Consider the following 54,938-nt stretch of genomic DNA (forward strand, 5'->3'; position numbering starts at 1 on the left):
CACCTGCCGCGCACGTCCGAGCGCGATGAGCACCGTGCCGGCGCCGCCGTTCGACGCCAGCACAAGCAGATCGAGCGCCAGCAGGTACGGCAGCGCCCCCAGCTCGGCCACGATCTCCCGCGGCACCCCAGCGACCCCGGCCAGCAGCGGCACCCCGAGCACCGCCAGCGCCCCGGCGAGGCCCACGGCCAGCGTCAGCCAGCGCGCGTCGCGCAGGATCGGCACCGCCCGTACCGGATCGTCCTTGTGCGGCGCGACGAACGGCATCAGCCCGCGCAGCGCCCCGGCCACGGCGGTGGCGGCGGGGTTGAGCACGGCGGTCATGACGGCGAAGGCGGCCAGCGTGACGGGCGCGTGCCGACCGAGCGCGCCGGCGACGACGAGGGAACCCACCATCCCGGTCACCATGGACAGAAACAGGGGAACAGCGGACCGAAGCAGCACCATCACGACGGAAAGTCATCCTAGCCTGGAGTGCACTCCAGCTACCTAGGGTGATGTCCATGGAATACGTGAACCTGGGACGCTCCGGCCTCAAGGTCAGCCCGCTGTGCCTCGGCACCATGAACTTCGGCCCGTTCACCTCCGAGGAAGACTCCTTCGCGATCATGGACCGCGCCCTTGAGGCGGGCGTCAACTTCTTCGACTCCGCCAACGTGTACGGCCAGTCGGCCGGCCGGGGCGCGACCGAGACCATCGTCGGCAACTGGTTCGCCCAGGGCGGCGGCCGCCGGGAGAAGACCGTCATCGCGACCAAGCTCTACGGCGGCATGACCGACTGGCCCAACGACGGCCTGCTGTCGGCCCTGAACATCAGGAAGGCCTGCGACGCCTCGCTGAAGCGCCTGCGGACGGACTACATCGACATCTACCAGGCCCATCACGTCGACCGCGGGACTCCGTGGGAGGAGTTCTGGGAGGCGATGGACGTCCTGCGGCAGCAGGGCAAGATCGTCTACGTCGGCTCGTCGAACTTCGCCGGCTGGCACCTGGCCAAGGCCCAGGAGGCCGCCCGGCGCAGAAACTCCGTGGGCCTGGTCAGCGAGCAGAGCCACTACAACCTGCTGAACCGGGCGGTCGAGCTGGAGGTGCTGCCCGCGGCCGAGGACTACGGCATCGGCGTGATCCCGTGGAGCCCGCTGGGCGGCGGCCTGCTCGGCGGCATCCTGCGCAAGATGGACAAGGGCCGCTCGTCCTCCGAGCGGATGCTCGTCGAGCTCGACAAGCACCGCGACAAGATCGAGGCCTACGAGAAGCTCTGCGACGACCTGGGCGCCGACCCCGCGCACGTGGCGCTGGCATGGCTGCTCAAGCAGCGCGCGGTGGCCGCGCCGATCATCGGCCCGCGCACGATGGAGCAGTTCGAGAGCAGCCTGCCCGCCCTGGAGGTCACGCTCGACGAGGCGGCGCTGGCCAGGCTGGACGAGATCTTCCCCGGGCACAGGACGGCGCCGGAGGACTACGCCTGGTAGGTCAGGTGACCAGCGCGCCGACGACGACGATCAGCAGCAGAAGGCCGAGCACGATGGGCAGGAGCCAGAAACGGGGACGGTCCACGTTTGAGGAGCCTAGTCGGGCTCCGGAGGTGCGAGCGCCCACTCGGCCAGTGACTCGTACCTCACCTGGGCGCCCAGCGTCGAGTTGACCAGCCGGACCGACTCGGCCCGCCACGGCGAGCCGGTGAATCCGGCCAGCGACTCGACCAGCGCGCTCAGGTCCTGCTCGTGCTTGGCGCGGGCGAGCGTGAGGTGCGGGTGGAAACGCTTCTCGTCGGTCTCCACCGCGCCCGCCCGGCGGGCTCCGGCCTTGACCGAGTCGGCCAGCCGGACCATCGAGCCGCCGGTCACCCCTGCCCAGAAGACCCTGGCCCGGCGTACCGACGAGAAGGCTCCGAAGCCGTCGAAGGCCAGGTCGATGGCGGGGTGGCGGGCTACGGCGCGGGCCAGCCGTACCTGGAGGTCGGGTAGGACGCGCTCGGGCACCTCGCCGAAGAACGCGAGGGTGATGTGCCAGGTGGCGCGGTCCGGCCAGCGCAGGCCCGGCACCCGCCCGGCGTGCGGAGCGATCGCCGTCTCGATCTCGTCGAGAACCTCGTCGGGCGGTACCAGAGCCGCGAACAACCTCATGCGGGCATCATGCCGTGGCGAGCGCCACCCTGCGGCGGGCGCCGATCATGCGTGTCATGAGCAGCGCCATGCCGGTGCCGGCCAGCACCAGCGCGCCCGAGAGCATGACTCCGGCTCTCGGGCCGCCGAACTCCGACAGCAGGCCGACCAGCGGCGCCCCCAGCGGCGCGCCACCGGTGAACACGAGCAGGTAGATGCCCATGACCCGGCCGCGCATCTCCGGCGAGGTGGCGAGCTGGACGCTGGCGTTGGCGGCGGTGTTGACGGTGATCAGCGCGATGCCGGCCGGGACCAGCAGCGCCAGGTAGACCGGGTAGACCGGCGCCACGCCGACCGCGACCAGGAACAACCCGAAACTGATCGCGCCGGTGAGCAGCACCTTCCTGCTGGGCTTGGCACGGCGCGCGGCCAGCAGTCCGCCGCCGAGCGCGCCGACCGCGAACATGCTGGAGGCCAGCCCGAACGACGAGGCGCCCGCGCTGAACACCTCGCGGGCCATCAGCGCGATCGACATCGAGAACGACTGCGAGAACATCGACACGAACCCGATCAGCAGGATCGGCATCAGCAGTTCCTGCTTGCCCAGCACGTAGCGCAGCCCCTCGCGCAGCTGGCCCTTGGCCCTGGGGACGGGCTCGGCGAGGTTCAGCTCCGCCTTCCGCATGAAGATCAGGCTGGAGATCACCCCGGCGAACGTCAGCGCGTTGAGCAGGAAGATCGGTCCGGTCCCGCCCAGCATGAAGATCAGCACACCGGCGACGGCCGGGCCGACCACGCGGGCCAGGTTGAAGATCGAGGCGTTGAGCGCGATGGCATTGGACAGGTCCTTGCGGCCGACCATCTCGACCACGAACGTCTGCCGGGTCGGCACCTCGACGCAGGAGACGAGGCCGAGCGCGAAGGCCATCACGTAGACGTGCCAGACCTGCGCGGTGCCGGTGACGGTCAGGATGCCGATGGCGAGCGCGAGCAGCGCCATGATCGACTGCGCGACGATCAGGATGGGCCGCTTCGGGTAGCGGTCGGCGAGCACGCCGCCGAAGAGGCCGAACAGCAACATCGGGAGGAACTGGAGCGCGGTCGCCGTACCGAGGGCCGCCGCGCTGCCGTGCGTGAGGTCGAGCACCAGCCAGTCCTGGGCGGTGCGCTGCATCCAACCGCCGAGGTTGGAGACGGCGCTGCCGGAGGCGAACAGCCGGTAGTTGTGATTCCTGAGCGACCGGAACATCCCGGTCCTGGGTTCCTCAGGTTCTAGATCTTGCTGAGCTTCTCCAGAATCGGGGCCGCCTGCCTGAGCACCGCCCGTTCCTCCGGCGTCAGTTCCTTCAACCGTTGCGTCAGCCAGGCCTCTTTCTGCCTGCGCTCCTCCTTCAGGAGTTTCAACGCGGCTTCGGTCACGCTCACGGTCACTTGCCGCCGGTCGGTCGGGTGCGGCGTACGCGCGAGCAATCCTCGCTCCACGAGCCCGGCGATCACGCGGGTCATCGAGGGCGGCTGCACCTTCTCGAGCTCGGCCAATTCGCCGGGGGTTATCGCGGAATGCCGTTCCACGGCGGCGAGCGTCGCGACCTGAGTGGGTGTCAGCGAGGACGCCGTCGCCTGTCGTCGTAGCCGCCTGGTCAGCCGCGCCAGTGACACGCGCAGAGCTGAAGCCAGGCCTGCGTCGCTCCGCAGGTCCATCTTTTGGGTGTTCGTTAGCATGAGTCATTACCTTTGCTAACTATATGGGTACCCAACACATTCCCTCCAGGCCGAAGATCTCACCCATTGATACAGCAGACCTGGCCGAGCATGAAAAAGGGGCGGTGACCCGGGGTGGCTCACCCCTCCAGAGGCCACTCCGGATCACCGCCCGCTGAGACATCCATGCTCCTGCGCGGAGCGGAGGTCACACTCCCACAGGGTGCCGGTACGGCCCGCGTCCCGGCTATCGGTACCCCCTACCGATTTCCCGGCGACCTGCTCTCTCGGCATACGTACTCCACGGATTGCGCGGAATCCCATAACCGATCGTTACGCGATGAATACGATCCGAACATGACACTAGGCACGTTCCGCAGACGGCCAGGAGAGCTCCCCCGCGACGTCACCGCGTTCATCGGGCGCCGGACCGAGCAGTCCGAGCTCGCCGCCCTCCTCATCGGCGAGCGCCTGGTGACGGTTACCGGGCCGGGCGGCGTCGGCAAGACCCGCCTGTCCCTGCGGGTCGCCGACGCCGTCAAGGAGCGCTTCGCCGACGGAATCTGCCTCATCGAGCTGTCCGCATTGCGCGATCCCGAACTCCTCCCCCACACCGCGTGCACGGCGCTCGGGCTTCCGGAGAAAGCCGGGCAAACCCAGCTCGACACGCTCCTGGACCACCTCCAGGAGCGCGACATTCTGCTCATCCTGGACACCTGCGAGCACCTCATCGACGCCTGCGCGGGCCTGGCCGACATCCTCATGCGCGAGACGCCCCGGGTATGCGTACTGGCCACGAGCCGCCAGCCGCTCGACGTTCCCGGCGAGCATACGTATATGATCGCGCCGCTTCCCGTGCCCGACTCCGTCGCCCTCGCCGCCGGGAGCGGGAACGCCATCGAGCTGTTCGCCCTGCGCGCCGCCACCGTCGTGCCCGGCTTCCAGCTCACCGAGGCCAACGGCGACCAGGTGGTCGCGCTGTGCCGCCGCCTCGACGGGATGCCGCTGGCGATCGAGCTGGCCACCGTGCGGCTGCGGGCCGTACCGCTGGAGCAGCTCATCGAGCGTCTTGAGGACCGCTTCCGGTTACTGACGGGCGGCCGGCGTACGGCGCTGCCACGGCACCAGACGCTGCGCACCACCATCGACTGGAGCCACGACCTGTGCACCCCGGCGGAGCGGGTGCTCTGGGCGAGGCTGTCGGTGTTCGCCGGATCCTTCGACATGGAGGCCGTCGAGGAGGTCTGCGCCGACGACCGGCTGCCCGTCGAGACCGTCATGGAGACGCTGATCGGCCTGGTCGACAAGTCGCTCGTCCTGCTCGCCGACGAACCGGGCGCCCGCTACCGCCAGCTCGACACCATCCGCGAGTACGGCGCCGACCAGCTCGCCCGCAGCGGCGAGCAGGCCGCCGTGCGCGGTCGGCAGATCGCCCGCTTCCACCGCCTGGCCGCCTACTTCGACGAGCACTTCATCGACGACGACCAGGTGGAGCGCTACCGGGCGCTGCGGCGCGACCACGCCAACCTGCGCGCGGCCATGGAGCACGCCATGCTCCTGCCCGACCCGAACGTGGCCGCCGACCTGATCAACGCGCTCTGGGGCTACTGGCAGATCTCGTGCCTGTACACCGAGAGCCGCTACTGGCTGGGCCAGGTGCTGCACCGGTGCACCGCGCCCTCCCGGCAGCGGGCCAGGGCGCTCGGCGTGCGCGCGTACCTGATCGCCTTCCAGGGCGACCTCGACACCGCCCTGTCCGACTGCGACGAGGCCCTGCCCATGGCCGAGGAGCTCGGCGAGCGGCTGCTGGCCGGGCGCATCCTGCTCTACCGGCACCTGGCGCTCTGCTTCGCCGGACGGCTCGCGGAGGCGGCCGAGGCCGCCGAGACGGCGCTGAAGATCATGGAGGAGGTCGACGACCGGATCGGGCTGGTCGCCCTCGACGCCCAGGACGGCTACCGCCACCACCTGGCCGGCGAGCCGGAGGAGGCGCGGCGGCTGTGCGAGCACGGGCTGCAGCGGCTGGGGCACGGCACCGGCGAGCAGTGGCTGCGCGGGTACCTGTACTACATCACCAGCGCCGCCCTGTTCGGCAAGGGCGACTACGTGGGGTGTGAAACGGCGGGCCGTACCGCGATCGGGATCAAGACGGAACTGGGCGACATGATCGGCACGGCCTACTGCCTGGAGACGCACGCCTGGCTGGCCGCCGTACGCGGTCGCGCGCAGCGGGCGGCCTGGCTGCTGGGCGCGGCCGACCGGCTCTGGCGGATGACCGGGCTGCGGCTGAGCGGCACGGTCGTGATGGAGGAGTTCCACCAGAGCGCCACGAGCGCCGCGCTGGCCGCGCTCGGCGAGAAGCGCTTCGCCGAGCAACGCGAGCACGGCGCCCGCACGCCGCTGGAGAAGGTGGTCGGCGCCGCGCTCGCCGACGCCGACCGGCTGCCCGGCTGCGCCCCGGCGGCCGGCGGGCCGGCGATGGAGCTGCTGACCCGCAGGGAGCGGGAGGTGGCCGTGCTGCTGCGCGAGGGCCTGTCCAACCGGGAGATCGCCGAGCGGCTGCACATCTCCAAGCGGACCGCCGACACCCACGTCGAGCACATCCTGGCCAAGCTCGGCCTGACCTCCCGGGCGAAGGTGGCCGAGCTGGTCGCGGGCGCTACAAACCGATGAGGTCCCTGATCGGCCCGAGCGCGAAGTACACGACGAACAGGAGGGAGACGCCCCACATCAGCGGGTGCACCTCGCGGCCCTTGCCCTTCAGCACCTTGATCAGCACGTAGCTGACGAACCCGGCGCCGATGCCGTTGGAGACCGAGTAGGTGAACGGCATGAGCACGATCGTGAGGAACGCCGGGATCGAGACCTCGTAGTCGCTGAAGTCGATCTCCTTGATCGCGCTCATCATCAGGAAGCCCACGATGACCAGCGCGGGCGCGGCCGCCTCGTACGGCACCACCTTCACCAGCGGCGCCAGGAAGATCGCGACCAGGAAGAGCACGCCGGTCACGACGCTGGCCAGACCCGTACGGGCGCCTTCCGCCACACCGGAGGCCGACTCGACATAGGTGGTGTTGGAGGACACCGAGCCCGCGCCGCCCGCCGCCGCGCCGATCGAGTCGACCAGCAGGATCTCCTTGGTCCTGGGCAGTTGCCCGTCCGGCCCGATGAGATCGGCCTGCCGGCCGACGCCGACGATGGTCCCCATCGTGTCGAAGAAGTCCGTCACGAGCAGCGTGAACACCAGCAGGACGGCCAGCAGTACCGACACCCGGGTGAACCCCCCGATGGGGTCGAACTCCGTGAACAACACCAGCGGATTCGTGATCCCGAACATGTCGGAGGTGATGTGCGGGACGTTCAGCATCCACCCGCCGGGGTTGTCCTTGGAGAACGCCCCCGGACGGAAGAGCAGCTCGACGACGGCGGCCAGCACGGTCGTGCCGACGATCCCGATCAGGATCGCGCCCTTGACCTTGCGCGCCACGAGCGCCGCGGTGGCCAGCAGGCCGACGATGAAGACCAGGACCGGCCAGGAGGTCAGCTCCCCGGCGATGCCCAGGGTCAGCGGCGGCACCGCGTTGCCGCGGACGAAGCCGGAGTCCACGAAGCCGATGAGCGCGATGAACAAGCCGATGCCCACACTGATCGCGGTCTTCAACTGCGTGGGGATCGCGTTGAACACCGCCACGCGGAACCCGGTCAGCACCAGGATGCCGATGATCACGCCTTCGACGAAGACCAGGCCCATCGCCTCCTCCCAGCTCATCTGGGTGGCGATGCCGAAGGTGACGAAGGCGTTGAGGCCGAGCCCGGCGGCCATGGCGAACGGCACCCTGCCGACGACGCCCATGAGGATGGTCAGGACACCGGCCACGAACGCGGTTCCGGCCGCGACCAGTGCGATGTTGGGGCTGCTTCCGTCACCGATGAACTGTCCGTCGGCGTCCGGTTTGGTGGCGATGATGAAGGGATTGAGTACCACGATGTAGGCCATCGTGAAGAACGTGGCGAGGCCGCCGCGGACCTCACGGGAGAGCGTCGAACCTCGTGCGGTGATGCTGAAGAACCGGTCAAGAGTGCTGTTCACGCGCGAACAGTGACAGGCGTCGCATCGCATGAAAAGCGTAGGTGATCGTATCGAGATGGTATTGGAAGCTACCCTGGACAATGTGAAACGCGAATGGCGACCAGAACCGGAACCGATCAAGACCAATGATCCGGCCGCCATCGCCGTGGGCACCGCGCTCTGGGCGGTCGCGCTCGTCGTTCTGCTGATCTTCCGGCCCGCGCCCGAGAACACCTGGTGGATCTGGACCTGCCTGACCGGCGCCGGCTTCGGCCTGTTCGGAATCTGGTTTGTCAGGCGCAGGCGTTGACATAAGTCACCCGCAACTGCTGTCTTCTCCCACTACCTGGGCAAACCCGGCCTGACCATGCTTGAAGGCATGAAGAAGACCTTGACGACGACCCTTCTGCTCGCGACGGCGCTCACCGCATGCAGCACCGCGGCCAAGCCGGACCCGACCCCCGTCGCGAAGAAGAAGGAGACCGGGGCCGTCGTCTGGGCCCCCTGCACCGACCTGACCGGGCCCGACGGCAAGCCCCTGAAGGACGCCTCCCTGGAGTGCGGCAAGCTCCCCGTTCCCCTCGACTACGCGAAACCGGACGGCGAAAAGCTCGACCTGGCGCTCATCCGCATCAAGGCCACCGGTGACCGGCTCGGCTCCCTGGTCTTCAACTTCGGCGGACCGGGCGGCTCCGGCGTCGACACCCTCGCCCTGGCCGCGAAGGCGTTCGCCAGCCTCGGCACCCGCTACGACCTGGTCAGCTTCGACCCGCGCGGCGTCGACCGCAGCTCCGGCGTCAAGTGCGGCGACATCGACAAGTTCGCCGCCGTCTCCCCGCAGTCCGCCGACTTCGACCGCATGATGAAGGAGTTCGCCGCCACCTGCGCCGAGCAGTCCGGCAAGATCCTCCCCCACGTGGGCACCGCCAACGCCGCCGAAGACCTCGACCGCATCCGCCTCGCCGTGGGCGACGACAAGCTCAACTACTTCGGCCTCTCGTACGGCACGCAGCTCGGCGCCGTCTACGCCACCAAGCACCCCAAGAACGTCGGCCGCTTCGTGCTCGACGCCGCCCTCGACCCCTCCGTCAGCTTCAAGGAGCGGGCCGTCACCCAGGCCAAGGGCTTCAAGCAGGCCTTCGAGGCCTTCGCCAAGGACTGCGTCGCCCAGACCTGCGACCTCGGCGCCACACCCGCCGCCGTCCAGAAGGACCTCCAGACCTTCCTGAAGTCCCTGGACGACAAGCCCGTCAAGGTGGGCGACCGCGAGCTGACCGGCGGCCTGGCCCAGACCGGCGTCATCGCCGCCCTCTACTCCAAGATGAGCTGGCCCGTGCTTGAGCAGGCCGTCGCGGCGGCCAAGAAGGGCAACGGCCAGGCGCTCCTGAGCATGGCCGACCTCTACACCGGCCGCAGGCCCGACGGCACGTACAACACCATGATGACCAGCCTCCAGGCCATCAACTGCGTCGACAGCCCCGAACGCGCCACCGACGCCGACATCGAGGACGTGAAGAAGGCGACGCTCGCGGTGAACCCGATGATGGAGAACGGCGGGCTCGCCTCCATCTGCCGCTACTGGCCGGTGCGCGGGACCAACGACGACGCCAAGCGCGTCGACGCCACCGGTTCGGCCCCGATCGTGGTGGTGGGCGGCAAGGGCGACCCGGCCACGCCGTACGAGTGGGCGCCCCGCCTGGCCGCCAGCCTCAAGACCGGCGTCATGCTCACGTACGAGGGTGAGGGGCACGGCGCGTACCTGAGCGGCAGCAGCTGCGTGACCCGCACCATCGACACCTATCTCCTCAACGGCACCCTTCCCCAGAAGGACGCCACCTGCCCCGCCGCCTGACCCGGCCGGCGGCCTGACGGGGGCGGCCACCGGGCCCAGATGCCCCTCCCTTCCGGGGAGGGGCATCTGCTCATGTGCTCGTTTCTGGGCGGTTCGCGGTCTCCGGTGTGGCGGGCAGGAGGCGTGGTACGGCCCGCATGTAGACGAGCATGCCGATGACTTCGACGAGGGTCTGGGTGACCACGACGGCGGCGGCCAGGGCGAGGTGGGCGGGCAGGGCCAAGGCCAGTGGGAGCACGACCAGGGAGTTGCGGGTGGCGCCGGTGAAGACGACCGCGCGCCCGTCGCGCGTGCCGAGCCGGAACAGGCGGGCGACGCCGAGCCCGGCGAAGGCCATGACGACCAGGAAGGCGACGTAGAAGGGCACCACGCCGGCCAGGTCGGCCAGCGCGGCCGGGTCGGCGGTGAGGGCGGGCACCTGGGAGGCGACCACGACCAGCAGGGTGGCGGCCATCAACGGCACCATCGTGGTACCCGCCGCCGCGGCGAGCACGCGGCCGGGCCGGGCGCGCGCGGCCCAGGCCTGGGTGGCCCAGGCCAGCGCGAGCGGGATGACGATGAGCACGACGAACGCCTCGACGAACGGGCCGGGCCGCACCGTCGCGGCCAGACCGGCGCCGAGGAAGAGCCACAGCAGCGCCGGCAGGGCGAGCATCTGGGCCAGCAGCAGGATCGGGGTGGTGGCCAGCAGCCGGTCACTGGCGGCGCCGGCCAGGCCGCTGAAGACGATCACGTAGTCCACGCACGGGGTGAGCAGCACCAGCAGCACGCCGATGCGGATGGCCTGGTCGGCGGGCAGCAACGCCAGCATCACCGCGACCACCAGCGGCACCACGGCGAAGTTGATCACCAGTACGGCGGCCAGGAACCGGCCCTGACGCAGCGCCCGTACCAGGCTGGCGGCCGGGACCTGCAGAAAGGTCACATACAGCAGCGCGCCCAGCACCGGGTTGATCGCCCCGGCCAGGCCCGCCCCCTGGCCGGGCAGCGCCCATCCCAGCAGCGCCCCGGCGGCGATCGCGGCCAGGTAGACGGCGATCTGGTGATCTTCCATGCGGGTGGTCAGGCTCATCGCGGGCGTGGGTCCTGTTCGCGTGGTGTCGACTGGTGTGCGGCCTTGATCACCCTTGGCGGCGCGAGCGCCTTCCCGTTCCCTTCTTGCGGCTCGTTCACGCCGTGGTGGCCGCCGTCGCGCGGGCCTGGAGCGCGTCCAGCACCTCGGCGTGTACGGCCGGCACCGCCACCTCCAGCGTCAGGCGGCCGTCGGCGATGGTCAGGGTGAAGGTGAAGAAGGAGCAGCAGCCGTTCTCCCGAGCGGTCAGCTCGGCGGCCCGGGCGGCGTGCTCCGGGCTGAAGACGAGCTCCAGCCGGAGCAGCTCACGCCCCGGCCGCAGTACCGTCTGGACCGCCTCGGCGAACAAAGCGTCGAACTCGGCCACCCGCAACGGCTGCTCGGCCGTGGGCAGCGTGCACGTCGAAGGAGCCCATCCCTGGTCAAGGGCGATGTCCTGTGCCATATCCCGACGGTAAGCCTGTACCTGGGCATCAGATGCAAGTCCCCGTCCCCCTTTCCCTTGCCAATATATCGTGAAGTCGGGCTATCATCGCCCTATGACGATTAATGGTGATGCCGGTCGATGCGTGAACGCCGATATCGCCGCCGGCATCCCCCCGGCGGCGGCGCTGTTCCACTCGCTGGCCGATGAGACCCGGCTGAAGATCGTGCAGCGCCTGGCCCAGGGCGAGGCCCGCGTCGTCGACCTGACCGGCCAGCTCGGGCTGGCGCAGTCGACGGTCTCCAAGCACCTGGCGTGCCTGCGCGACTGCGGCCTGGTCGACTACCGCGCCGAAGGCCGCCAGTCCTTCTACGCCTTGACCCGGCCCGAGCTGATGGACCTGCTCGGCGCCGCCGAACAACTCCTGGCCGCCACCGGCCACGCCGTCACCCTCTGCCCCACCTCCACCCCCAGCACCCCCACCTCCACCCCCGGCACCACCCCCGCCTCCTCCCCCGGCAGCGCCCCCATCTCCACCTCCGGCAGCGCCCTCATCTCCACCTCCGGCAGCGCCCCCGCCTTCGCCTCCGCCTCCTCCCCCGGCAGCGCCGAGACCGCCGAGACCGCCAGAGAAGGGGTGGGCGCGTGACCGCGCTGAACCTGCCCAGCCTCGGGCCGGCGCCGGCGCGGCGGGCCGTACTGCGCCGCCGTATCCGCCTGCTGGTCGCCGCGACCATCACCTACAACGTGATCGAAGCCGTCGTGGCCATCACCGCCGGCACCATCGCCTCCTCAGCGGCGCTGATCGGCTTCGGTCTCGACTCCGTGGTCGAGGTCGCCTCGGCTGCCGCGGTCGCCTGGCAGTTCTCGGCCACCGACCACGAGAAGCGGGAGAAGACAGCGCTGCGCGTCATCGCGATCTCGTTCTTCGCGCTGGCCGCCTACGTCACCTTCGACGCCGTACGCGCCCTGCTCGGCGTGGGCGAGGCCGAGCACTCCACACCCGGCCTGATCCTGGCCGCCCTGTCGCTGGCCGTCATGCCGTTCCTGTCGGCCGCCCAGCGCCGCACCGGTCGCGAACTCGGCTCCGCCTCCGCCGTGGCCGACTCCAAGCAGACGTTGCTGTGCACCTACCTGTCCGCGGTACTGCTGGTGGGCCTGGCACTCAACAGCTTGTTCGGCTGGTCCTGGGCCGACCCGATCGCCGCTCTGGTCATCGCGGGCGTCGCCGTAAAGGAAGGCCGCGAGGCTTGGCGCGGCGACGCCTGCTGCGCCCTCCCCAGCCACCCCGACACCGGCACCCACACCGCCGCCAGCGCCGGCGGCGGCGCGGGTGCTGGCACCGAGGCTCGCGCGGGCGCGGGCGCCGGGAGTGGCGCGGGCGCCGGGGCTGGTGCGGGCGCGGGCGACGGCGCGGGCGCTGGTTCCAACGCTGGCGACGGCGCGGGCGAGCCGACCGGCGCGACCGTGTGCGCCGACGGCTGCTGCGCCACCGGCAAGGTGAAGGAGAACGACCGATGATCGGCCGCCCGATGCCCGCCCGTGTGCGGGCCGCCTACCGCGCCGAGATGTACGCCGCCCGCACCACACGCGCCCCCGAAGAGCGGTGGCGGCATCTGGAGCGGGCACACATCATCTCCCAACCGTGGCCCTGGCCCCACACGGCCAACCACATCGCCATGTTCGCCCTGGCCCTCGCCCAGCGCGACCGCCGCGAGGCGATCGGCCAGATCATCCGCATCATCGTGGCCGCGCCCGGCTCCGCGCTGGGCCGCTACCCCGAAGGCAACACCGGCCGCGCCCGCGTCAGCCTCACCCAGCCCATGCCCCTGCCCACCGACCTGGCCCACCTGCTGCAGAGCACCTGACCGGGCACGTCCCGAGGGGAGTTCGCCGAAGTGACGATCAGCCGCCTACCCGCCCTTCCCCCGATGCCCGGCGGCAATCCGGACCTCGGCGACGTGACCGGCCCGCAAGAGCCGGCCAGGCAGATCGCCACCGGTCAGGCCTGGACACCCGAGCTGGCCAACCTGGTCAAGACCCTGTTCGACAAGCAGGCCGCCGACTGGAACACCGGCCACAGCGTCAGCCACTTCGACCCCCTGCACGACGCCTTGGCCCGGGGCGGCATCCCAGCCGGGGGCGTGAGCGCCGAGATCGGCTCGGGCACCGGCCACCTTCCTCGCCGATGAAGGACAGCCCCGCGTTACGAAGTCGAAGGAGGGCACCCCCTGCCGGGTGGAGGGGACTCAACCCTGCCCGCAGGCACGGGGCGACCTCACCCGCAAGGGGTCAGTTGTCGAGACCCGCCGGGGGTCAAGGGTCGAGCAGAGAACCGAAGATGGCCACGCCGAGCTCGAAAGCCTCCTGCTGACCGAGGATCCGTCCTTCGACGTCGGGGTGGGCATCAACCCATGACTGCGCGGTACGGGCGTCGGTGAAGAAGTTGATGGACCCGCAGCAGGCGTCGGCCGCGGCGACCGCGCAACAGGTTGCCTGCTGACCGGCGAACACCACCGCAGTCCGGGGGCTCCACACGGCACCGTCACCGGAGACTTCCACGATGATCGGCCGGCCGGTGACGGGATCGGCCGACTCCAGCCGGATGTCGCGGCCCAACATGGCGGCCATGCCAAGCGCATCAATGGCACACATGGCATAGACCTGCGGACCGCCGACAATCTGCACCCGGTGTGGCGTAGGGACGGCAGAGAACGGATAGGCGGCGCGAATCTCACCGTGCTCGTCCAACCGCAGAAAGTCGGCTTCGTGCAACGCGGTCAGAGCCTGCTGCGGCAACTCGGCGCGGCTGAGCGCCGTACCGGTCCCGGCAAAGGAGCGCAACACCCGCTGCTGCACCGCCCGCAGACCACCATCGACGGGCGCGCGCCTGCCCGCGCCCGCACGGCCCAGCGCGTCCGACCACACCATCGCGGACGTACGCCGCAACGCCTGCCGCAACTCCGCGACCGAAGGCACCTTCTGGAGCCGGCACGACATGCTGATGGGCATCCCCGCGACACCGAACGGGTCAAACCCGTCCACCAGCAGCATGGGAGACCCGCGCAAACCCCACCGCCGCGCCTCCTCATCAGTGCTCACCGTCCGACGCAAGACCGTATCGGCGACTCCCACCTCCGCCATAGCCCGAGCAAGGCGGTCGGCCAGAACAGGAGCGTTAGGACAGCCCGGCACGCTCACCAGAACAATCTCCATGGGCCCAAGCTAAACCTTCCAGCGCACTGGAAGGTCAAGACCATACGCTGGGACCATGCGCATCGGCACACTCGCCGCCGAGGCCGGCGTCAGCACCAAGACCATCCGCTTCTACGAGCAAGCCGGGCTGTTGCCCGAACCCCCGCGCACCAGCGGCGGCTACCGCGACTACCCGGCCACCACCGTCGACCGCCTGGCCTTCGTCCGCGACGCCCAGACCGCCGGCCTGTCCCTGGCCCAGATCCGCGAGGTCCTGGACATCCGCGATGCGGGGCAGGCGCCCTGCGAGCACGTGGGCGAGCTGATCGAGGCACACCTGACCCAGGTGAACGACCGTATCGACGAACTCATCTCCGCCCGCGCAACCCTGCGCGCTCTCCGTAGACGCGCCCAGGAAACCGACCCGGTGGATTGCGCCCCGGACCGCGTCTGCACCATCCTCGCCTCCCGACAGCCGACATAGGTACGCCCCCGACAGCAGGCACGCCCCGATCACCGCTCCCAGCCCGGATGACGTCATGCCCACCCCGGCGACGACCCTGCGCGCATCCACCGCCAGGAGAGCGACCGGGTCGCGGCCCGAGGACCGTGGCCGTCCGGAGCCGGGTAACAGCCAGGCCGAATCCGGCCCACGACCGGGGAGCGCGAGGGGCCGGGAGGCCCTTCGCCGGGGGTGCGGGGGCGTGCCCCCGCTGTCACAGCCCGAGCTCCAGGCGCGTAGCGCCCTCTAGCGAGGACCATGCCCGCAAGCCCGGGGGTGCGGGGGCGTGCCCCCGCTGTCACAGCCCGAGCCCCAATGCGCGAAGCGCCTCAGGCGAGGACCACGCCCTTAGCCCCAGGCAAGGAGCACGCTTTCAGGAGAGGTCGGCTTCGGCCAGGAGGAGGGGGACGGCGGCGGGGTCGCGTAGGAGGGCTGCCACCGCCAGGCGGTCGGACCACTGGCCCACTGCCCAAGCCAACCCCCTCGCCAACCCGTCCACTCCCGTGCAGTGGATCGAGCCGTCGAAGTACCGCCACGCGCACGGCACCCCGTCCACCAGCAACTTCTCATGCTCCACGTACGTCTCAGGCGCGGTGGGAAGCAGCGACCGCACCTCCGGCGGCACCGGCCTGGCCTGGCCCTCCGACGTCACCTCGCCACTCACCAGCTCCCCCGCCAACGGCAGGTCGAGCAGCTCCGACAACGACTCCGCCAGGTCGTAGGACGCCAGCACCAACGGCCGCGCCGCCACCAGTTGCAACAGGTCGGGCGCCTCCACCACCACGGCGTCGTCGGCCGCGGCCACCACGATCTCGCCGTCGAGCACCGCGCGGACCCGGGACGGCGGCGCCACCCGCGACGGTTCGACTCCGGCCAGCGCGATCCACAGGGCCCGCAACTGGGCCCGGTCGACCACGATCGCGGCGTCGGCCATCAGGTCGAGCAGTTCCTCGGGCCCGCCGTGGGAGGCGAGGAGGTCGGCCAGCGTGGTGCGTACACCGAGCATCGACAGCGCGCTCTCGTCGAGCCCGGCGGGCGCGTCGGTGTAGAGGCCCTGCAGCAGCGGGTCGGCGCCGGGCAGGCGCAGGTCGCGCGGACGGCGGCCGTCGAGCACGGGGTGCCCGGCCAGCCACCACGCCGTGTACGAGGGCACCTCCACCCCGTCCACCCGCAGCGGGTGCAGCGCGCCGCGCAGCGGTGGCCGGGTGAGGAGCGGCAGGGCGGCGGGCCAGTCGGCGACGAGCTCCAGGTCGCGTACGGCGGTGAACTCGGCCACGACCGGCGGCACCTCAAGGTCGGGCAGCAGGTCGTGGACGTGGTCGAGCCAGGCCTCCTCGCCGTCGAGGTCGTGGTCGCACTCGTCGTGGTCGAGCAGGACGTCGGCGTCGTTGACCACGGCGAAGCCGTCGAGCACCCCGGCGGCGACCAGGACGCGCGAACCGTACGCGCTGACGAGCTCGTCGGCGACCAGCGGCCCCTCTTCCAGCAGCCCGGCCAGGACCCCGCCGGGCAGCAGCAGCTCACCGGCGGCGTAACGTTCGCCGTCTGCGCCGCGCAGCGCCAGCTCGGCCAGCCAGGGCGCCTCACCGGGCGCGAGCGCGGCGGCGTCGACCAGGGAGAGTACGGCCCGCGCGATCGGTTCCGGGTCGTCGCTGTCGAGCGACTCGGTGATGGCGGTGCGGGTGAGGGTGTCTTCGAGCACGGTGCGCGGGGTGGCTTCGGCGGCGCCGAGGCGCAGCAGCAGCGGGTGCGCCGCGTCGGGGTGGACGATCCGCAGGCCAAGCGCCTCCAGGTCGAGCGAGGCCCCGTTCAGCATGAGCGTGCCGCGCGGCCCGCGCACGAGCCGCCCGTCGGCCAGCGGGACCGGCAGCGCCCCGAGCGACTCGGGGTCGTCGTAGGGCAGCACGTCGTAGAGCGCGTGCCACCAGGCGGGGTCGCGGCCCTCGACGCCCTCGCCGGACAGCAGGTCGATCACGTCGGCCAGCTCGACCCTGCGCACGCCGAGCGAGGCCATCGCCGGGTGCCGCGCCGGCCAGCCCGCGGGCAGCAGACCGGGAACGAACCCGGCGACCGCCTCCAGCAGGTCGCTCGCCCCGGCGACCACCGCCGCCTCGCGGCCCGCGACGACCCAGCCGTCGGGCCCCTTGTCGGGAGCGGGGTGTTCGACGTGCCATTGGGCGTCGGGCTCGTAGACGGCGGCCTCGCTGAACGACGCGGTCTCCACGGCCGGAGCGGGCGCCGACAGCGCGGGCAGCAGCGGGGTCGCGGGCAGGCGGCGCAGGATCGCGCGGCGGATGCGGGCGTCGAGCTCGCCCTTGCCCATGAGCGCGGGCACCAGGTCGAGCAGCTTGGGCGTGCGCGGCAGCTCCTTGAGCAGGCGCAGGTAGGACTCGGCGGCCTTGTCGATGAGGAAGTCGGTCAGCGGGCCCTTGGCCACGTGCCGCCGGTCGGTGGCCATCGGGAAGGAGGCGATGAGCAGCGCGGGCAGGTCGAGCGCCTCGTCGCTGGGCGTGGGCGCGTGCACGACCGCCGGCACACCGGCCGGCAGCGGCCGCGGCTCCCGCGCGGCCCCTTCCGCGACGACCCCGTCCACCGGTACGGCCCAGCGCACCGACCAGTAGGGCCGGGCCCGTTCCTCGGTGGGCCGGTCGGCGAACAACTCGGCGACCTGCTCGGCGGTGAACTCGCCGGAGTCGGCCACCAGATGCCACCCGTCGGCGTCCACCCGGCGCAGCGCGCCGTCGAGCTCGATCTCGATGGCTTCGAGCGCGGGCAGGCCGAGCAGGAGCGCGGGGCTGGTCTCGGCCAGCATCCGCCGGACCGCCTCGGCCGCCGTCTTGTCGCGCAGCGGCAGCCGTACCAGAGAGTCGAAACCGTCGGGCACCGTGAGCGGGTCGGCCGCGAACGGCAGGCGCAGCAGCGGGACGTGCCCGGAACGCCCGGACAGTTCGCCGGCCAGGACCGGTACGCCGGCGACCAGAGCGGTGGTCTCCTCGCGTGACCAGCGCACCGCGCCGGACCCGCGGGAGCCGATGGACGGCTCGTCGGTCACCGAGACGACGGCGGCGAACCCGACGCCGAAACGCCCGGCTGCGCCCGCCTCGTCGCGTTTGCCGGACACGCGCAGCGTGGACAGGCCCTCGACGCCGGTCGCGTCGAGCGGCGCGCCGGTGTTGGCGGCGGTGAGCACGTCGCCGTCGAGGCTGAGCCGCAGCACCCCCGGCACGCCGGCGCGCAGGGCGGCGTCGGCGGCGTTCTGCGCGAGCTCAACGATGAGCCGATCTCGATAACCGCCGAGGGCGAAGTCTTCCTCGGCGTTGGCGTCCTCACGGAAACGGGCGGGCGAGGCCGTCCAGGCCGTGAGGACCGCCGCGCGCATCCGGTCGGTGCCGAAGCTGTCCACGATCCTCCAATGCGGGTAGGGGTCCCCGAAGATTAGCGGCCCCGACCGACAGTGAAGTCAGGAGTGGCCGAGCTCCTCGGAGGCCGATTCGTCGACCGAGCCCGCCTCGTCCTCGATCAGGTCGAAGCCCATGTCGTCGAGGATGGGCGAGGCCTGCTCCACCGGCGGCGGCATGACCGCGGCCTCGGAGTGGGCGCCGCAGCCGTGGTCGGCGGAGACCACCTTGCCGTCGTCCGGCGCGTACTCATTCGCGCACACCCCGAACTCCAGCCGCATCACACCCGCGAGCGGCAAGAAGAAGCCACAGGTGGAGCACTGAGCGGGCGCGGCGTGTGCGATCGGCGTGTGCGGCCCGTGCTCGCCCGAGTGCCATCGTCTGGCGGCCCGGTCCCTGCCGGCGGCCGAGAGCACACGGGCCCGGCCCAGGCCGTACTCGAAAATCATCTGGGTGTCGCCGTCGTCGCTGGTCTCGGCGAAACCGGGCTCAAGGCGGTCGTCGTCGTCGGCCGTGGGCAGCAGGTCGCCCACGCCGAGGTCGCCGGGGCGCAGCCGCTCGCTCCACGGCAGCCACTCGGGCGCGAGCAGCGCGCCCGAGCCGGGCAGCAGCACGGCCTCGCTGACCGTCACGATCTTCGCGCGCGAGGCGCGGGTGACGGTCACGGCCCAGCGCCAGCCCCGGTACGCCCGGTCCTGGCAGGCGAAGTAGTGGGTGACGACCCGGTCGCCCTCGCTCTCGACGCCCAGGTGATCGCCGGGTTCGCCGGGCCAGGCGAGCTCGAGCGCGGCGGCGCGGGCCAGATCGACCGCGGCGACGCAGGCCTGGTCGGGCGGGGCCACGCGTGTCCTGGTGCGGGTCATCGGACCGCCTCCGCCGAAAGGTGCTGTTCGCTCACACTTCATTCTCACCCATGGGCGGACCTGACAGCGCCCTCACAGAGAATCCGGGTCCGAGAGCGCCCGCAAATCGGGTAAGACTGGTAGACGTGGCGGAAGGCTGGAACAAGGCGCGAGAGATCTCGCGGCGTGTCGGGAAGGGCGCGGCCCAGGCGGGCCGTGCTTCCTGGCGCGCGGGCCGGGCCACCGCCACGGGTACCAAGCGGGCCGGGGTCGCCACCGCGCGGGGCGCGCACAAGATGGGGCAGGCCACGCGCCGCCTCACCCATGCCAACGGCGCCGGGCGTACCGGCCTGGGGCGGCTGATCGAGCTGTCGATCGGCAACAGCGCGGCCGACGCGTTCGTGACGGTGGCGCTGGCCAGCACGGTCTTCTTCGGCGTCCCGGTCGGCGAGGCGCGCGGCTCCGTGGCGCTCTACCTCGTGATCACCATGATTCCGTTCGCGCTGGTGGCGCCCTTCGTCGGGCCGATCCTGGACAAGTTCCGCTCGGGCCGGCGCTATGTGATAGCCGGGACGCTGTTCGGCCGCGGGCTGCTGTGTTTCGCGATGGCGGCGGCGGTGGGGCCGGGCGACCTGCCGACGTTGTTCGCGGGCGCGCTGGGTGTGCTGGTGTTGTCGAAGGCGTTCACGGTCTCGCGGGCGGCGATCATGCCGAGCGTGCTGCCCGCCGACATCACGCTCGTCTCCGCCAACGCGCGCGTGGCGTTGTTCTCGCTGGTGACGGCGGGCATCGCCGTACCCATTGGTGCGGGTCTGACGGCGTGGCTGGGCAGCGCGGTGATGCTGCGCGTCGCGATGGTGGCCTTCCTCCTGGTCGGCGTCTTCGCGGTACGGCTGCCGCGCCACGTCGACTCCCCCGACCTGGAGGAGGAGGCCCCGGAGGAGGGCGGCAGAGCCGAGCGCTGGCGCAGCCTGCTCAACGTGGGCCCGGCGGTGACCGAGGCGATGCTGGCCAACGTGGGCGTCCGCCTGTTCTCCGGATTCCTGCTGTTCTTCATGTTGTTCCTGGTCCAGGACCTGGGCGCGCCGTGGCTGCAGGTGAAGGACACCTTCTTCGACGTGCCCAAGACGATCGGCGTGCTCGCGCTGGCCGCCGGGCTGGGCGGCCTGGTCGGCGCCGCCGTGGCCAACTGGGCGCGTAACCACTCGCCGCAGCTCATCGTGCTGCTCACGCTGGGGCTGACGGTCGCGATGACCGTGGCCACCGCGATCTTCTTCAACCTGTGGACGGCCATCGCCGTCGCGCTCATCACCGCTTTCGCGCAGGAGCTCGGCAAGCTGGCGCTCGACGCGATCGTGCAGCGCGAGATCGGCGAGGAGGTGCGCTCGTCCACCTTCGGCGTGGTCGAGGCGCTGCTGCAGATGGCCTGGGTGTTCGGCGGGCTGGTCGGCCTGCTGCTCTCCCTGACCGAGAACGGCCCGCCCGGCTTCATCACGCTGTCGGTGGTGCTGTTCGCCTGGCTGGTCTGGCTGCTGATCCGGCGCAGGCGGCGGATCAAGGCGGTCAACGCCCAGATCCATGAGGAACGGCAGCCGCCGACGGCGCCGGTCCAGCGGGAGCCGGAGCAGGCGTGGGCGCACGAGGAGCCGCCCACGCCGGACGAGCAGCCCGGTCCCGGTCAGCTCGACCGGACCAAGCCGCTCACCAACCCCTACGGCTAGGCGTCCACGTCGTCGGCGACCGCCCGGAGCACGGCCGCGATCTTCTTGGAGTGGGCCGCGTCGGGGTGCTTGCCCCGCTGGTAGGACGTGGACAGGTCGTCGAGCAGTTTGATCAGGTCTTCGACGATGACGACCAGCTCGTCGGGCTTCTTCCGCTTGCCCTTGGGTTTGACCTTGGCGAGCGTCGGCGGCTGATCGAGGATGCGCACCGACAGCGCCTGCTGGCCGCGCCGGCCCTCCGCCACGCCGAACTCGACCTTCTGGCCGGGCTTCAGCGGGGCAGAACCAGTGGGAAGCGCGGAGGAATGAACGAATACCTCACCGCCGTCGTCGCGGGTGAGGAAGCCGAAACCCTTGTCGGCGTCGTACCACTTGACCTTGCCACTCGGCACAGGAGGGACCTCGTTCGGAACGTTGGAAAAAAGGATGGATGTAGGTTATGCCCCGGAGAGCCCGGTAGCGACCGGGTATTTGGCCCCGAATTACACCTGACGCCAATCGCCAAACCATGTCGCGAATTCCGTCAGGTCGCCCAGTGCCACATCCGCTCCGTGATCACGCAGCTCGCCCACGGTGTATGGGCCGGTGGCGACCGTCACGCTGACGGCGCCGCCCGCTCTGGCGGCCTCGATGTCGGCCACGTGGTCGCCCACGTAGGCGGCGGCGCCGAACGAGGTGAGCGCCGCCCCCTTGGCCGCCCCGAACACCGATCCGGCCACCTCGTCGACCTTCAGCCCGAGCCAGCTCACGGTACGGCGGGCGTCGTGGACGTTCTTGCCGGTGACCACGATGACGCGCCCGCCCGCGGCCCTGACGGCCTCGACGGCCTCGTGCGCGCCGGCCATGGCGGTGGTGGCGGGGACGGCGAGGTCGGGGTAGATCTGGCGGAACAGCGTCACCGCCGCCGGGACCTGCTCCTCGGGCACCCAGTTGGCCATCTCCAGCTCCAGCGGCGGCCCGAGCCTGGCGATGATGGCCTGGCTGTCGATCTCCACGTCGAGCCGCCTGGCGAGCTCGTCATAGACGGCGGCAATGCCCGAACGGGTATCGGCAAGTGTCATATCCAGGTCGAAGCCCACATCGAGGCCAACAGAAGTGGTCACGCCAGCAGCATGCCAAAGGAAGCGTAACGAGGGTAATTGTGGGACCGTGGAGTGGGCAGAAAGGAATTACTTATCGAGGGAGTGCCCATGTCGGAGACCCCCAAGCCGCCGGAGCCGGGTGACAAGCTGGTGGCGGCCCCGCTGGAGCAGACCCGCCCCCACCGCCCCGCCAGACCCTCGGCCGCCAGGAAGCCCGGTGTGTGGCAGCGGACGGTGACGTTCGCCGTCTGGGCGATCAAGGTCGCCTCCCGCCTGGCCGCGCTCGTGGCCGTCCTTTACGCCGTGTTCACCGTCTTCCGGGCGAACCCGGCCAACACCTGGTACCAACTGGTCGAATCCCTCGCCTCCTGGCTCTCCCTGGGCCTGTCCAACCTCTTCCAGATGGCCGACGCCCGCTGGGAAACCCTGGTCAACTACGGTCTGGCCGCCGTGGTGTGGCTCATCCTCGGCTCCGTGGCCGCGGGCCTTGTCCGGCGCTTGGCTCCATGACGGCTACGCTCCTTGCGGAGGTAACGGGTAAGACATGACAAGATCGCCGAGCACCAGCACGCGTGAGCGGATCATCGACGAGTCCCTGCGGTTGTTCGCGCAGCGGGGCTACTCCGCCACGTCCGTTGCCGAGATCGAGGCCGCCTCCGGGCTCTCGCCGGGCGCCGGCGGCCTCTACCGGCACTTCAAGTCGAAGTACGAGGTGCTGGCCGCGGCGATCAACGAGCACGCCAACCGCACCAAGGCCCAGGTGGCCGAGAGCCTGGCCGAACTCGGCGGCATGGAGTCGGCCGAGCTGGAGCTGCGGCTGTCGCACGTGTGCCGCGCCGGCCTGGCCAAGGTACGCGAGGAGAGCGAGCTGACCAGGGTCTTCTTCCGCGACCTCAGCCAGTTCCCCGAGCTGGTCACGGTGGTCAGGGAGGGCCTGCTGCAGCCCATGTTCGACGCGATCACCACCTGGTTCACCACCCAGCCCGAGTACGCCGACGCCAAGGTCGACTGGCCGGCGATCGCCGCGGTGCTCGGCGGCGCCGTGGTGCACTACCGGCTCTTCCAGGAGACTGTGGGCGAGACGCCGGGGCACGCGGAGAAGGAGCAGTTCGTGGCGGCGTGGGTACGCCTGGCCGTGGGCCTCCTGCCCAGCCCCGCGCCGGTCAGCTGACGTTGAAGAGGCGGTAGGCCAGCAGGACCACCCCGAGCCCCGTGCCGATCATGAACATGATCCCGCTGACGTTGAAGAACTCGGTGAAGAACCGCTCGAACCCGGCCGTCGCCGACACCCGCAGCCCGCCGATGAGCACCCCGCCGACCGAGTAGCCGAGGATGGGCGCGCTGGTCCCGAGCAGCCGGTCGCGCCACGTCCAGTCGTCGCTGAGCAGCACGATCACGGTGCCGATCGCCCAGATGATGACCGGGACCGTGAAGATGGCCACCGACGGCAGGTTGAACGGCACCAGCAGCGCCGCCACCAGCAGCAGCGCCATCGCCAGCGTCTCGCGCGGGTGCTCCTTGACGATGGTGCCCGCGTCGCGGCCCTCGGTGGTCATCGGGTTGGCGCCGGACATCACCGCCCTGCGCAGCCCCGCCAGCGGCATGCCGCGCCCCGGCCGCCGGGAAAGCCGGTCCTGGGCGAGCTTGATGCTCTTGGCGGCGCCGGGAGGCAGTCCGGGGTCGTCGCGGATCTTCGGGAACGCGGAGGTGGGCTCGGGCTCCCGCTCCCCGGCTTGCTGCCCCTCGGCCAGCCTGCGGGCCTCGCGGGCCACGAGCGCCTGCGGGTCGCCGAAGCGGGCCAGCACCTTCGCCACCTCACGGGCGCTCTGGCTGCCCTGGCGCTCCTGCTCGATCCTCGCGCGCAGCCGCCGGGAGAAGTCGAGCCGCTGATCCGCTCTGAGCACGCCGTGAGCGGCGTCGGCAGCCGCACTCACGTAGTTAAGAATCAGCTGATCTGCCCGCTCTGTCACGGGAGCCATGCTGCCCGAATCACGTGCGACATACCATGGCATCGATGGAGTTCACGGAGTGGATCAGGGGGCGCACCGACGAACAGCTGAGGGCGCTCGTCTCAGCGCGCCCCGAGCTGATCACCCCGGTGCCCGCCCATTTGGAAGGCCTCGCCTCACGGGCGGGCAGTCCTTCGGCGATCGGCAGGGTTCTCGACCGGCTCGACCGGTTCACGCTGGCCGTCGTCGAGACGCTGGCCGTTCAGGAGAAGCCGATCTCGAAGGCGCGCCTGCGCGCCGTGATCGGCCGCGCGCTGGCGGAGGGCAAGCCCGAGCCCGAGCTTTCCGCCGCGCTGGAACGGCTGCGCGAGCTCGCGCTCGTCTACGGCCCGGACGGCGCGCTCGACCTGGCGCCCGGCGTGCGCAAGGTACTCGACGACCCCGCGGGTCTCGGGCCACCGGCGGCCGAGGCGTTCCGTCACCATCCGCCCGAGCAACTGGCGGACATGGCCGACGAGATCGCCCCCGGCTCCGCGGGCACCGGCAAGGAACGCCTGGCCGCCGCCCTCGCCGAGCCCGGCAAGCTGATCGAGGACGTCTCCGGCGAGGCGCGGGCGGCGCTTGAGCAACTGGCCTGGGGCCCGCCCACCGGCCGGGTGCCCAACGCCCGGCGCGAGGTACGCGTCGAGTCGGCCCGCTCGCCCATCGAGCAGCTGCTGGCCCGCGCCCTGCTGGCCGCCACCGGCGAGGAGAGCGTGACGCTCCCCCGGGAGGTCGGCCTGTACCTGCGTGACGGGCGTGTCCACCGCGACCTTCTGGCCACCGCGCCCGCGCTTGAGGGCTCCGAGCGCGACCAGAAGATGGCCGACCGGACCGCCGCCGGGCAGGCGTTCGCTTTCGTGCGCTCGGTGGAGGAGCTGTGCGAGCGCTGGAGTGTCGACCCGCCGGGCGTGCTGCGCACCGGCGGGCTGGGCGTGCGCGACCTCAAGCGCGCCGCCACCGACCTCGACCTGCCCGAGTGGGCGGCGGCGCTGGTCGTCGAGGTGACCCACGCGGCCGGGCTGATCGCCGCGGGCGGCGCCGTGGACGGCGAGTGGCTGCCCACGACCGGCTACGACCTGTGGCGGGTCAAGCCGACCGCCGCCCGCTGGGTGGTGCTGGCCACGACGTGGCTGCAGATGGACCGCGTTCCGGGCCTCGTGGGCGAGCGCGACGAGCGTGACAGGCCGCTCAACGCCCTGCACACCGACCTGCGCCGCTCGGCCGCGCCCGGCGTGCGGACCGCGACCTTGGGCGTCCTGGCGGCCGCCTCGGGGCTCGCGCCGACGCGCGAGTCCATCGCGGAACGGCTGGCGTGGGAGCAGCCGAGACGCCGGGGCGCGCTGCGCGAGCAGCTCATGGAGTTCGCGCTGCGCGAGGCCGAGCAGGTGGGCGTCACCGGGCTCGGCGTGCTGTCCGGGCACGCCAGGGCGCTACGCGACGGCCTCGACGCCGCCGCCGTCCTGGAGCCGCTGCTGCCGGAGCCGGTCGACCACGTACTGCTGCAGGCCGACCTGACCGCCGTCGCGCCGGGCCCGCTGACCAGCGAGCTCAACCGCTGGATGACGCTGACCGCCGACATCGAGTCCAAGGGCGGCGCGACCGTCTACCGGTTCGGCGAGTCCTCCGTCCGCCGCGCGCTCGACGCCGGCCACGGCGCCGAAGAACTGCTCGCCATGCTGGCCCGCCACTCGGCCACGCCGGTGCCGCAGGCCTTGTCCTACCTGGTCGCCGACGTCGCCCGGCGCCACGGCCGCATGCGCGTCGGCACCGCCGGCGCGTACATCCGCTGCGACGACCCGGCGCTGCTCGACCAGATCACCGCCGACCGCCGCGCCGCCCAGCTCAGGCTGCGCAGGCTGGCGCCCACCGTGATCGCCTCCCGCTCGTCGCGGGCGGCGCTGGTCGACTCGCTGCGCGCCATGGGGTACGCCCCGGTCGCCGAGTCGCTGGACGGCGACGTCATCATCAGCCAGCTCGACAGCCGGCGTACCGAGGGCATCGCGCCGGTCCGCTCGGTGGCCTCGGCGACGGGGCTGGACTCCGGGGTGGCGGCGGCGGCCGTACGCGCGCTGCGGGCCGGCGACGCCGCCCACCTGGCCCGCCGCGAGCCCGTGGAGGCGCCCGACGGCCAGGTGCCGCGCGGCCCGGCCACCGCGACGATCTCCGCGCTGCAGGAGGCCATCCGCCAGGGTGTACGCGTGTGGATCGGCTACCTCGACTCCCAGGGCAACGCCACCTCCCGCATCCTGGAGCCGGCCAGGATGGAGGGCGGCTACCTGACCGCCTACGACGAGACCCGCGCCGCCGTCCACCGCTTCGCCCTCCACCGCATCACCGGAGTCGCCGGCCTGCAATGAAGACTTGACTACCGGGCGTTGACCGCATCAGCTTGATCCTGTGACCGAGCAAACGCTGGGCAGGCTGGCAGAGGAGTCGTGGGAGCGCTTCGGCGACTACGACTCGGTGTTCTACGACGGTGCGTGGCACCGCCGTCACACGCTCGCCGAGCGGGCCAGGCGGGTCTGCGGCGGGTTCGTGGCCGCGGGGGTACGGCCCGGCGACCGCGTGGCCGTGATGATGGCGACCAGTCCCGACGTCGCCATCGTCTACCAGGCGTTATGGGCGGCCGGTGCGGTGGTGACGCCGATCGTGTTCCTGGTGGGGCCAGAGGAGTTGCGCCACATCCTGGCCGACAGCGGGGCCGTGGCGGTGGTGACGTCGCCGGAGCTGGTGGAGACCGTGCGGCTGGCCGTACCGGATGAGGTGCGGGTTTTTCTGGACACGGGGGAGCTTGAACAGGCCGCCGAGCACGGGCCCGTCACCGTGGACCCCGGGGATCTCGCGGCGCTGATGTACACCGGCGGCACCACCGGGCGGGCCAAGGGCGTCAAGCTCAGCCATCGCGGCCTGTGGCAGGTCGCCAAGGACGCCTTCGCCATGTCCCACCAGGAGGGGCTCAACCGCGCGATCGTGCCCGTCCCGCTCTCCCACGCCTACGGCCTGATCATCACCGTCGCCGAGATGCACGCCGAGGAGCCGCAGCAGGCCGTGCTGATGCGCTGGTTCGAGCCCAAGCCGTTCCTGGCCCTGGCCGCCGAGCAGCGCGCCCAGTTCGGCACCGTCGTGCCCTCGATGATCCAGATGCTGCTTGCCGAACCGCTCGAGGAGCACCCGCTGCCCGACCTGGCCTTCCTCACCTGCGGCGCGGCGCCGCTCGGGCGCGAGACGCTGATCGAGTTCGAGCGCCGGATGCCGGGCACGCAGATTCTGGAGGGCTACGGCATGACCGAGACGAGCGCGGTCACCACCTTCAACCCGCCGGGCCGGCGCCGGATCGGCAGCGTGGGCCTGCCGCTGCCCGGCTACACGCTCACCATCCGCGACAACTCCGGCGAATCCGTCGAGACCGGCGACATCGGCGAGATCTGCATCCGCGGCACGTCGCTGATGCTCGGCTACTGGGGCGGCCTCAGCTCCCCGATCGTGGACGGCGAGCTGCGTACCGGCGACATCGGCTGCCTCGACGACGACGGCTACCTCTACGTCGTGGACCGCAAGAAGGACCTCATCATCCGCGGCGGCTTCAACGTCTTCCCCCGCGACGTCGAGGACGCGCTCAACCGGCACCCGGACGTGGTCATGTCCGGGGTGGTCGGCCGCCCCGATCCGCGCCACGGCGAGGAGGTCGTCGCGTTCGTCCAGCTCCGTCCCGGCGCCGAGATCGCGGAAGAGGAGCTCATCGCGTGGGTACGCGACCGGGTCGGCCGGGTGAAGTACCCCCGCGAGGTGCACTTCGTCGACGCGATCCCGGTCACCAGCGTGCTCAAGATCGACCGGAAGGAGCTGCGGGCCAGGCTCTAGTCGTCCACGTCGAGGGCGCCGGGGAACAGGTTCTCCAGCCCTTTCCGCGCGTCGAGCACCTTCCCGTCGGCGTCGTAGGCCGTGACGTCCACCTTGGGGAGCGTCTCGCTTCGCTCCGTGACCCGCGCCCTGGCGATGAAGAAGCCGCCGGTGAGGCTCGCCTCCATCCGCTGCCCGCTCGCCCAGACGATCTCGACCCGGCGCACCCGCTCGTCCGCCCTCCCCGCCACCACCATGAACAACGGGTCGCCGTCCGTGCCCGGATTCACCTCCGACTGCATCTGCGTGCCGTAAACGTCCACCGCGAGCGGCCCGTCGAAGGCCAGGCTCCCCGGCTCCTCGCGCCCCCAGTAGGTGAAGATCGGCCGCTCGGGGTAGCTGACGTCGAGCACGCCCGGCGTGCACAGCACCAGCCCCTTCCTGCTGCCCATCAACTGGGTCACGCCCAGCTTGTCGCGCGACTCGGCCAGCAGCCTGAAGTCCTCGGCGACTCCGTGGTGCGGAACGCGCCGCTCGCCGTCCATGCCGTGCACGGGCCCGCCCTGGGGCATGCAGTCGCGCACCTGCCGGAACTGCTCGGGCGTGTTGGCCGGCAGCCCCTCGATCGGCGGCGCCGTGGGCAGGGGCGGCGTGGGCGGCAGGGTCAGCCCGGTGAAGGTCGGGTCGACCTCGGCGGCCGTCCGGCCGCCCGGGTCGGGGAGGTTCGTCACCGCCACCACGCCGAAGGCGAGCGCCGCCGCCGTCCCTGCCACCCCCACCGCCCATCCGGTACGGCGCCGCCGCCCCGCCGAGCGCAGCACCAGCGCCGCCACCATCTCCCCGTCCACCGGCTCCGCCCGCCCGGCCATGCGGCGCAGGCCCTCGCCGATCGCGCGTTCGTCCACTGCCATGGTTCAGGCCTCCTGGTTGACACGGTCGCCGACGAGGGCCCGCAGGCGCTTGACGGCCTGGTGGGACTGGCTGCGCACGGTGCCAACCGAGCAGCCCATGATCCGTGCGACCTCCGACTCGGGCAGGTCCTCGAAGTAGCGCAGAACCAGGACCACGCGCTTGCGCGGCGGCAGTTGCCGTAAGGCGTGCTCCAGCGCGAGCCGTTCGTCCACCTCGGCGGTGGCGTCGCCGCTCGCGCGTTCGGGCGGCTTCTCGACCACGCGCTCGCGTCCCCAGCGCGCGCTGCGCCACAGGCTCGCCTGTTCCCGGTACATCACCCGGCGGACGTACGCCTCCGGGTCGCCGCGGATGCCGCGCCAGCGCCCGGCCGTCTTGATCAGCGCCGTCTGCAGGAGGTCCTCGGCGGAGTGCTGGTCGCCGGTGAGCACGTACGCCAGCCTGATCAGGCTGTCGGAGCGTGCTGCGACGAACTGGGTGAAGCCTCGGCGGTCATCCGGATGCACCTGCCCTCCTCATGTCTCGCCTCTCTAGATGCGTCCAAGAGACCAGATCTATGGCGACATCGTGATAAATCTGGAGTGCTATGAGCGATCCCTATCAGCCGTACGGCGCGCCATACGGTGACCAGCCACCTCCCGGCTACGGGTACGGACCCGGTTACCCGCCGCCGCCCCATCAGCCGCGCAACGACGGCCTGCGTACCAACGCCATCGTCGCGCTCGTCCTCAACCTCATCTCGATCGTCGCCTGCTGCAACTTCGTGGCCATCGCCGGCGCGATCATGGCCGGCCTGGGCCTGAGCAAGGTGGACACCGAGCCGGAGAACGCCCGGAGCAAGCTGGTCTGGGCGTGGGTCCTGTTCGGCGCGGGATTCCTGGTGACGATCGGCGGCTTCCTGTTCCTGGGCTTCGCCGGATACCTGGACGACGTCGACTGATTCCCAGTTCGGGGACTGTTCCGCCGCTTCTTTGTGTTGGATAGGCGGTAGCCATCGAAGGGGGACCAGTGAACGACGGCCCGCTCATCGTCCAATCCGACAAAACGCTGCTGCTCGAGGTCGACCACGCCAACTCGGACGCGTGTCGCAAGGCGATCGCGCCGTTCGCCGAGCTGGAGCGCGCGCCCGAGCACGTGCACACCTACCGCGTCACGCCGCTGGCGCTGTGGAACGCGCGGGCCGCCGGTCACGACGCCGAGCAGGTCATCGACGCGCTCATCAGCCACAGCCGCTACCCGGTCCCCCACGCGCTGCTGGTCGACATCGCCGAGACCATGGCACGCTACGGCCGGCTCCGGCTGGAGAAGGACCCGGTCAACGGCCTGGTCCTGACCTCGACCGACCGGGCCGTGCTCGAAGAGGTGCTGCGCTCGAAGAAGATCCAGCCGATGCTGGGCGAGCGCATGGGCGCCGACTCGGTCGTGGTGCACCCGAGCGACCGCGGCAACGTGAAGCAGGCGCTGCTCAAGCTGGGCTGGCCGGCCGAGGACCTCGCGGGCTACGTCGACGGCGAGGCGCACCCGATCTCGCTGCTGGAGGACGGCTGGTCGCTGCGCACCTACCAGAAGGACGCGGCCGAGGCCTTCTGGCACGGCGGCTCCGGAGTGGTGGTGCTGCCCTGCGGCGCCGGCAAGACGATCGTCGGGGCGGCCGCGATGGCCCAGGCCCAGGCGACCACGCTGATCCTGGTCACCAACACGGTCAGCGCCCACCAGTGGAAGACCGAGCTGATCAAGCGCACGTCGCTGACCGAGAACGAGATCGGCGAGTACTCCGGCACCAAGAAGGAGATCCGCCCCGTCACCATCGCCACCTACCAGGTGATGACGACCAAGCGGAAGGGCGTCTACGCCCACCTGGAGCTGTTCGACGCGCGCGACTGGGGCCTGATCGTCTACGACGAGGTGCACCTGCTGCCCGCGCCCATCTTCCGCATGACCGCCGACCTGCAGGCCCGCCGCCGCGTGGGGCTGACCGCGACGCTGGTGCGCGAGGACGGCCGCGAGGGCGACGTGTTCTCCCTCATCGGGCCCAAGCGTTATGACGCGCCCTGGAAGGAGATGGAGAACCAGGGCTGGATCGCGCCCGCCGACTGCGTCGAGGTCCGGGTCACGCTGTCGGACGAGGAACGGCTGGCGTACGCGATGGCCGAGTCCGATGAGAAGTACCGCTTCGCCGCCACCACGCCCTCCAAGACGACCGTCACCGAGGCGCTGGTCAGGAAACATCTGGGCGAGCAGGTGCTGGTCATCGGCCAGTACATCGACCAGCTCGACGAGCTGGGCGAGCACCTCAACGCGCCGGTCATCAAGGGTGAGACCCGGGTGAAGGAGCGCGAGCGCCTCTACCAGGCCTTCCGCGACAAGGAGATCCAGGTTCTCGTGGTCTCCAAGGTGGCCAACTTCTCCATCGACCTGCCGGAGGCAGCGATCGCCATCCAGGTGTCGGGCACGTTCGGCTCGCGGCAGGAGGAGGCGCAGCGGCTCGGCCGCGTGCTGCGGCCCAAGGCCGACGGGGGCGGCGCCCGCTTCTACACCGTGGTCAGCCGGGACACCGTCGACCAGGAGTTCGCGGCGCACCGTCAGCGGTTCCTGGCCGAGCAGGGCTACGCGTACCAGATCATCGACGCCGACGACGTCCTGGAGGTATGAAGGCCCGGCCGCTCCGGCGGCCGGGCCTTGCCCAGAACCTCAGGTCCACGAAACTCCGCGGGCCGTCGACAATCGAACCACCCCCCTCACCTGCGCGCTGTCGCCTACTTCACGCCAGCTGCGACATACCCGATGATCCCCCCATTCCCACCTGAAATGCCCGATTTTTTGGCGATTTAGTTAGCCAACGAGAAGGCCGCCCAGGAAGAGCACACCCTCGGCGACCACCCATGCGGCCACGGCCGAGCCCATGTACAGGTTGAAGGTGCGCTGGTCCTTCCTGGCGGCGGGCAGGATCCAGGCGGCGGCCGTACAGACCGCCGCGAGCATCGCGAACAGCCCGGACAACCCCGCGACGGCGTCCAGCCGCTGGCCGCACTGCGTGGCGTCGCCGTTCGCGCAGAAGGCCGCGGTTCCCCAGCCCGCGAAGACCGACAGGCCCCACAGCGCGGCGAGCAGGAAGCTCGCGATGGTGGGGACGATCGGGGAGACGCCGAACCGCACACGTGCCACGGTCTCCCCCTACCCCGCGTAAATGCTTTGGATGCCTCCCGCTTCCCCGATTAGACTGGCCGATTCGCTACCGGTTACCACTCCGACAGGGGGCGCTTTCGCATGCCCGCACACCAGCTGGCACCCGACATATCCGACGATCCAGCGGACGTGCTGTCCGCCGAGCAGTCCCACCTGGCCGAATCCCGCAAGGCCCTGCAGGCGATGCGCGAGCACGCGCAGTCGCTGTCGGCGGAAGCGGCCGGCGACTGGGTCTCGCAGCAGGTCCTCCAGTCGCTGCTCGACCAGCGCGTCGCGGCCCTCGCCGACCATCCCGACACGCCGTTGTTCTTCGGCCGCCTCGACCGAAGCGCGGGCGACGATCTGCCCGGCACCATCTACGTCGGCCGCAGGCATGTCCACGACGGCGCCAGCCGCGCGCTGGTGATCGACTGGCGCGCTCCGGTCTCGCGCCCGTTCTACCAGGCCAGCCCCACAGACCCCATGGACGTCGTACGGCGCCGCCGCTTCGGCTACCACGGCGGCGCGCTGACCGCCTACGAGGACGAGCCGCTCGACCAGGGCGGCAGCCTGGGCCCCTCGAAGATCCTCACCGACGAGATCGAGCGCCCGCGCACCGGCCCGATGCGCGACATCGTCGCCACCATCCAGCCGGACCAGGACGAGATCGTCCGCGCCGCGCTGACCCAGACCGTGTGCGTGCAGGGGGCGCCCGGCACCGGGAAGACCGCCGTGGGCCTGCACCGCGCCGCCTACCTGCTGTTCACCCATCGCGAGCGGCTGGCCCGCTCCGGCGTCATGATCGTCGGGCCGAACCGCGCGTTCCTGTCCTACATCTCCTCCGTCCTTCCCGCCCTCGGCGAGGTCAAGGTCGACCAGACCACCGTCGCCGACCTGCTGGGCGCCTACGACACCCCGGAGGAGCCGGAGGTCGCCGCGATCAAGGGCGACGCCCGGATGGCCGCGGTGCTGGAGCGGGCGCTCTGGCTGCACATCAGCAAGCCGGAGGAGGGCCTCGTCTACACCCGCGGGGTGCACCGCTTCCGCGTGGCCGACTACGAGGTGCGCGAGATCGTCGCCTCCCTGCGCGGCACCACCCGCTACGGCCCCGGCCGGGCGGCGCTCGCGCAGCGCCTGGCCCACCAGGTGCTCGTCCGCATGGAGCAGCGCGGCGACTCCCCCGACGACCGGGTGCAGGACGCGGTCGCGCGGTCCAAGCCGGTCAAGCAGCTCGTGGACGCGGTCTGGCCCAAGGTGACGCCCGCCCAGGTACTGTTCCGGCTGCTGTCGGACGCCGAGTTCCTGGCCAAGGCATGCGCCAAATCCGAAATTTCGCCGGACGAGCAGGAAATGCTGCTTTGGCGGAAGCCGTACCGTGGATGGAAGTCCGCGAAGTGGTCGGCGGCCGACGCCGCGCTCCTCGACGAGCTCGGCGACCTCATCGAACGCACCTCCTCGCTCGGCCACCTCGTCGTGGACGAGGCGCAGGACCTGTCGGAGATGCAGCTGCGCGCCCTCGGCCGCCGCTGCCGCAACGGCTCCGCCACCGTCCTGGGCGACCTCGCGCAGGGCACCACGCCCTGGTCCACCACCTCGTGGGAAGCCGTCCTTCAGCACCTCGGCCAGGACTCCGGCGAGGTCACCGAGCTGACCCTCGGCTTCCGCGTGCCGCGCGAGGTGCTCGACTACGCCGCCCGCCTCCTGCCGTCCGTCGCCCCCGGTCTTGCCCCGCCGCGCTCGCTGCGCCCCGGGCTCGGCTCCCTGTCGGTCCAGCCGGGCGCCGCCCTCGCCGAGACGGTCGGCGCGACCCTGTCCAGGGAGGGCTCGATCGGCGTGATCGTGCCGGACGCGCTGGTGGAGCGGGTCTCCGGTTCGCTGGACGGCATCGCCCACGCCGTACTCGACCCCGACGCCGCCGACCAGGAACACCGGCTGCTCGTCATCCCCGCGACCCTGGCCAAGGGCCTGGAGTACGACCACGTGATCGTGGTCGAGCCGGCGGACATCGTCGCCGCCGAGCCCAGGGGCCTGGCCCGCCTGTACGTCGTGCTCACCCGCGCGGTCACCTCGCTGACCGTCCTGCACGACAAGCCGCTCCCCGCCGCTCTGGCGATCTAGCCCCACCGCCGCCCAGAGATCCAGCCCGCCGCTCAGGCGATCTGGTCGTCGCCCAGGGCCTTGGCGACCTCAGCCGCGGCCCGGTGGCCCGACTCGACGGCACCATCCATGTAGCCCGCCCAGCGGACGGCGGTCTCGGTCCCCGCCCAGTGCAGCGGCCCCACGGGCGTGCGCAGGGCGGGGCCGAACCTGGTCAGCGTCCCGGGCGCGGCGAAGGCGCCGTAACACCCCCGGCTCCACTCCTCCGCGGCCCAGTCGAGCTCGATGTAGTCGATCGCGTAACGGGCCACGGGGCCGAAGTAGACGGTCAGGTCGTCCACGGCCCGGCCGCGCCGCTCGGCGACGCTCAGGCGGGCCACCGCGTCGGCGTGCGCGCCTTCGAAGAAGCCCGTGAGCACCCCGGGGCCGCCTTCCCCCTGCGGGGTGCTGTCCAGGACGGTGCCCAGCGCGCGGACGTCACTGTTGGCCTCCCCGGAGTAGCCGTCCTCGCGCCAGAACGGGGCCCCGTAGACCAGATGCACCTTGATGACCCGGCCCATCGGCATCCGCTGGGTGAGCTGGTCACGGTCGCCGGGCAGCCCGGGGCTGTACCTGATCCGGCCGGCCAGCGGCGGCGGCACCGCGACGATCGCGCGCCTGGCGCGGGTCTCGGTGCCCGGGGTGCGGAGCACGACCTGGTCGTCGTCCCAGGTGATGTCGGTGACGGGTGCCGCCTGCCGTACCCGGTCGCCGAGTTCGGCGGCGACGGCGAGCGCGACGCGCTGCGAGCCGCCCGCGACGCGGTCCTGCTGCGCCCCGCCCCTGACCTCGGTCAGCGCGTCGAAGCCGCCGCCCGAGCCGAAGTAGTACAGCGCCCACAGGGCCGAGATCTCCTCCGGCTCGGCCGAGAAGATCGCCTCGGTCACCAGCCTGACCATCGCCCGGCCGCTCTTGGTGCGGGTGCGGGCGCGCATCCAGGCCGCGAACGTCTGCGCGTCGAGCTCGCGGGCGCCGGGCGCCGTCCAGGGCGCCTCCAGCGGGATACGGCGGGCCGCCCGGTCCAGCGCGAGCTGCGCCCGCCCGAGGTCGGCCAGCGCCAGCGTCCCGATCCGCGGAACGCGCCCCGTGTACTCCATCCGCCGCCCCACCAGCTCGGCCACCCGCCTGCCCTGGTGATGGGTGGGGAACGTGGTCAGCCCGAGCTCGCCGATGAGCGCGAGCACCCGATCCTGGCCTGGCCCGACCCACTGCCCGCCGAGCTCGATCGCCGCGCCGCCCGGCAGTTCGCCGTTGAGGGTACGCCCGCCGACCCGCTCCCGCGCTTCCAGCACCACCACGTCGTGCCCGGCGCGCACCAGATCCCGCGCGGCCACCAGCCCCGCCAGCCCCGCGCCGACGACAGCCACATCCACGCTGTATCTGACATTCATGTTGTATGTGATATCCATGACGCATGGCATCCGTCAAGACCCGGCGCGAACTCTACGCGGAGACCACCCGCCAGGCGCTCATCGACGTCGGTCGCCGCGTCTTCGCCGAACGCGGCTACACCGCCGTCTCGGCAGAGGAGCTGGTACGCCAGGCGGGCCTGACCCGCGGCGCCCTGTACCACCACTTCGACGGCAAGCAGGGCCTGTTCGAGGCCGTCTTCGAAGAGCTGGAGGACTCCGCCGCCCGCGCGGTCACCACGGCGATGACCGCCGCCGCCGGCGACCCCGCCACCCGCGCGCGGGCCGGGCTGGACGCCTACCTGGACGCCTGCGGGCAGCCCGAGTTCCGGGAGATCGTGCTGAAGCAGGGCCCGATCGCCCTGGGCCACGAACGCTGGCAGGAACTCGACGTACGCCACTTCGGCGGCCTGCTCCGCGACGCGCTGACCACGCTGATGGACGAGGGCTACCTCACCCGCCGCCCCGTGGAGATGCTCGGCCGCGCCCTGTTCGGCGCCATCACCGAGCTGGCTCTGGCCATCGCGGAGGCCGACGACCCCGCCGCCGCCCGCGCCGAGGCGGACGCCATCGCGGCCACCCTGCTGTCGGGCCTGCGCGCCTGATACCTTCCAGAACCATGGCCGAATTCGGGGTAAAAGTAAGAAACGGCGCTCAATCCGACATCAAGGCCGTCCTGGACTTCTGGGCAGAGGCCGCTGAAGGCACCGACCGCCACGACGACCCCGCCAAGGTCGAAGTCCTGGTCGCCCGCGACCCCGAGTCTCTGCTGCTGGCCGAGCTGGACGGCACGCTGGTCGGCACCCTCATCGCCGGATGGGACGGCTGGCGGGCCCATCTGTACCGGCTGGCCGTGCACCCGTCGTACCGCCGCAAGGGCATCGGCACCACGCTGCTCGCCGCCGCCGAGACCCGCTTCGCCGCCTTCGGCGCCTTCCGCGCCGACGCCATGGTCCTGCACGACAACACCCTCGCCCACCACGCCTGGTCGGCCGCCGGCTACACCCGCCAGCCCGAATGGGGTCGCTGGATCAAACACCTGTGAGCGCGGTGGTGAGCTTGCGCATCGCCGACGCCGCGGACTCGCTCGCCGTCGGCCCGAGCGCGGTCAGGCTGGAGATCAGCGCGGCGATCTCCCGCAGGTCGAAGGCGATGGGCGGGATGTCGGCACGCCGCACGATGACGGCCCCTCCGCCGCGGCCCGGTGCGACGTCCACCGGTACCCCGGACAGGCGCAGCCGCTCGATGTCGCGGGCGATGGTGCGCTCCGATACGCCGAAGTCGTGGGCGAGCGTTCCCAGGGTGACCCGGTCCGCGCCGGCGTGGAGCCGTTCGATGAGGTGTTGCTGGCGCTCGACGCGGCGTACTGTCAGATGGTTGTCACGTGAGGCCGCGGACGTCATGGAGAAGAGCGTAACCACGACACGGGCTTGTCTGGGTTGGTGATTAGCGTGAAGCCCATGACCGACAACGACCTCGTGCTCGACTTCTTCCACCGATACTCCCGCGCGTTGCTCGCCAGGGACGAGAAGGCCGTGGCCGGCATGTACGCGGTGCCCGCCCTGATCCTGTTCCCTGGACAGTCCGTCGCCGTGTCGGACGCCAAGCAGACCGAGGAGTTCTTCGCCGGAGCCTGGAGCCAGTACGACGGCGTCGAGGACACCACCACGGACATCACGGTGGTCGCCGAGACCGCCCACAGCATCTGGGCGGACGTCACCTGGCACCACGGCAACGGAGCCAGGGAGCGGCTGATGTACCAGCTCATCGACGCCGGGTCCCGATGGAAGATCGCCACGCTGACGCCCCTCGGCCCGTGACCCCGCCCGATTCGTCAGTCCCGGCGCGCACCCTCTGGCCAGATCACCTGAACCGGCACCCCGCGCCGCCTCGCCTCCGCCACCACGTCGGCCGTGCCGCCGTAACCCCGGGCCGGCAGGCCGTCCCAGACGGCGAGAAGCACGTCGGCGCCGTCGAGCATGCGGATGCTCGCCACCATGTGCGACTCGGACGTGGGCTCGGCGAAGTCCAGCCGATGGACCGTGACCGCCCGGCCCAGCAACTCGTCATAGGCCGCACGGACCTCGCCGGGCAGGCTGTCGCGGTACCGGGCCGCCGGGACCACCGCCTCCAGACTGCCCCCGAGATCCAGCACCGCGCGGGCGAAGATCTGATCCGCCCCGTCGGCCAGGCAGGACAGCCCGACGACCCGGGGCGAGTGCCCGGCCAGCGTCCCGCGCAGAGCGTCGTCGACGAGGGACGCCGTGCCGGCTGGCAGGCCGCGATGCCCGGAGACAGCGATACGGATCATCATCACCTCCAGTTGTAGCTCCTCGTACGGCAATTGCCGTGGGTGTACGCGAAAAGGGCGCCCCCGAACCGGGAGACGCCCTCTTTGCGAAATGGCTGGACTTAGAAGTCCATGTCGCCGCCGGGCATGCCACCAGCCGGGGCAGCCGGGGTCTTCTCCGGCTTCTCGGCGATGACGGCCTCGGTGGTCAGGAACAGCGCCGCGATGGAGGCGGCGTTCTGCAGCGCCGAGCGGGTGACCTTGGCCGGGTCGAGGATGCCCGCGTCGAACATGTTGACGTACTCGCCGGTCGCCGCGTTCAGGCCCTCACCCGGGGTGAGGTTGCGCACGCGCTCGACCACGACGCCGCCCTCGAGACCGGCGTTGACCGCGATCTGCTTCAGCGGCTCCTCCAGCGCCTTCTTCACGATCGCCGCGCCGGTCGCCTCATCGCCCGACAGCTCCAGCTTGTCGAACGCCTTGGTACCGGCCTGCAGCAGCGCCACACCACCGCCGGGCACGATGCCCTCCTCGACGGCCGCCTTCGCGTTACGCACGGCGTCCTCGATCCGGTGCTTGCGCTCCTTCAGCTCGACCTCGGTCGCCGCACCGGCCTTGATGACCGCCACGCCACCGGCCAGCTTGGCCAGCCGCTCCTGCAGCTTCTCCCGGTCGTAGTCGGAATCGGTACGGTCGATCTCCGCCCGAATCTCGTTGACCCGCCCGGCGATCTGGTCGGCGTCACCGGCGCCGTCCACGATCGTGGTCTCGTCCTTGGTCACCACGACCTTACGGGCGCGGCCCAGCAGGTCGAGGGTGGCGGACTCGAGCTTCAGGCCGACCTCCTCGGCGATGACCTGGCCACCGGTCAGGGTGGCGATGTCACCGAGCATGGCCTTGCGCCGGTCACCGAAGCCCGGAGCCTTGACGGCGACGGACTTGAACAGGCCGCGGATCTTGTTGACGACGAGCGTGGCCAGGGCCTCGCCCTCGATGTCCTCAGCGATGATCAGCAGCGGCTTGCCGGCCTGCACGACCTTGTCGAGCAGGGGCAGCAGGTCCTTGTTGGCGGAGACCTTGCTGTTGACGATGAGGATGTACGGGTCCTCGAGGACGGCCTCCATGCGGTCGGGGTCCGTCACGAAGTACATCGACGTCATGCCCTTGTCGAAGCGCATGCCCTCGGTGAGCTCAAGCTCCAGGCCGAAGGTGTTGCTCTCCTCGACCGTGATGACACCTTCCTTGCCGACCTTGTCCATCGCCTCAGCGATGAGCGCGCCGATCTCGGTGTCCGCGGCCGAAATGGAAGCCGTCGAAGCGATCTGCTCCTTCGTCTCCACATCCTTGGCCAGCTTGGACAGCTCCTCGCTGACCCGCTCGACCGCCGCCTCGATACCCTTCTTCAACGCCATCGGGTTCGCACCCGCGGCCACGTTACGCAGACCCTCACGCACCAGCGCCTGGGCGAGCACGGTGGCCGTCGTGGTGCCGTCACCCGCGACGTCATCCGTCTTCTTGGCGACTTCCTTGACCAGCTCAGCGCCGATCTTCTCCCACGGATCCTCGAGCTCGATCTCCTTGGCGATGGAGACACCGTCGTTCGTGATCGTGGGAGCGCCCCACTTCTTCTCCAGCACGACATTGCGCCCCTTGGGACCAAGGGTCACCTTCACGGCGTCAGCGAGCTGGTTCATGCCGCGCTCGAGACCGCGCCGGGCGTCCTCGTCAAACGCGATCATCTTGGCTGCCATAAGGCTGGACCTCCCAGATGCAGGGTGGCTTCTCAAGGATCGAGCCGACGCCCGCGACGGCAGCGTGCCCGGCCCGGGGGCCGAACACTTGGGCCCGCATCTCCGTTCGGCAGGCCCCGATCGTCTCGATCCAGGTGTTGGCACTCACGTGGAGAGAGTGCCAACGAACTGTTTAGCACTCTACCCGGTCGAGTGCAAGCGAGAGCCACCTCGTCGCAGGTCAGGCCCGATCCCCTCGCGAGATCGGGCCTGTCCTGGTGAGACGAAAGGTGTTGGCAGAACCGCACGGACTGCGCTGCCGTGCGGGCTGCCTCGGTGCGTGGTTCAAACGGTGCGGACAGATTCCGCCTGCGGCCCCTTCTGGCCTTGTGTGATCTCGAACTCGACCCGCTGGCCTTGTTCGAGTGATCTGTAGCCGTCCATCATGATCGCTGAGTAATGGACGAATACATCCTTACCACCGTCTACCGCGATGAAACCGTAGCCCTTGTCCGCGTTGAACCACTTGACGGTGCCCTGCGCCACTTCCGACTCCTCTTACTGGGCTCTGGATCCCGCCCATTCCTCCGCGAGATCCGCGTTCGCCGCTTTTACCGAAAAACTGGCGGCGATCGCCCTCGACCATACCTGTGGCATGCCGTTGGGCAACAGAGTCAATCTGAAAACTGCCTATTTCATCCTTCGAAGAGTTGAATTTTCCAGAAATGGGAAGGGCACCTCCGAAGAGGTGCCCCAGTGCTAAGAGTGTGCGAAGCGTTAGCCTCCGGCTACCGCGGGGATGATGGAGATCTCGCTCCCCTCGGGGGCCGCGGTGTCGAGCCCGTCGGCGAATCGGACGTCCTCTTGCCCCACGTAAACGTTGACAAAACGCCGAATCTTGCCCGATTCATCGAGAATTCGGGCACCGATCCCCGGGTAGTCACTGTCCAGCTTCTGAAGGACCTCGCGCAGCGTCGCACCCTCGCCACTGACCTCCGCGTTACCACCCGTGTAGGTGCGCAGAATGGTGGGAATCCGTACAGAAACGCTCATGCCTTAAACTTCCTTTCAGATGGCGCGGAACGCGTCGAGAGAGGGCCGGATGACAGCGGTGGGTTCGGCGATCGACGACACCGCGTCAAGGGTCTTGAGGCCGTCGCCGGTGTTCAGCACGACCGTTTCCGCCTCGGGATCCAGCGCGCCGTTTTCCACCAGCTTCTTGAGCACGCCCACGGTGACGCCGCCCGCGGTCTCGGCGAAGATGCCCTCCGTGGAGGCCAGGAGCTTGATGGCCGCGACGATCTCGGCGTCGGTGACGTCTTCCACCGCCCCTCCCGTACGGCGGGCGATGTCGAGCACGTACGGCCCGTCAGCCGGGTTCCCGATGGCCAGCGACTTGGCGATGGTGTCCGGCTTGACCGGCTGGACCACGTCGTGCCCGGCCTTGTACGCCGCCGACACCGGCGAGCACCCGAGCGCCTGGGCCCCGAACACCTTGTAGGGCGTGTCCTCGACCAGCCCGAGCGCCACGAGTTCCTTGAAGCCCTTGTCGATCTTCGTGAGCTGGGAGCCGGAGGCGATCGGGATGACGATCTGCTCGGGCAGCCTCCACCCGAGCTGCTCGGCGATCTCGTAGGCCAGCGTCTTGGACCCCTCGGCGTAGTACGGCCGCAGGTTCACGTTGACGAAGCCCCACTTGTCGCCAAGCGGGTCGCCGATGAGCTCGGAGCAGAAGCGGTTGACCTCGTCGTAGGTGCCCTCGATGCCGATCAGCCTGCCGCCGAACACCCGGGCCATGGCGATCTTGGCCTGCTCCAGGTCGGCGGGGATGAAGACGCACGCGTCGAGCCCGGCCCTGGCGGCGGCCGCGGTGACCGCGCCGGCCAGGTTGCCGGTGGAGGAGCAGGACAGGGTGTGGAAGCCGAAGTTGCGGGCCGCCTCGACGGCGATGGCCACCACACGGTCCTTGAAGGAGTGGGTGGGATTGCCGGAGTCGTCCTTGATGTGCAGCGACTTGATGCCGAGCGTGCGGCCGAGGTTGCCGGCCTTGACCAGCTTGGTCCAGCCGGGGTTCATGTTCTGCTTGGCCGCCACGTCCACGGGGACCGGCAGGAGCGCCTGGTAACGCCAGATGTTGGTCGGACCGGACTCGATCTGCGAGCGGGTCACCGTACCGAAGTCATAGGCCACTTCGAGTGGCCCGAAACACTCCAGACACGCGAAACTGGGGCCGAGGTCATAGCGGGTGCCGCACTCGCGGCAGGAGAGAGCTACAGCAGGACCGAAGTCGAGCGACATGAAGCGAGGCCTTCCCTCATCTTCGCCTGCGGCCACCTTGACCACAGACCGGAATTGGCACCTTGTCCCGGTCGGCCTCGCGGGTGCGAGTCACAATCCGGGAGGGTTGCCGGGGCTTCGCAGGGCCGGTCCCTCCACCCCTCTGGATGAGCAATATGTAGTTGTCGAAAGGGACTCTACCTGGTCAAGCGGATCGGTTGCCCACCCGTCTCGACCAGTGAGACAAACCGTCTCACCGATAGTCCTCCCCGAGCACGCCCTGCACGTACTTGCGCGCCTGGTGGATGCGGGATTTCGCGGTGCCGAGAGGGATGCCGAGCTGCTCGGCCACCTCGTTGTAGTCGAGCTGCACGATGTCGCGCAGCACGAGCGCCTGCGCCAGGTCGGGTTTGGACGCCTCCAGCGCCTCCATCGCGTCGAGCAGGTCCAGGCGCGAGCCCGCGATCACGCTCACCCGGGCCACGTCCGGCTTCTGCGTGGGCAGTTCGTCGGAGCTCTGCTCGGCCGCCCGCCGCTTCAGCGACCGGTAGGTCGTGCGGGCGCAGTTGGCCGTCACGATGTGCAGCCACGTGCTGAACCGCGCCCTGCCCTCGAACCGCCCGATGTTGCGCGCGACGGCCAGCAGAGTGTCCTGGCAGGCCTCCTCCGCGTCCTGGTGATAGGGCAGGATTCGCGCGCAGTGGCGGAGTACGTGCGGCTCGATCCGCCGCAAGAGCTCGCCGAGTGCGCGATGATCTCCAGCGGCTGCGGAGCGGGCCAGTTCCTCGGTTAGCTCATCAAGCGCCATAGCGGGATCCTATGAGCGGAGGATAGTTAAATGAACAGCGTCCTGGTCGCCTCGAACCGCGGTCCTGTCTCCTTCACCGTCTCCGACGACGGTGAACTCACCATGAAACGCGGTGGCGGCGGCCTGGTCTCGGGCCTTTCCGGCGTGGCGAAGGACGAGGGCGTGCTGTGGGTCTGCGCGGCCCTTTCCGACGGCGACCGCAGCGCCGTACGGCAGGCTCCCGGCGGCCGCCTCGACCAGGCCGGCTACGACACCGGGTCGCTGCGCATGCTGGACATCGCCCCCGCGACCTTCCACCGCGCCTACAACGCCGTGGCCAACTCCACGCTGTGGTTCGTCAACCACCTGCTCTACGACATCCCCAACTCCCCGCACTTCGGCACCAGGTTCCAGCGCGAGTGGGAGTCCTACCGCGACTACAACGGCGCCTTCGCGCTGGCGCTGGCCGAGGAGGCCGGGCACGAGGCGCGCGTGATGGTGCAGGACTACCACCTGACCCTCACCCCGGCCATGCTCCGCGCCGAGCGCCCCGACCTGCGCATCGCGCATTTCAGCCACACCCCCTGGGCCCCGCCGGAGTACTTCGCGCTGCTGCCCGACGAGGTGGCCCGTGAGGTCCTGGAAGGCATTCTGGGAGCCGATCACGCCGGGTTCCTCACCGAGCGGTGGGCGCGGGCGTTCACCGACTGCTGCGCGGCCCTGCTGGGCGCCCGGGTGGACGCGCGCGGCGTCACCCACGAGGGCCGCACGACCAGGATCGGCGTGCACGCGCTCGGCGTCGACGGCGAGCAGTTGTGGCGGCGCGCCTGCGAGCCGGACGTGGAGTCGAACGTGGCGGCGCTGCGCGCGCAGACCGGTGACAGGAAGCTGATCGTCCGCATCGACCGCACCGAGCTGTCCAAGAACATCGTGCGCGGCCTGGTCGCCTACCGCGAGTTCCTGGCCGCACATCCCGAGTGGCACGGCCGCGTGGTGCACCTGGCCTTCGCCTACCCGAGCCGCCACGACCTGCCCGAGTACCGCGAGTACACCGCGGCGGTGCAGCGCTGCGCCAAGGAGATCGAGGACGAGTACGCCACCGAGGACTGGGACCCGCTGATACTCAACGTCAACGACGACTACGCGCGCAGCCTCGCCGCCTACCGGATGGCCGACGTGCTGCTGGTCAACCCGATCCGCGACGGCATGAACCTGGTCGCCAAGGAGGGCCCGATCCTGTCGCCCCGCTGCGTCCTGGTGCTCTCGCGCGAGGCCGGCGCCGCCGCCGAACTGGGCGCCGACGCGCTCGTGGTCAACCCCTACGACGTCCTGGAGACCGCCCAGGCCCTGCACACCGCCCTGGTCATGCCCGAGGAGGAGCGTACGCGCAGGGCCGCCAGCCTGGCCGCGGCGGCCACCGCGCTGCCGCCCCAGAGGTGGCTTGCGGCGCAGCTCGATGCCCTGACTTAATGCCTCAAGTGACCACAGTCCGGATACGTCTGACCCGTGATCTCCCGACCTGGCTCGTCTACTTACAACTCGGCGCCTTCGCCACCTACCTGTACGGGCTCAGCGCCGTCCTGCCGCTGCTGCGCCAGGAACAGCAGGTCTCCAACGCGGTCGCCGCCCTGCACGGCACCGCGATGGCCGCGGGAACGCTCCTGGCCGGCGCCGCGCTGCCGTTCCTGGAGCGCAGGTACGGCCGGCGCGCCACGATCTGGGGCAGCCTGGCCGGCATGAACGCGGGCCTGGTTCCGGTCATGCTCACCCCCGCCCTGCCCGCCACCCTGCTGGGCTACGGCCTGTCCAGCCTGTTCGGCTCGGTGGCCCTCTACGCCATGATGGCCGCGCTCAGCGACCACCACGGCCCGGCGGGACCGGCGGCGATCAGCGAGGCCAACGCGGTCGCGATCCTGTTCGGCATCGCCATGACCTACGCGATCAGCGCCACCGCGCAGACCGCGCTCGGCTGGCGGGCGGCCCTGCTGATCACCCCGATCCTCAGCGTCCTGATCGCCCTCACGCTCGGCCGCGTCCGCGTGGCCGGCCGCCCGCACGACGGCGCCGCCCGCGCCGGCCTGCCGCCGCCCGGCTGGCGCTTCTACGTGGCGGGCGGCGTGCTCTTCCTGGTGGTCGCGCTGGAGTTCTGCTTCAACCTGTGGGCGGTGCAGCTGTTCGCGTCGAACACGGGGATGGGCGTGGCGGCGGCCACGACCGGGCTGACCGCGTTCACGGCCGGCCTGGCCGTCGGCCGCTTCGCCGGGACGCCGCTGGCCCTGCGCATGGGCGCGCCCGGGCTGCTCACCGGCGCCCTGCTGCTGACCGCGGCCGGCTGGCTGCTGTTCTGGTCGAGCACGCATCCGCTGTTCGCCTACGCGGGGCTGGCGATCAGCGGGCTCGGCGTCTCGCTGCACTTCCCGCTCGCGCTGGCCGGCGTGCTCGCCTACGACCCGGTGCGGGCCACGGCCGTCTCGCCGGTCTGCGCGGGGCTGGCGATGGCCGCGGGCCCGTTCGCGCTGGGGGCGCTGGCCGACGGCTTCGGGACGCGCACGGCCTTCCTCATGGTCCCCGTGCTGATCGCGCTGGCCGTGGCGGGCGTGCTGGTCAGCCGCGAACCGCGGCCGTCAGCTCCTTGAGCAGCGCCATCACGCCGTCGGGCCCGTCCACGACGATGTCGGCCCGCTCGGCCAGCTCGGTGACCTCGGCCGAACCACTGCACACGGTGACACCGGGCAACCCCGAAGCGCGTACCGCGTCGAAGGCGGCCAGATCGCCCAGGTCGTCGCCGACGAACATCACCGATCTGGCCGCGCGTTCGGCCAGGAACAACGAGAGCGCCTGGCCCTTGTCCATGCCTGGCGGGCGCAGCTCCAGCACGTACCGGCCGGGCTCGACCACCAGCCCGTTGCGCTCCGCCAGCGCCGCGAGCGGCCGCCGCAGCGCCTCGAAAGCCCCCTCGGGATCGGGACTACGCCTCGTGTGTACGGCTACCGCCCGCCCCTTGTCCTCGACGGCCACTCCGGTCAGGCCCAGGGCGTCGAGCAGCATCGGCAGTTCGGCCTCGGCCCGCGGCACGCCGGCGGGCGGCGGCGGCGCGCTGACGCGGCCGTTCTCCCACCGCTCGAAGCCGTAGTGCCCGAGGATCACCAGGCCGGGCACGTCGGTCAGGCCCGGACCGAGTTCGAGGACGGTGGCAGGGGGGCGGCCGGTCAGGATGACGACGGCCGACACCTGGGCGCTGAGCTGGGCCAGGATCTCGGGAGCCGCGGAATGGATCCTCGCGGCGGCCGGATCGGGCACGATGGGCGACAGGGTGCCGTCGAAGTCGAGCCCGATCACCGCCCCTGACGGATCTTTCACTATCGCTTGGATTCCAGGGATGTTCCTCACGCGGCTGGAGTACCCAGCCACCTAGGGGCGCATGCCGAGTCGCCGGGCCGCGCGCTCGCGCTGCCGCGTGGCCCGCAGCCGGCGCAGTCGCTTGACCAGCATCGGATCCTGCTCCAGCGCCTCGGGACGGTCGATGAGTTCACCGAGCAACTGGTAGTAACGCGTGGCCGAGAACCCGAAGGTCTCCTTGACGGCCTGCTCCTTCGCGCCGGCGTAGCGCCACCATTGGCGCTCGAAGGCGAGGAGCTGGAGGTCTCGTTCGGTGAGGGGCTGACGGTCGGGTTCCTGGGCAGCACTGTCACCGCTGACCGGTGCGGTGTCCATGGTCGTCCTCCTCGGAAGGGCGTACGGCGCTCACGCCATACGTACGCGGCCCGTGGCCATCGTAATGTGCCAAAGCCGGGTGTTCACCGCGGATCGGGAGACGTACAGTCACCAAGTGTGACCCCAGTCATAACGCTTCTCACCGATTACGGACTCGAAGACGGTTATGTGGCTGCCTGCCATGGCGTGATCGTCGGAATCGCGCCGCAGGCCCGCGTCATCGACGTGTGCCACCTGATCCCTTCGGGCGACGTACGGCGGGGCGCGGCGGTTCTCGCGCAGACCATCCCGTACATCCCGCCCGGCGTGCACATCGGCGCCGTGGACCCGGGAGCGGGCGGGGCCAGGCGCGCGGTGGCCGTGGCCGCGGGGGGACGGGTGTTCATCGGGCCGGACAACGGGCTGCTGTCCTGGGCGGTGCACGCCTGCGGCGGCGCCGAGTCCGCCTACGAGATCACCAACGACGCGCTCTTCCTGCACCCGGTCTCGCCGACCTTCCACGGCCGCGACGTGTACGCGCCGGTGGCCGGGCGGCTGTGCGTGGGCGGCAAGCCGTCCGACCTCGGGCCGGAGATCCCGCTGAACAGGCTCGTCTCGCTGCCGGAGCCGACGTCGGTGCTGCGCGAGGGCTCGGTGGAGGGCGAGGTGGTCTCCGTGGACCGCTACGGCAACACCCAGCTGTCGATCGCCGCGGGCGACCTGGCGGCGCTCGGGGTCCGGGTGGGCGACACGCTGGGCGTGTGGATGGGGCGCAGGCAGTTGTCGATGCCGTACCGGGAGACGTACGCGGCGGTGCCGCCGGGTGAGCTGGTGGCCTTCGCCGACTCGGCGGGGCTCATCGCCATCGCCGTGAACTCGGGTGATGCGGCCCAGCGCCTGGGGCTCCCGCCGGGCGCGCATGTGCGCCTTTCCCCCGCTCCGGTGCGATAGGGACATTACCCCGCGTATCGGTCTGTTTACCGAAGCGTCGGATTGAACCATCGCCTGCGTGCCAGAATGCACGGCAGTTCGAGCGCCTCCTCCCCCTTCCTTCGAGGCAGACGTGTTCCTGCTGTCCGTCGCATTGTTGTCCCTACTTCAGTCTCCCTGGGGCTCGGCCGAGCCGCACGTGAGCGAGCGCTGGCGCGCGTGGCCGGTGACGAGAGTCTTCCCCGCCGCGCTCACCGGCGCGAGCCCGTCCGGCGCGCGGGTGACCTACCTGCTGGCCGGGGTCGCGCCAGAAGCGCCGTGCCGGGTCGCGCTCCAGGCCGCCGCGGCGGCCATGCTGCCGCGCTGCCTGACGACCCTGCGGGCCACCTACTCCGACAGCACGCAGACCTTCGTCGCCACCGTGGGCGTGGCCGTGCTCGACGGGGCGCCGTCCTGGCTGCCCGTCAGAGCGGTCCACGCCGGCGTCGCGGGGCGTGCGCCGACCGTGCGGCCCGTGGCCTTTCCCGGCGGCGCGGCCGAGCGGTTCGGCCAGGCCCAGTACGTCACCGGCGCCGTGGCGGCCTCCGGCGGGCCGTACGTGGTCTTCACCGCCGCCGGGTACGCCGACGGCCGGCCGTACCAGCCGGAGGGCGGGACCGAGCCGCGCCTCGGCGCGGCGGCGGTGCAACTGGCGGAGGCCCTGCACAAGGCGCTCACCCGGTGATCCGCGCCGCGGCCGGGCTGCTGCCCGTCTGTCTCGTCATGCTGCTCGTCGCGGACCCGCCCGCGAGCGGCATGCGCGGCGTCGCCACGAGAAGCGGCATGGCCGCCGTGGCGGCGAGCCAGCAGCAGTGGCAGCTCACCGCGTTGCGCGTGCCCGAGGCGTGGAAGGTGAGCAGGGGCGAGGGGGTGCTGGTGGCCGTGCTCGACACGGGCGTGGACGCCCGCCACCCCGACCTGGCCGGAGCGGTCGTCGAGGGGCCCGACCTGACCGGGCCCGTACGCGGGCCGGCCAGAACGGGTCACCACGGCACCGCGATGGCCAGCCTCATCGCCGGGCGCGGCCACAGCGGCGGACGCGGCGTGGTGGGCGTCGCCCCGGCCGCGCGGGTGTTGTCGGTCCGGGTGACGCTGGAGAACGACGACCCGCTGCGCGGCAAGCAGCGTGCCACGGCGGGCGGCGGCGACGCGCTCGCCCAGGGCATCCGGTACGCCGTCGACCGGGGCGCGCGGGTCGTCAGCATGTCGCTGGGCGGCGGCAGCGGCTCGTGGGAGGGCTCGGCGGCCGAGGAGGAGGCGGTGCAGTACGCGATCTCCCGCGGGGCCGTGCTCGTCGCCTCCTCCGGCAACGACGGCGACGACGCCAACCGCAAGAACTTTCCCGCCGCCTACCCCGGGGTGATCGCCGTGGGCGCGGTGGACAAGCGGATGAAGGTGCCGCGCTTCTCCAACCGCCAGGACTACCTGTCGGTGGTCGCGCCGGGCACCGGGATCGTCAGCGCCGACGGTCCGGACGGGTACGTGGTCGGCGACGGGACCAGTTCGGCGGCGGCGATGGTGGCGGGGATCGCCGCGCTGGTCAGGGCGGAGTATCCGGGGCTGTCGCCGTACCACGTGCGCATGGCCATCGAGCGCGGGACCAGGAAGCGGCCGGCCGACGGGCACAGCCGCGCCTACGGTCACGGGGTGGCCGACGCGGCGCTCGCCCTGCGCGAGGCGGGGCGGCTGGCCCGTCCGGCCGCGTCCAGGATCGGGCAGGTGGGCGGCTACTTCGGCGGCGGCCCGCCGCCCTCGCGGCCGGTCTCGCGGCTGCCGGTGGTGGTGGCGATGATCGGGCTGACGGTCGCGATGTCGGCCAGGGTGGTGGTGCTGCACTTGCGGCGGCGGAGGCATTCTCCCTAGCAAGCGCTTGTGTGATACTCGTCGGTATGACCTTGGCGATCGACGGCTGGTTCACCATCGGCGACGACGGCACCCATCTCCTCGGCACCCGGTGCGCCGACTGCGGCACGGTCAGCTTTCCGCCGCAGCGGGGATTCTGCCGCAATCCGCACTGCTCGGGCGAGAGGCAGGAGGAGACCCGGCTGCCCCGCCAGGGCACCGTCTGGTCCTACACCAACGCCTGCTACGCGCCGCCGCCGCCGTTCGCCGCCGCCGAGCCGTACACGCCGGTGACGCTCGCCGCGGTCGAGCTGGCCGAGGCCGGGATCATCGTGCTCGGCCAGGTCAAGGACCTGACCGTGGACGAGCTGCGGGTCGGCATGGAGCTGCGGCTCACACACGGCCCGCTCGCCGACGGCCCGCTGGTGTGGATGTGGGAGGCGGCCCGATGAGCGTCCTGGTCATCGGCGTGGGCATGCACCCGTGGGGCAAATGGGGCAAACCCTTCATCGAGTACGGCGTCGCCGCCGCCCGAGCCGCCCTGGCCGACGCCGGCGTGTCCTGGACCGACGTCCAGTACGTCGTCGGCGCCGACACCATCAGAAACGGCTATCCCGGCTTCATCGCCGGCGCCACCTTCGCCCAGGCGCTCGGCTGGAACGGAGCCAGGATCGCCTCCTGCTACGCCGCGTGCGCCTCGGGAGCGCAGGCCATCGACCTGGCCAGGACGAGAATCCTGGCGGGCCTGTGCGACGTGGCACTCGTGGTCGGCGCGGACTCGACGCCCAAGGGCTTCTTCAAACCCGTCGGCGGCGAGCGCCCCGACGACCCCGACTGGCTGCGCTTCCGGCTCCTCGGCGCCACCAACCCCGCCTACTTCGCCCTCTACGCCCGCCGCCGCATGGCCCTGTACGGCTCGACCGCCGCCGACTTCGCCGCCGTGAAGGTCAAGAACGCCGCCAGCGGCGCGCTCAACCCCATGGCCCGCTACCGCAAGCCCGTCACCGAGCAGGAGGTGCTGGCCTCGCCGATGGTGGCCGACCCGCTGCGGCTCATGGACATCTGCGCCACCTCCGACGGGGGCGCCGCGGTGGTGCTGGCCTCGGCGGAGTTCGCCCGCCGCCACGGCATCTCCCGGCCGGTACGGCTGGCCGCCGTCTCGACCGTCACCCCCACCTTCCCCAACACGACGCTGGAACTGCCGGCCTTCGCCACCGACTCGGCGGCAGCAGCACCCCCGCCAGAACGCCCCTTCCGCGCCGCCATCGCCCACGCCGCCTACGAGGAGGCGAGACTGGGACCGGGCGACCTGTCCTTCGCCGAGGTCTACGACCTGTCCACGGCACTGGAACTGGACTGGATGGAGGACGTCGGCCTGTGCCCGCCCGGCGAGGCGGAGAAGCTCCTGCGGGCCGGCGACACCAGGCTCGGCGGCCGGACGCCGGTGAACCCGTCCGGCGGGCTCGCCTCCTTCGGCGAGGCCATCCCCGCCCAGGCCATCGCCCAGGTGTGCGAGCTGACCTGGCAGCTGCGCGGCACCGCCGGCGCCCGCCAGGTCGCCGGCGCCCGGGTCGGCCTGGCCGCCAACCAGGGCCTGTTCGGGCACGGCTCGGCCGTCATCGCCACAACGTGAAGGAGCCCTCCGCGGAGGGCTCCTTCCTGGTGTTCTAACCGATGTCCTGGCGTTGCGTTCTAACCGATGTGCACCACGTCGTGCGTCTCGGCGAAGTGGCACGCGCTCTCGTGCGCGGTACCCGGCCGGATCTGCAGCAGCGGCTCTTCCTCCGCGCAGATCTCCTGCGCCTTCCAGCACCGGGTGCGGAAGCGGCAGCCCGAAGGCGGGTTGGCCGGCGACGGCGGGTCACCCTGCAGGATGATCCGCTCGCGCAGCTCGCGCCCCTCCGGATCCGGAACCGGAACCGCGGAGAGCAGAGCCTGCGTGTACGGATGCGCGGGCTTGTCGTAGACCTCCGTGTCCTTGCCGAGCTCCACCAGCTTGCCCAGGTACATCACGCCCACCCGGTCGGCGATGTGGCGTACCACCGACAGGTCGTGGGCGATGAAGATGTAGGCCAGGTTGAACTCGTTCTGCAGCCGCTCCAGCAGGTTGATGACCTGCGCCTGGATCGACACGTCCAGCGCCGAGACCGGCTCGTCGCAGACGATGATCTCCGGCTGCAGGGCCAGGCCGCGCGCGATGCCGATGCGCTGGCGCTGGCCGCCCGAGAACTGGTGCGGGTAGCGGTTGATGTGGTCGGGGTTGAGCCCGACCACCTCCAGCAGCTCCTGCACCTTCTTGCGCCGGTCGCCCCTCGGCGCGACCTCGGTGTGGATGTCGTACGGCTCGCCGATGATGTCACCGACGGTCATCCGGGGGTTCAGCGAGGTGTAGGGATCCTGCATCACCATCTGGATGTTGCGCCGCATGCGCTTGAGCTCGCTGCCGCGGGCGTGGGCGATCTCCCTGCCGCTGATCTTGACCGAGCCCGACGTCGGCCGTTCCAGCGCCATGAGCACCTTGGCCAGCGTCGACTTGCCGCAGCCCGACTCGCCCACGATGCCCAGGGTCTCACCCCTGTGCAGGTCGAACGAGACGCCGTCGACGGCCTTGATCGCGCCGATCTGCCTCTTGACCACGATGCCCTGGGTCAGCGGGAAGTGCTTGACCAGGTCGCGTACCTCAAGGATCGGCTCACTCGTGGGTGCCATCGAGGACCTCCCTCCAGTAGTGGCAGGCACTGCTGCGCGTACCGCTGATCCCGGACAGCGCCGGGGCCTCGGTGACGCAGATGTCCTGGCGGTACGGGCAGCGGGGGTGGAAGGCGCAGCCGGTCGGCATGTCCAGCAGGTTCGGCGGCATGCCCTTGATGGCGTACAGGTCCTGGCCCTTCTGGTCGACCCTGGGGATCGATTCGAGCAGGCCCTTCGTGTACGGGTGGGCGGGTGTCTTGTAGATGTCGTGAACCGGGGCGTTCTCGACGATCCGCCCGCCGTACATGACCGCGATCTTGTCCGCGACGTCGGCGACCACGCCGAGGTCGTGGGTGATCAGGATCAGGCCCATGTTGCTCTCGCGCTGGAGCTCCGCGAGGAGCTCCATGATCTGGGCCTGGACGGTCACGTCGAGCGCGGTGGTCGGCTCGTCGGCGATCAGCACCTCCGGGTCCAGCGCGATCGACATCGCGATCATGATGCGCTGGCGCATGCCGCCGGAGAACTGGTGCGGGTAGTCGTTGACGCGCTGCCTGGCGGCCGGGATGCGGACCCGGTCCATGAGCTCGACCGCCTTGGTCAGCGCCTCCTTCTTGCCCATGCCCCGGTGCACGCGGAACATCTCGCTGATCTGCCAGCCCACGGTGAAGACCGGGTTCAGCGAGGAGAGCGCGTCCTGGAAGACCATCGCGATGCGCTGGCCGCGCACCTGCGAGCGGGCGTCTTCCGAGAGCTTGAGCAGGTCGGTGCCGCGGAAACGGATCTCGCCCTTGGGGATCACCGCGGGCGGCATGTCCAGGATGCCCATGATCGCCTGAGCGGTCACGGACTTGCCGGAGCCCGACTCGCCCAGCACGGCGAGGGTCTCGCCGGGGCTGAGCGAATAGGTCACACCGTTGACGGCGTGCACGACGCCGGCCCGTGTGCGGAACTCCACGTGCAGGTTGTCGACAGCGAGCAGAGGCTCGTTGCCCAGCCCTCCCTCGGCGGGCAACACCTCTGGGGATGTCTTCTTCACAGGTCCCCCTTACCTGAGCTTCGGGTCGAGCGCGTCGCGTACGGCGTCGCCCAGCATGATGAACGCGAGCACCGTGATGCTCAGGAACACGGCCGGGAAGATCAGCGGCAGCGGCGCGTCCAGGAACCTGTTACGGGCGTCGGAGATCATCAGACCCCACGAGATGTCGGGCGAGGTCACACCGACGCCGAGGAACGACAGAGCCGCCTCGGCCGCGATGAACCCGCCCAGGTTGATCGTCGCGATGACGATGACCGGCGCGAGCGCGTTCGGCAGCAGGTGCCTCATCATGATCCGCATATGGCCGGCGCCCAGGGCTTTGGCCGCGACCACGAAGTCCTGGCTCTTGGCCGTGATGACCGCGGCTCTCATGATCCGGTACGTCATCGGCCACCCCAGGACGGTCAGCGCGATGATGACCAGGGTGATGCTGCTCAACGGGCCGCCACGGAAGGTGGCCGCGATCAGCAGGGCGCCCAGGATGCTGGGGATGGCGAAGAAGATCTCGGTCAGGCGCGAGGCCAGCGTGTCGGTGACACCGCCGAAGTATCCTGCCGCGAGACCGAACATGCCGCCGATGAGCGAGGTCGCCAGCGTCGTCGAGATGCCGATCAGCAGCGAGTTGGCGGCGCCGTAGATCGAGCGCGCGTAGACGTCGCAGCCCAGGTTGTCGCGGCCGAAGAGATGGCCGCCGCTGGGCCCCTGCCGGGCCGTGGCCAGCTCACAGGTCCTCGGGTCGTTCGGGTCGATGGCCGTGAACAACGACGGCCACAGTGCCATGACGACGAGGACCGTGATGAGGATCGCCGAGATGATGAAGATCGGACGGCGGCGGAGGTCGTGCCAGGCGTCGCTCCAGAGGCTGGCCGGCTTGCCCTCCTTCTTCCTTTGCCTGCCAGGAGGCGCGGCGCCCGGGACCGGGCTCATAGGGAGGGGCGGCGCCGGCTGCTGAATGTCACTCATAGCGGATCCTCGGGTCGAGCACTGCGTACATCAAGTCGACGACCAGGTTGGCGACGATGTAGATCAGCACCAGAACTGTCACGATACCGACGACGACGGGTTGTTCACGCAGGTATACGGATTGGAAGAGCTGGTTGCCGATGCCCGGGAGATTGAAGATCGTCTCCGTGATCACCGCGCCGCCCATGAGGTTGCCGAGGTCGGCGCCCAGATAGGTGACGAGGGGGATCAGCGCGTTGCGCAATCCGTGCCTGCCGATGACCCGCCGTCTGGACAGGCCCTTGGCGGTCGCCGTGCGGATGTAGTCCGCCCGGAGGGTCTCCACCAGGCTGGTCCGTGTCAATCGGGTGAGGTAGGCGATCGAGATGCCGGCCAGCACGAAGCCCGGCAGCAGGTAGCTGCGGAAGCCGTTGCTGATGCCCGCGATGGGGAAGATGTCGACGCCGGTCCACTGTTTGACCTTCACACCGAGCACCAGCTGCAGCACGAAGCCGGTGACCAGGGTGGGGACGGAGATCAGCAAAAGGGTCGAGGCCAGGATCATGGTGTCGGCGGCCCTGCCGCGGCGCAGCGCCGCCCACAGGCCGAGGCCGACGCCGATGATGGCCTCGAAGACCAGCGCGGTCAGCGCCAGGTTCAGCGTGACCTGGAACTTGCCGGCCATGAGCTGGGACACGGGTACGTCGGCGAAAGTGACGCCGAAGTCGCCGCGGAAGATGACGCCGCTGATGTAGTACCAGTACTGCAGCAGCAGCGGATCGTTGAGGTGGTATCGCTCGCGAAGGATCGCGACGATCGTCGGGTCTGTCCTCTTCTCACCGGCCAGCGCTGCGACAGGGTCGCCGGGCAGCGCGAACACAATGGCGAAGATGAGCAGAGTGGCACCCAGTAGCACAGGTATCGCCTGGATCAGACGCCTGATGATATAACGGCCCATTTAAGCCTCCCGTACATGCCAAGAAGGCAATCACCTGGGGGTGGGATCTACCGGCCCAAGTGACCGCCTCCGTGGCTGGCCCTCAAGGGGCGGGCGACAGCGCGCCCGCCCCGGGGAACAACGTCAGGCCTTCTCGACCTGGGACCACTCGACCTGGTTAAGCAGGTTGATCTTGACGTTCTTGACCTTGGTGGAGTAGCCGGAGTTGTTCCGGTAGAAGTAAACCGGGATGTACGGCAGTTCCTTGTTCAGGATGTCATCGGCCTGCTGGTAGAACTTCAGGCCTTCCTCCGGAGTCGCCGCCTGG

General features: G+C 70.7%; 57 protein-coding genes, 1 pseudogene and 1 riboswitch (2 of these 59 only partly in view). Of the genes and pseudogenes, 27 read left to right on the forward strand and 31 right to left on the reverse strand.

From position 1 onward, the window contains the following. Positions 1–396: the start of a polysaccharide biosynthesis C-terminal domain-containing protein gene (locus ACFWYW_RS18085; protein WP_379618288.1), read on the reverse strand. Its footprint begins 828 nt before the window's first position; 396 of the gene's 1,224 nt are visible here — the first part of the coding sequence; it begins with the start codon at positions 394–396; its stop codon lies beyond the left edge, outside the window. A gap of 107 nt (positions 397–503) precedes the next feature. Between ACFWYW_RS18085 and ACFWYW_RS18090 the strand changes: the two genes are divergently transcribed. Then, complete coding sequence (locus ACFWYW_RS18090) at positions 504–1,472, forward strand: aldo/keto reductase (protein ID WP_379618286.1); 969 nt, start codon at positions 504–506, stop codon at positions 1,470–1,472. Positions 1,473–1,568: 96 nt separating this feature from the next. Here the strand turns inward: ACFWYW_RS18090 and thpR are convergent, their stop codons facing one another. The 3 genes from thpR to ACFWYW_RS18105 are packed head-to-tail and all read right to left on the reverse strand — an operon-like array spanning position 1,569 to position 3,827. Next, positions 1,569–2,126 carry an RNA 2',3'-cyclic phosphodiesterase gene (gene thpR, locus ACFWYW_RS18095; RefSeq protein ID WP_379618284.1) on the reverse strand — a complete coding sequence of 186 codons (558 nt, stop codon included), beginning with the start codon at positions 2,124–2,126 and terminating at the stop codon, positions 1,569–1,571. A 7-nt stretch (positions 2,127–2,133) separates the two neighbouring features. Continuing rightward, positions 2,134–3,354: an MFS transporter gene (locus tag ACFWYW_RS18100; RefSeq protein ID WP_379618282.1), complete on the reverse strand. Its 1,221-nt coding sequence runs from the start codon at positions 3,352–3,354 to the stop codon at positions 2,134–2,136. Between the two features lie 23 nt (positions 3,355–3,377). Then, entirely contained in the window at positions 3,378–3,827 is a 450-nt protein-coding gene (locus ACFWYW_RS18105) for a MarR family winged helix-turn-helix transcriptional regulator (protein WP_379618280.1), read from the reverse strand. A gap of 336 nt (positions 3,828–4,163) precedes the next feature. Between ACFWYW_RS18105 and ACFWYW_RS18110 the strand changes: the two genes are divergently transcribed. Beyond that, positions 4,164–6,479: an ATP-binding protein gene (locus ACFWYW_RS18110; protein ID WP_379618278.1), complete on the forward strand. Its 2,316-nt coding sequence runs from the start codon at positions 4,164–4,166 to the stop codon at positions 6,477–6,479. On the opposite strand, the gene ACFWYW_RS18115 is transcribed toward ACFWYW_RS18110, so the two are convergent. Continuing rightward, positions 6,466–7,926 (reverse strand): NCS2 family permease, encoded by a 1,461-nt coding sequence (locus ACFWYW_RS18115; protein WP_379618276.1) that lies wholly within the window; start codon positions 7,924–7,926, stop codon positions 6,466–6,468. The genes ACFWYW_RS18110 and ACFWYW_RS18115 overlap by 14 nt on opposite strands. A gap of 52 nt (positions 7,927–7,978) precedes the next feature. Between ACFWYW_RS18115 and ACFWYW_RS18120 the strand changes: the two genes are divergently transcribed. Together ACFWYW_RS18120 and ACFWYW_RS18125 are read left to right on the forward strand one after the other, a co-directional pair. Continuing rightward, positions 7,979–8,185: a DUF2530 domain-containing protein gene (locus ACFWYW_RS18120; protein WP_379618274.1), complete on the forward strand. Its 207-nt coding sequence runs from the start codon at positions 7,979–7,981 to the stop codon at positions 8,183–8,185. Positions 8,186–8,254: 69 nt separating this feature from the next. Next, positions 8,255–9,727 carry an alpha/beta hydrolase gene (locus ACFWYW_RS18125; protein ID WP_379618272.1) on the forward strand — a complete coding sequence of 491 codons (1,473 nt, stop codon included), beginning with the start codon at positions 8,255–8,257 and terminating at the stop codon, positions 9,725–9,727. A 70-nt stretch (positions 9,728–9,797) separates the two neighbouring features. Here ACFWYW_RS18125 and ACFWYW_RS18130 read toward each other — a convergent pair whose 3' ends face one another. Then, entirely contained in the window at positions 9,798–10,799 is a 1,002-nt protein-coding gene (locus tag ACFWYW_RS18130) for an arsenic resistance protein (RefSeq protein ID WP_379618270.1), read from the reverse strand. 97 nt (positions 10,800–10,896) lie between these two features. Continuing rightward, positions 10,897–11,244 (reverse strand): hypothetical protein, encoded by a 348-nt coding sequence (locus ACFWYW_RS18135; protein WP_379618268.1) that lies wholly within the window; start codon positions 11,242–11,244, stop codon positions 10,897–10,899. Positions 11,245–11,338: 94 nt separating this feature from the next. Here ACFWYW_RS18135 and ACFWYW_RS18140 point away from each other — a divergent pair. The 4 genes and pseudogenes from ACFWYW_RS18140 to ACFWYW_RS18155 form a co-directional block, all read left to right on the forward strand. Further along, a pseudogene (locus ACFWYW_RS18140) lies at positions 11,339–11,683 on the forward strand (ArsR/SmtB family transcription factor); the annotation flags it as partial. A gap of 185 nt (positions 11,684–11,868) precedes the next feature. Then, the gene (locus ACFWYW_RS18145) at positions 11,869–12,744 is read left to right on the forward strand and encodes a cation diffusion facilitator family transporter (protein WP_379618266.1); all 876 of its coding nucleotides are present in this window, start codon (positions 11,869–11,871) and stop codon (positions 12,742–12,744) included. Continuing rightward, positions 12,741–13,091, forward strand: coding sequence for a DUF3703 domain-containing protein (locus ACFWYW_RS18150; RefSeq protein ID WP_379618264.1), 351 nt, complete (start codon positions 12,741–12,743; stop codon positions 13,089–13,091). Before ACFWYW_RS18145 ends, ACFWYW_RS18150 begins: the two co-directional genes overlap by 4 nt. A 30-nt stretch (positions 13,092–13,121) precedes the next feature. Next, positions 13,122–13,415: a hypothetical protein gene (locus ACFWYW_RS18155; RefSeq protein WP_379618262.1), complete on the forward strand. Its 294-nt coding sequence runs from the start codon at positions 13,122–13,124 to the stop codon at positions 13,413–13,415. 124 nt (positions 13,416–13,539) lie between these two features. Here ACFWYW_RS18155 and ACFWYW_RS18160 read toward each other — a convergent pair whose 3' ends face one another. Next, on the reverse strand, positions 13,540–14,439 hold the full coding sequence (locus ACFWYW_RS18160; RefSeq protein ID WP_379618260.1) for an alkylmercury lyase family protein: 900 nt from the start codon (positions 14,437–14,439) through the stop codon (positions 13,540–13,542). Positions 14,440–14,494: 55 nt separating this feature from the next. On the opposite strand from ACFWYW_RS18160, the gene ACFWYW_RS18165 reads away from it, so the two are divergent. After that, positions 14,495–14,902 (forward strand): heavy metal-responsive transcriptional regulator, encoded by a 408-nt coding sequence (locus ACFWYW_RS18165; protein ID WP_379618258.1) that lies wholly within the window; start codon positions 14,495–14,497, stop codon positions 14,900–14,902. A gap of 391 nt (positions 14,903–15,293) precedes the next feature. Here the strand turns inward: ACFWYW_RS18165 and ACFWYW_RS18170 are convergent, their stop codons facing one another. Both ACFWYW_RS18170 and ACFWYW_RS18175 read right to left on the reverse strand, forming a co-directional pair. After that, positions 15,294–18,326: a sacsin N-terminal ATP-binding-like domain-containing protein gene (locus ACFWYW_RS18170; protein WP_379627033.1), complete on the reverse strand. Its 3,033-nt coding sequence runs from the start codon at positions 18,324–18,326 to the stop codon at positions 15,294–15,296. A gap of 54 nt (positions 18,327–18,380) precedes the next feature. Next, positions 18,381–19,181: a DUF3027 domain-containing protein gene (locus ACFWYW_RS18175; protein ID WP_379626989.1), complete on the reverse strand. Its 801-nt coding sequence runs from the start codon at positions 19,179–19,181 to the stop codon at positions 18,381–18,383. Between the two features lie 125 nt (positions 19,182–19,306). On the opposite strand from ACFWYW_RS18175, the gene ACFWYW_RS18180 reads away from it, so the two are divergent. Then, entirely contained in the window at positions 19,307–20,881 is a 1,575-nt protein-coding gene (locus tag ACFWYW_RS18180; protein WP_379626991.1) for an MFS transporter, read from the forward strand. Here ACFWYW_RS18180 and ACFWYW_RS18185 read toward each other — a convergent pair. After that, a complete protein-coding gene (locus ACFWYW_RS18185; protein WP_379626993.1) occupies positions 20,878–21,273 on the reverse strand; it encodes a cold-shock protein in 396 nt (131 codons plus the stop codon). The genes ACFWYW_RS18180 and ACFWYW_RS18185 overlap by 4 nt on opposite strands. 90 nt (positions 21,274–21,363) lie before the next feature. Further along, entirely contained in the window at positions 21,364–21,984 is a 621-nt protein-coding gene (locus tag ACFWYW_RS18190; protein ID WP_379626995.1) for an HAD family hydrolase, read from the reverse strand. A gap of 87 nt (positions 21,985–22,071) precedes the next feature. Here ACFWYW_RS18190 and ACFWYW_RS18195 point away from each other — a divergent pair, with 87 nt between their 5' ends. Together ACFWYW_RS18195 and ACFWYW_RS18200 are read left to right on the forward strand one after the other, a co-directional pair. Continuing rightward, positions 22,072–22,473 (forward strand): hypothetical protein, encoded by a 402-nt coding sequence (locus ACFWYW_RS18195; protein WP_379626997.1) that lies wholly within the window; start codon positions 22,072–22,074, stop codon positions 22,471–22,473. 34 nt (positions 22,474–22,507) lie between these two features. Beyond that, a complete protein-coding gene (locus ACFWYW_RS18200) occupies positions 22,508–23,134 on the forward strand; it encodes a TetR/AcrR family transcriptional regulator (protein ID WP_379626999.1) in 627 nt (208 codons plus the stop codon). On the opposite strand, the gene ACFWYW_RS18205 is transcribed toward ACFWYW_RS18200, so the two are convergent. Continuing rightward, positions 23,127–23,897 carry a hypothetical protein gene (locus tag ACFWYW_RS18205; RefSeq protein ID WP_379627001.1) on the reverse strand — a complete coding sequence of 257 codons (771 nt, stop codon included), beginning with the start codon at positions 23,895–23,897 and terminating at the stop codon, positions 23,127–23,129. The two genes, ACFWYW_RS18200 and ACFWYW_RS18205, sit on opposite strands and share 8 nt — an antisense overlap. Before the next feature lie 80 nt (positions 23,898–23,977). Between ACFWYW_RS18205 and ACFWYW_RS18210 the strand changes: the two genes are divergently transcribed. Further along, positions 23,978–26,311: a helicase-associated domain-containing protein gene (locus ACFWYW_RS18210; RefSeq protein ID WP_379627003.1), complete on the forward strand. Its 2,334-nt coding sequence runs from the start codon at positions 23,978–23,980 to the stop codon at positions 26,309–26,311. Between the two features lie 40 nt (positions 26,312–26,351). Beyond that, on the forward strand, positions 26,352–27,815 hold the full coding sequence (locus ACFWYW_RS18215) for a class I adenylate-forming enzyme family protein (protein WP_379627005.1): 1,464 nt from the start codon (positions 26,352–26,354) through the stop codon (positions 27,813–27,815). Here the strand turns inward: ACFWYW_RS18215 and ACFWYW_RS18220 are convergent. Both ACFWYW_RS18220 and ACFWYW_RS18225 read right to left on the reverse strand, forming a co-directional pair. Beyond that, positions 27,812–28,705, reverse strand: a complete 894-nt coding sequence (locus ACFWYW_RS18220) for a hypothetical protein (protein WP_379627007.1) — start codon at positions 28,703–28,705, stop codon at positions 27,812–27,814. The two genes, ACFWYW_RS18215 and ACFWYW_RS18220, sit on opposite strands and share 4 nt — an antisense overlap. Positions 28,706–28,708: 3 nt before the next feature. Further along, a complete protein-coding gene (locus ACFWYW_RS18225; protein ID WP_379627009.1) occupies positions 28,709–29,209 on the reverse strand; it encodes a SigE family RNA polymerase sigma factor in 501 nt (166 codons plus the stop codon). Between the two features lie 80 nt (positions 29,210–29,289). On the opposite strand from ACFWYW_RS18225, the gene ACFWYW_RS18230 reads away from it, so the two are divergent. Together ACFWYW_RS18230 and ACFWYW_RS18235 are read left to right on the forward strand one after the other, a co-directional pair. Continuing rightward, positions 29,290–29,643, forward strand: coding sequence for a hypothetical protein (locus tag ACFWYW_RS18230; RefSeq protein WP_379627011.1), 354 nt, complete (start codon positions 29,290–29,292; stop codon positions 29,641–29,643). Positions 29,644–29,711: 68 nt separating this feature from the next. Further along, positions 29,712–31,355, forward strand: coding sequence for a DNA repair helicase XPB (locus ACFWYW_RS18235; RefSeq protein ID WP_379627013.1), 1,644 nt, complete (start codon positions 29,712–29,714; stop codon positions 31,353–31,355). Positions 31,356–31,535: 180 nt separating this feature from the next. On the opposite strand, the gene ACFWYW_RS18240 is transcribed toward ACFWYW_RS18235, so the two are convergent. Next, positions 31,536–31,868, reverse strand: coding sequence for a hypothetical protein (locus tag ACFWYW_RS18240; protein ID WP_379627015.1), 333 nt, complete (start codon positions 31,866–31,868; stop codon positions 31,536–31,538). Positions 31,869–31,970: 102 nt separating this feature from the next. On the opposite strand from ACFWYW_RS18240, the gene ACFWYW_RS18245 reads away from it, so the two are divergent. Beyond that, positions 31,971–33,986: a HelD family protein gene (locus ACFWYW_RS18245; protein WP_379627017.1), complete on the forward strand. Its 2,016-nt coding sequence runs from the start codon at positions 31,971–31,973 to the stop codon at positions 33,984–33,986. A gap of 32 nt (positions 33,987–34,018) precedes the next feature. Here ACFWYW_RS18245 and ACFWYW_RS18250 read toward each other — a convergent pair whose 3' ends face one another. Next, positions 34,019–35,395: a flavin monoamine oxidase family protein gene (locus tag ACFWYW_RS18250; protein WP_379627019.1), complete on the reverse strand. Its 1,377-nt coding sequence runs from the start codon at positions 35,393–35,395 to the stop codon at positions 34,019–34,021. Positions 35,396–35,418: 23 nt separating this feature from the next. On the opposite strand from ACFWYW_RS18250, the gene ACFWYW_RS18255 reads away from it, so the two are divergent. After that, entirely contained in the window at positions 35,419–36,018 is a 600-nt protein-coding gene (locus tag ACFWYW_RS18255) for a TetR/AcrR family transcriptional regulator (protein ID WP_379627021.1), read from the forward strand. A gap of 14 nt (positions 36,019–36,032) precedes the next feature. Beyond that, complete coding sequence (locus ACFWYW_RS18260) at positions 36,033–36,458, forward strand: GNAT family N-acetyltransferase (RefSeq protein ID WP_379627023.1); 426 nt, start codon at positions 36,033–36,035, stop codon at positions 36,456–36,458. On the opposite strand, the gene ACFWYW_RS18265 is transcribed toward ACFWYW_RS18260, so the two are convergent. Next, the gene (locus ACFWYW_RS18265) at positions 36,445–36,816 is read right to left on the reverse strand and encodes a helix-turn-helix transcriptional regulator (protein ID WP_379627025.1); all 372 of its coding nucleotides are present in this window, start codon (positions 36,814–36,816) and stop codon (positions 36,445–36,447) included. The genes ACFWYW_RS18260 and ACFWYW_RS18265 overlap by 14 nt on opposite strands. Positions 36,817–36,873: 57 nt before the next feature. Here ACFWYW_RS18265 and ACFWYW_RS18270 point away from each other — a divergent pair, with 57 nt between their 5' ends. Beyond that, positions 36,874–37,233 carry a hypothetical protein gene (locus ACFWYW_RS18270; protein WP_379627027.1) on the forward strand — a complete coding sequence of 120 codons (360 nt, stop codon included), beginning with the start codon at positions 36,874–36,876 and terminating at the stop codon, positions 37,231–37,233. Positions 37,234–37,247: 14 nt separating this feature from the next. On the opposite strand, the gene ACFWYW_RS18275 is transcribed toward ACFWYW_RS18270, so the two are convergent. From ACFWYW_RS18275 to ACFWYW_RS18300, 6 genes are all read right to left on the reverse strand, one after another. Then, positions 37,248–37,727 (reverse strand): hypothetical protein, encoded by a 480-nt coding sequence (locus ACFWYW_RS18275; protein WP_379627029.1) that lies wholly within the window; start codon positions 37,725–37,727, stop codon positions 37,248–37,250. Between the two features lie 98 nt (positions 37,728–37,825). Continuing rightward, the gene (gene groL / locus ACFWYW_RS18280) at positions 37,826–39,454 is read right to left on the reverse strand and encodes a chaperonin GroEL (protein ID WP_379641015.1); all 1,629 of its coding nucleotides are present in this window, start codon (positions 39,452–39,454) and stop codon (positions 37,826–37,828) included. Between the two features lie 324 nt (positions 39,455–39,778). Continuing rightward, positions 39,779–39,979, reverse strand: a complete 201-nt coding sequence (locus ACFWYW_RS18285) for a cold-shock protein (protein WP_106250594.1) — start codon at positions 39,977–39,979, stop codon at positions 39,779–39,781. A 231-nt stretch (positions 39,980–40,210) separates the two neighbouring features. Further along, positions 40,211–40,486, reverse strand: coding sequence for a MoaD/ThiS family protein (locus ACFWYW_RS18290; RefSeq protein ID WP_379626076.1), 276 nt, complete (start codon positions 40,484–40,486; stop codon positions 40,211–40,213). A 15-nt stretch (positions 40,487–40,501) separates the two neighbouring features. Next, positions 40,502–41,731 (reverse strand): threonine synthase, encoded by a 1,230-nt coding sequence (thrC, locus tag ACFWYW_RS18295; protein ID WP_379626078.1) that lies wholly within the window; start codon positions 41,729–41,731, stop codon positions 40,502–40,504. A 13-nt stretch (positions 41,732–41,744) separates the two neighbouring features. Beyond that, a riboswitch (SAM riboswitch) is annotated at positions 41,745–41,884 on the reverse strand. A 79-nt stretch (positions 41,885–41,963) separates the two neighbouring features. Continuing rightward, entirely contained in the window at positions 41,964–42,518 is a 555-nt protein-coding gene (locus ACFWYW_RS18300) for an RNA polymerase sigma factor (protein ID WP_184976413.1), read from the reverse strand. Positions 42,519–42,548: 30 nt separating this feature from the next. On the opposite strand from ACFWYW_RS18300, the gene ACFWYW_RS18305 reads away from it, so the two are divergent. After that, positions 42,549–43,967, forward strand: coding sequence for a trehalose-6-phosphate synthase (locus ACFWYW_RS18305; RefSeq protein ID WP_379626080.1), 1,419 nt, complete (start codon positions 42,549–42,551; stop codon positions 43,965–43,967). Between the two features lie 8 nt (positions 43,968–43,975). Then, a complete protein-coding gene (locus ACFWYW_RS18310) occupies positions 43,976–45,133 on the forward strand; it encodes an MFS transporter (protein ID WP_379626082.1) in 1,158 nt (385 codons plus the stop codon). Here the strand turns inward: ACFWYW_RS18310 and otsB are convergent. Together otsB and ACFWYW_RS18320 are read right to left on the reverse strand one after the other, a co-directional pair. Further along, the gene (gene otsB, locus ACFWYW_RS18315; RefSeq protein WP_379626084.1) at positions 45,102–45,857 is read right to left on the reverse strand and encodes a trehalose-phosphatase; all 756 of its coding nucleotides are present in this window, start codon (positions 45,855–45,857) and stop codon (positions 45,102–45,104) included. The two genes, ACFWYW_RS18310 and otsB, sit on opposite strands and share 32 nt — an antisense overlap. 51 nt (positions 45,858–45,908) lie before the next feature. Further along, on the reverse strand, positions 45,909–46,211 hold the full coding sequence (locus tag ACFWYW_RS18320; protein WP_379626086.1) for a DUF3263 domain-containing protein: 303 nt from the start codon (positions 46,209–46,211) through the stop codon (positions 45,909–45,911). Between the two features lie 117 nt (positions 46,212–46,328). Here ACFWYW_RS18320 and ACFWYW_RS18325 point away from each other — a divergent pair, with 117 nt between their 5' ends. The 5 genes from ACFWYW_RS18325 to ACFWYW_RS18345 all read left to right on the forward strand — a co-directional run bounded on the left by ACFWYW_RS18325 (position 46,329) and on the right by ACFWYW_RS18345 (position 50,634). Further along, positions 46,329–47,141 (forward strand): S-adenosyl-l-methionine hydroxide adenosyltransferase family protein, encoded by an 813-nt coding sequence (locus ACFWYW_RS18325; protein ID WP_379626088.1) that lies wholly within the window; start codon positions 46,329–46,331, stop codon positions 47,139–47,141. A 178-nt stretch (positions 47,142–47,319) separates the two neighbouring features. Continuing rightward, on the forward strand, positions 47,320–47,844 hold the full coding sequence (locus ACFWYW_RS18330) for a hypothetical protein (protein ID WP_379626090.1): 525 nt from the start codon (positions 47,320–47,322) through the stop codon (positions 47,842–47,844). Further along, positions 47,841–49,022: a S8 family serine peptidase gene (locus ACFWYW_RS18335; RefSeq protein ID WP_379626092.1), complete on the forward strand. Its 1,182-nt coding sequence runs from the start codon at positions 47,841–47,843 to the stop codon at positions 49,020–49,022. Before ACFWYW_RS18330 ends, ACFWYW_RS18335 begins: the two co-directional genes overlap by 4 nt. Positions 49,023–49,048: 26 nt before the next feature. Beyond that, positions 49,049–49,453 carry a Zn-ribbon domain-containing OB-fold protein gene (locus ACFWYW_RS18340; protein WP_379626094.1) on the forward strand — a complete coding sequence of 135 codons (405 nt, stop codon included), beginning with the start codon at positions 49,049–49,051 and terminating at the stop codon, positions 49,451–49,453. After that, entirely contained in the window at positions 49,450–50,634 is a 1,185-nt protein-coding gene (locus ACFWYW_RS18345; protein WP_379626096.1) for a lipid-transfer protein, read from the forward strand. Before ACFWYW_RS18340 ends, ACFWYW_RS18345 begins: the two co-directional genes overlap by 4 nt. A gap of 59 nt (positions 50,635–50,693) precedes the next feature. Here ACFWYW_RS18345 and ACFWYW_RS18350 read toward each other — a convergent pair whose 3' ends face one another. The 5 genes from ACFWYW_RS18350 to ACFWYW_RS18370 all read right to left on the reverse strand — a co-directional run. Then, positions 50,694–51,710: an ABC transporter ATP-binding protein gene (locus tag ACFWYW_RS18350; RefSeq protein WP_379626098.1), complete on the reverse strand. Its 1,017-nt coding sequence runs from the start codon at positions 51,708–51,710 to the stop codon at positions 50,694–50,696. Then, positions 51,694–52,731: an ABC transporter ATP-binding protein gene (locus ACFWYW_RS18355; RefSeq protein WP_379626100.1), complete on the reverse strand. Its 1,038-nt coding sequence runs from the start codon at positions 52,729–52,731 to the stop codon at positions 51,694–51,696. Before ACFWYW_RS18355 ends, ACFWYW_RS18350 begins: the two co-directional genes overlap by 17 nt. A gap of 9 nt (positions 52,732–52,740) precedes the next feature. Then, positions 52,741–53,694, reverse strand: a complete 954-nt coding sequence (locus ACFWYW_RS18360) for an ABC transporter permease (protein WP_379626102.1) — start codon at positions 53,692–53,694, stop codon at positions 52,741–52,743. Then, positions 53,687–54,631 (reverse strand): ABC transporter permease, encoded by a 945-nt coding sequence (locus ACFWYW_RS18365; protein WP_379626104.1) that lies wholly within the window; start codon positions 54,629–54,631, stop codon positions 53,687–53,689. The genes ACFWYW_RS18360 and ACFWYW_RS18365 overlap by 8 nt, the downstream gene beginning before the upstream one ends. A 123-nt stretch (positions 54,632–54,754) precedes the next feature. Next, positions 54,755–54,938, reverse strand: the final stretch of a protein-coding gene (locus ACFWYW_RS18370; RefSeq protein WP_379626106.1) for an ABC transporter substrate-binding protein. 1,457 nt of this gene lie beyond the right edge of the window; 184 of the gene's 1,641 nt are visible here — the last part of the coding sequence; its start codon lies beyond the right edge, outside the window; the stop codon is at positions 54,755–54,757.

It is taken from the genome of Nonomuraea sp. NPDC059023 (genome assembly GCF_042740095.1).
GTDB lineage: Bacteria > Actinomycetota > Actinomycetes > Streptosporangiales > Streptosporangiaceae > Nonomuraea.

What these genes read in the sequence shown, in the direction of transcription:
- ACFWYW_RS18365 (WP_379626104.1), bottom strand. Translation starts at nt 54,631, where the DNA reads ATGGGCCGTTATATCATCAGGCGTCTGATCCAGGCGATACCTGTGCTA.
- ACFWYW_RS18105 (WP_379618280.1), bottom strand. Translation starts at nt 3,827, where the DNA reads ATGCTAACGAACACCCAAAAGATGGACCTGCGGAGCGACGCAGGCCTG.
- ACFWYW_RS18360 (WP_379626102.1), bottom strand. Translation starts at nt 53,694, where the DNA reads ATGAGTGACATTCAGCAGCCGGCGCCGCCCCTCCCTATGAGCCCGGTC.
- ACFWYW_RS18130 (WP_379618270.1), bottom strand. Translation starts at nt 10,799, where the DNA reads ATGAGCCTGACCACCCGCATGGAAGATCACCAGATCGCCGTCTACCTG.
- ACFWYW_RS18165 (WP_379618258.1), top strand. Translation starts at nt 14,495, where the DNA reads ATGCGCATCGGCACACTCGCCGCCGAGGCCGGCGTCAGCACCAAGACC.
- ACFWYW_RS18150 (WP_379618264.1), top strand. Translation starts at nt 12,741, where the DNA reads ATGATCGGCCGCCCGATGCCCGCCCGTGTGCGGGCCGCCTACCGCGCC.
- ACFWYW_RS18175 (WP_379626989.1), bottom strand. Translation starts at nt 19,181, where the DNA reads ATGACCCGCACCAGGACACGCGTGGCCCCGCCCGACCAGGCCTGCGTC.
- ACFWYW_RS18125 (WP_379618272.1), top strand. Translation starts at nt 8,255, where the DNA reads ATGAAGAAGACCTTGACGACGACCCTTCTGCTCGCGACGGCGCTCACC.
- ACFWYW_RS18345 (WP_379626096.1), top strand. Translation starts at nt 49,450, where the DNA reads ATGAGCGTCCTGGTCATCGGCGTGGGCATGCACCCGTGGGGCAAATGG.
- ACFWYW_RS18090 (WP_379618286.1), top strand. Translation starts at nt 504, where the DNA reads ATGGAATACGTGAACCTGGGACGCTCCGGCCTCAAGGTCAGCCCGCTG.
- ACFWYW_RS18195 (WP_379626997.1), top strand. Translation starts at nt 22,072, where the DNA reads ATGTCGGAGACCCCCAAGCCGCCGGAGCCGGGTGACAAGCTGGTGGCG.
- ACFWYW_RS18100 (WP_379618282.1), bottom strand. Translation starts at nt 3,354, where the DNA reads ATGTTCCGGTCGCTCAGGAATCACAACTACCGGCTGTTCGCCTCCGGC.
- ACFWYW_RS18110 (WP_379618278.1), top strand. Translation starts at nt 4,164, where the DNA reads ATGACACTAGGCACGTTCCGCAGACGGCCAGGAGAGCTCCCCCGCGAC.
- ACFWYW_RS18290 (WP_379626076.1), bottom strand. Translation starts at nt 40,486, where the DNA reads ATGAGCGTTTCTGTACGGATTCCCACCATTCTGCGCACCTACACGGGT.
- ACFWYW_RS18265 (WP_379627025.1), bottom strand. Translation starts at nt 36,816, where the DNA reads ATGACGTCCGCGGCCTCACGTGACAACCATCTGACAGTACGCCGCGTC.
- ACFWYW_RS18250 (WP_379627019.1), bottom strand. Translation starts at nt 35,395, where the DNA reads ATGAATGTCAGATACAGCGTGGATGTGGCTGTCGTCGGCGCGGGGCTG.
- ACFWYW_RS18275 (WP_379627029.1), bottom strand. Translation starts at nt 37,727, where the DNA reads ATGATGATCCGTATCGCTGTCTCCGGGCATCGCGGCCTGCCAGCCGGC.
- groL (WP_379641015.1), bottom strand. Translation starts at nt 39,454, where the DNA reads ATGGCAGCCAAGATGATCGCGTTTGACGAGGACGCCCGGCGCGGTCTC.
- thpR (WP_379618284.1), bottom strand. Translation starts at nt 2,126, where the DNA reads ATGAGGTTGTTCGCGGCTCTGGTACCGCCCGACGAGGTTCTCGACGAG.
- ACFWYW_RS18200 (WP_379626999.1), top strand. Translation starts at nt 22,508, where the DNA reads ATGACAAGATCGCCGAGCACCAGCACGCGTGAGCGGATCATCGACGAG.
- ACFWYW_RS18300 (WP_184976413.1), bottom strand. Translation starts at nt 42,518, where the DNA reads ATGGCGCTTGATGAGCTAACCGAGGAACTGGCCCGCTCCGCAGCCGCT.
- ACFWYW_RS18260 (WP_379627023.1), top strand. Translation starts at nt 36,033, where the DNA reads ATGGCCGAATTCGGGGTAAAAGTAAGAAACGGCGCTCAATCCGACATC.
- ACFWYW_RS18230 (WP_379627011.1), top strand. Translation starts at nt 29,290, where the DNA reads ATGAGCGATCCCTATCAGCCGTACGGCGCGCCATACGGTGACCAGCCA.
- ACFWYW_RS18340 (WP_379626094.1), top strand. Translation starts at nt 49,049, where the DNA reads ATGACCTTGGCGATCGACGGCTGGTTCACCATCGGCGACGACGGCACC.
- ACFWYW_RS18305 (WP_379626080.1), top strand. Translation starts at nt 42,549, where the DNA reads ATGAACAGCGTCCTGGTCGCCTCGAACCGCGGTCCTGTCTCCTTCACC.
- ACFWYW_RS18270 (WP_379627027.1), top strand. Translation starts at nt 36,874, where the DNA reads ATGACCGACAACGACCTCGTGCTCGACTTCTTCCACCGATACTCCCGC.
- ACFWYW_RS18320 (WP_379626086.1), bottom strand. Translation starts at nt 46,211, where the DNA reads ATGGACACCGCACCGGTCAGCGGTGACAGTGCTGCCCAGGAACCCGAC.
- ACFWYW_RS18255 (WP_379627021.1), top strand. Translation starts at nt 35,419, where the DNA reads ATGGCATCCGTCAAGACCCGGCGCGAACTCTACGCGGAGACCACCCGC.
- ACFWYW_RS18135 (WP_379618268.1), bottom strand. Translation starts at nt 11,244, where the DNA reads ATGGCACAGGACATCGCCCTTGACCAGGGATGGGCTCCTTCGACGTGC.
- ACFWYW_RS18245 (WP_379627017.1), top strand. Translation starts at nt 31,971, where the DNA reads ATGCCCGCACACCAGCTGGCACCCGACATATCCGACGATCCAGCGGAC.
- ACFWYW_RS18160 (WP_379618260.1), bottom strand. Translation starts at nt 14,439, where the DNA reads ATGGAGATTGTTCTGGTGAGCGTGCCGGGCTGTCCTAACGCTCCTGTT.
- thrC (WP_379626078.1), bottom strand. Translation starts at nt 41,731, where the DNA reads ATGTCGCTCGACTTCGGTCCTGCTGTAGCTCTCTCCTGCCGCGAGTGC.
- ACFWYW_RS18115 (WP_379618276.1), bottom strand. Translation starts at nt 7,926, where the DNA reads ATGCGATGCGACGCCTGTCACTGTTCGCGCGTGAACAGCACTCTTGAC.
- ACFWYW_RS18350 (WP_379626098.1), bottom strand. Translation starts at nt 51,710, where the DNA reads ATGGCACCCACGAGTGAGCCGATCCTTGAGGTACGCGACCTGGTCAAG.
- ACFWYW_RS18220 (WP_379627007.1), bottom strand. Translation starts at nt 28,705, where the DNA reads ATGGCAGTGGACGAACGCGCGATCGGCGAGGGCCTGCGCCGCATGGCC.
- ACFWYW_RS18210 (WP_379627003.1), top strand. Translation starts at nt 23,978, where the DNA reads ATGGAGTTCACGGAGTGGATCAGGGGGCGCACCGACGAACAGCTGAGG.